This is a genomic window from Dactylosporangium sp. NPDC050588, from assembly GCF_040654975.1.
GTDB classification, from domain to species: Bacteria; Actinomycetota; Actinomycetes; order Mycobacteriales; family Micromonosporaceae; genus Dactylosporangium; species Dactylosporangium maewongense.
Genome location: NZ_JBFAJA010000033.1, coordinates 57,672 through 114,259, shown reverse-complemented (window position 1 = coordinate 114,259; position 56,588 = coordinate 57,672). Strand labels below are relative to the sequence as shown.

The window sequence follows — 56,588 nt, the reverse complement described above, 5'->3', positions numbered from 1 at the left end:
CTGGCTGACGAACTGCGGGTTCTTGAACGTGATGGTCACGTCCGCGCCGCTGGCCGAAGCGTCGGAGATGGTGAGACCACCGGTGTTGAGCGCCTCGTTGTCACGCAGCAGCTTGTACGTGAACGCGACGTCCTCGGCGGTGACCTTCTGACCGTCGGACCAGGTGGCGTTGTCGCGGATGGTGGCCTTGACCGAGGTGTAGTCCTTCGACCACTCCGCCTTGGTGGCGAGCCACGGCTTCATCGGGTCGGCCGGCTTGACCGGGTTCCACATCATCAGCGGCTCGTAGAGCGCCCAGCGGTAGCCCGACTTGGACGCCGCGGAGGTGCTGAGGAACGGGTTCTGGTTCTCGGTCTGCGGGCCGTTCGGCATGCCGACGTTGAGGACCGTCGGGCCCTTCTTCGCGTTGTCGGCGTTCGGCGAGTCGCCACACGCAGCGAGAGCGCCGGTGGCGAGCAACCCGGCGAGGCCGAGCACAACGGAGCGTCTGGTATGCACGGGGGTGTCTCCTTACGTACCTGGATCGACAGGTGGGGCGGGCATTCGGGGTAGGACGACGGGGCCTTCTTGCGGCAGGTCCCGCCCTTTGGTGCGGTATCGGTGGTGCGTCGTGCCGGGTGGTGCTGGTGGTGCGGGTTGGTGCGGGGATGGCGCGGTGGAGCGCTCGGGCTACGCCGGCATGGTCGAGGACCGCACGACGAGCGTGGTGGACAGGATGTTGGGCTCACTCGTCAACGGCGTGCCGTCGAAGTGTGCGATGAGCCGCCGGGCCGCCATCTCGCCCATCTGCCGCATCGGCTGGCGGATGGTCGTGAGTGGTGGCTCGGTGTGCGCGGCGTGGACGATGTCGTCGAAGCCCACGAGGGCGACATCCTCCGGCACCGCGCGGCCCGCTTGGCGCAGCCCCTGGAGGGCGCCCGCCGCGGACAGGTCGTTGTGGGCGAAGACCGAGTCGAACTCCAGCCCCAGGTCCAGCGCCCGCCGGATCGCCTGGGAGCCGCAGTCGTAAGTGAAGTCGCCCTCCATCACGAAACGCGGGTCGACCGGGTGACCGGCGGCCGCGAACACGTCCGCGAAGCCACCGAGCCGGTCCTGCGTGCAGCCGAACTTCTCGGATCCGGTGATGACGAGGGGGCGCCGCCGGCCGATCTCGACCAGATGCCGGGCGGCCAGGGCCCCGCCGGCCCGGTTGGTGGTCCCCACCGACGGCATGAGCGGCTTGTCGCCGCGGTCGTCGATGAGCACCACCGGCAGGCCGCCGGCATACAGGTCGGCGAGGTAGTCCAGGGTGCCCTCCGGCTCGATCGCCAGCAGGCCGTCGAAGGCTTTGCCGGAGACCTGCGCCGAGAACTGGCGCATCGACTCGGCGCCACGGTTGCACGTGAAGAGCAGCAACCCGTAACCCTCCGCTTCGACGACATCAACGGCTCCCTGCACGATCTCGCCCATCCACGGCCAGATCAGCGAAGGCACCAACATCCCGATGACCCTGGTGTGGCCCCGGGCGAGGTTGACCGCCCGCGCGCTGGGCGTGTAACCCAGCTCGTCGATGACCCTCCGCACCCGTGCCGCGGTCGACTCGTCGACCTCGCCTTTGCCGTTGAGCACCCGCGAGACGGTGGTCTTGCTGACCCCGGCCCGTGAGGCAACATCGGCGATGGTGATCGGCACGCCGCGATCCTCTCTGTGAGAGCGCTTTCTGGCAAGAGAGCGTTTTCTGGAACCGGTTCCGCAACCGGTTCCGGCACACTAAATCCGATTGCGGACTGTGGTGTCAATAACACGGTGGTAACGAAACGTAACGCCTGGGAAAAGCTTGCCAAGGCCTCGGACGGTGGTGTTTGCTCACAGCACGCCGACGCGCCCGCCGTCGCGGTGACGCGCGGGCACGCCCCTGAAAGCGCTCTACCGACCGGGGAGGTGGATGACGGTGCCGTCGCTGAGCGGCTGCTGCTTGACCACCAGGACGTCGAACCGGAGCCCCTTCGGCACGTCGAAGACGAGCGTGCCGGTGACCGGTTTGCCGGCCCTGATTTCCCCGTAAAGCGGTCGGGTTTCGGCGTTGTAGAGCCACGACCAGTCGTCGGCCTTGTGGTCGTTGCCGTCGGTGTCGCGCAGCCGCTGCGAGCCCTGATAGATGCGGGTGCTTCCGGTGCCGAGGTTCTCGACCCGCACCTCGACCAGGCAGAACTCGCCCTCGGCGTCCTTGACGATCGGCCAGTCGCCGATGCGTTTCACGCCGCACTCGAAGCCGGTGACGGTGAAGCGGACGCCGCCGTCGGTGCCGACCGGGCTGGGCTTCTTCGACGGCACCTTGCTCGCCGGCGCGGCGGTGCTGGGGCCCGCCTTCGCGGCGCCGTCCTTGCCCGAGCCGGCCGAGTCGGCGAGGTTGAACACGCCCCACAGGCAGCCGAGCACGATCAGCACCGCGACGACGGCGGCCACCGCCCCGCCGATGCGGCGCGGCGGGCGGCGGGGAGGAGGCGGCACCGGCGGCAGCGGCGGGCGCCCACGACCCGGGTCCGCATACTGGGACGACACCGGGACCCCGAGAGAGGGGTCGAGCATCGTCGGGCTGACCGGCACCGGCGAGACGGGCATCGCGTGCACCGCCGTCGGCGACACCGGGATGACCGGCGCGGCGCCGGGCGCGAACCGGCCCGTGGGCGGCCGGGGCGGCGCGGCGCCGCGGACCCTTGCCGTGGGGCCGGCCGTGGGATGGCCCGCGGGCCGGGTCGTGGGGTCGGCGCGCGGCGACGTCACGTGCACCGCCGCCGGGTCGTCGTCGCCGACGAGCGCGAGCAGCAGCTGGCGGGCCGTCGGCCGGGCCGCCGGGTCGGGCCGCAGCGCCCGGGCCACGATCTCGGCGATGCCGGGCGCCAGCCCGTCCGGGACGGCACCCGCCGGCATCACGCCCGTGCCCGCCCACGCGACGAGGACGCCCCACGCGTACACGTCGGAGGCCTGGCTGGGCGGGGCGCCGCGCTCCTGCTCGGGCGCCAGCCATCCCGGCGTGCCGAACAGCTGCCCGACGGGCCCGTCGTGGCCGTGCGGGCGGGCGACGCCGAAGTCGATGACCTTCGGGCCGAACGGTGACAGCAGCACGTTGCGCGGGCTCAGGTCGGCGTGCACGAGCCCCACGGCGTGGATCGCGGTCAGCGCCGCCGCGACCCCGACCGCGACCGCCTCGACCTGGCCGCCGAGCGGCCCGTTGACGGTCGCGTAGTCGTGCAGGGACGGCCCGGACACGTACTCGGTCACCAGGTGCGGCACCGGGCCGTCCAGGGCCACGTCGAGGACCCGCGCGGTGCAGAACCCGGCGACCCGCGACGCGGCGGCGGCCTCGGCCGCGAACCGTTGCAGGAACTGCGGGTCGCCGTGCCAGACCGGGTTGATGACCTTCAGCGCGACCCGGCGGTCACCGGGGCCGGCGGCGAGGTAGACGGTGCCCATGCCGCCGACGCCGAGCACGCCGAGCAGCCGGTAGGACCCGACGGTCGCCGGGTCCCCGGCACGCAACGGCGCGGGCAAGTCCCCCATGCGACCCATCGTGCCCTATCAGCGCACGCGCGTGCGCTCAGTGCGCCCGTCTGGATGCCAGCAGCGCCGCGCCGACGATGCCGGCGTTGTTCTGCAGGGTCGCCGGGACGACCTTCGTGGGCACCGAGACGTGGTGCAGCCACTTGTCCGTCTTCTTGCTCACGCCGCCGCCGATGATGATCAGGTCGGGCCACAGCAGCGCGTGCAGGTGGCGCAGGTAGACCTGGACCCGCTCGGCCCAGTCCTGCCAGCCGAGGCCCTCGACCTCGCGGATGCGGTCCGAGGCGTAGTCCTCGGCGTCGCCGCCGTGCAGGTGCAGCCCGCTCATCTGCAGGTGGCCGAACTCGGTGTTGGGCACCAGCTTCCCGTCGATGAACAGGGCGCTGCCGATGCCGGTGCCGAGGGTGACCATCACGACCAGGCCGTCGACGCCCTTGCCGGCGCCGTACTCGATCTCGGCCACCCCGGCCGCGTCCGCGTCGTTGAGGACCGTCACCGGCCGCCCCAACTTGTCGCTGAACAGCTGCTCCGCCGGCGCGTCGACCCATGACGCGTCGACGTTGGCCGCGGTCTTCGTCACCCCGTGCTGCACGACGGCGGGAAACGTGATCCCGACGCTGCTCGCCGGCGGGAACTGCGCGACGACCGCCGCGACCGTGTCGACGACGGCGGCGATGTCCGCCGGCTGCGGGGTCTCGATGCGGTGCCGGTCGGCGGTGAACTCGCCGGTTGCCAGGTCGACCGGCGCTCCCTTGATGCCCGAACCGCCGATGTCGATACCCAGGACCACCACAGCTGCTCCTCCGCGACGTGTGCCTCAACCAATGCCCTGCTGTTCCAAGAGCCAATCATGCAGGGCACCGGCAAGGCTCACCCGGGGTACGCCCCCACCGTGTCCCGGATCTCCAGGCCGAGCGCCTGGTCGGCGGTGCGGGCACAGTGCGCGCTGCAGTAGAAGCTGCCGGACACCTCGGCACCGTGGCCGACGATCTTCGTGCCGCAGTGCTCGCAGACCGGCGCCAGCCGGTGGATCGCGCACTCGAACGAGTCGAAGACGTGCACGCCGCCGCCGACCGTCCGGACCTCGAAGCTCATGTAGTAGTCGTTGCCGCAGGTCTCACAGACTGCCATGATGTTGCCCCCCATTCGTTTCACGCAGCGTGTTCGGTCGGTGGGCACGGCGCAACCGGTTCAGCCGAAATCCACCCTGCGGATCACCAGGAGCGCCACGTCGTCGTCCCGGGACCCCGCGCTCAGTGCGCTCAGCAGCCGGTCGCAGAACTGCTCCAGGTCGTCCTCGACCTCGCCGACGGCGCGGCACAGCGCGTCGAGCCCCTCGTTGAAGGTGTGCCCGCGGACCTCGATCAGCCCGTCGGTCACCAGGATCAGGGTCTCGCCCGGCGCCAGCGTCAGCCGGACCTCGTCCTCGTGCGAGGTCGGCACGCCCAGCAGCGCCACCCGCCCCTCGACGAGGCTGACCCGCCCGTCCCGGACCCGCAGCGGCGGCGGGTGCCCGGCGTTGGTGAGCCGCACCTCCCCGCTGGCCGGATCCATGCTGAGCAGGCACATCGTCGCGATCTCCTCCGGCAGCAGCCGCAGCATCATCCGGTTGAGCCGCTCCATGCTCGGCCCCGGCGACGAGTCCTCCACCAGGTAGGCGCGCAGCGCGTGCCGGACCTCCGCCATGATCGTGGCGGCGCGCAGCGAGTGCCCGGCGACGTCGCCGATCGCCGCGACGAGCCGGCCGTCCACCTGAAGGATCTCGTAGAAGTCGCCGCCGACCGACGCGTGCTCGCTGGCCGGCTGGTACCGCACCGCGAGCTGCACGCCCGGCACCGCGGGCAGGCTCCGGGGCAGCATGCTCTGCTGCAGCGTCAGCGCGGTGCGCCGCTCCTCGTCGTAGCTGCGCAGCGCCTCGACCGCGAGGGCGACCGCCTGGCCGAACTGGCGCAGCAGGTCGGCGTCGTCGTCGCTGAATCCCTCCGCAGGCACGGCGACGTGCACCGGCTCCCGGCCCCGCTTGGCCCGCGCGACGACCCGCCACACCGCGCCCCGCCACCACGGGCCGTCCTCCAGCGGAAACAGCACGATGCCGGCCTGGCCATCGAGCGGGTCGAGCTCGAACTGGTCGCGCATCGCCGGGCGCAGCACCGCGTCGCCGCCGACGGCGTCGACCTGCACCGCGATCGGCCCGGACTCCTCCGAGGAGGCGGCGACCGCGGCGGGCCCGTCGAACACCCGGGCGGCGCCGGTCGCGGCGGCCAGCAGCAGGTCCGTGAGGCTGGTCACGGCGTTGAACTCGGTCGTGGTGTCGACCAGCCGCGTCAGCCGGCCGGCGAGCCGCTCGGCGCGGCGGCGGGCCCGGTACTCGCGCAGCTTCGCCCGGACGGTGGCGAGCAGCTCGTCCGGGTCGATCGGCTCGGCCAGGTACGCGTCGGCGCCCCGGTTGAGGCCCTGGGTGCGGTCCACCACGTGGACGGCGGTCGCCGAGATGTGGATCACGGGGACGGCGGTGGTCCGCGGGTCCTCCTTGATCCGCTCCGCGACCTCGAACCCGTCGATGTCCGGCAGCCGTACGTCGAGCACGACCAGCTCCGCGTGCAGGCCCTCGGTGTGCAGCAGGTGCAGCGCCTCCGTGCCGGTGGCGGCCTCGGTGACCCGGTGCCCGTCGCGGCGCAGCCAGCTGGTGATGACGTACCGCTTGGAAGGGCTGTCGTCGACGACCAGAATGTCTGCCGCGGCCTCGCCCGTCATGCCGTCACTCGGGCGACGACGTCGGCGATCGTCCGGCGGGTCAGCGCGGGCTTGCCCAGGACCGCGGCGGCGCCCGGGACGTGCCCGACGTCGGCGCCGGTCACCACCACGACCGGTACACCGCTCAGCTCCGGCACGCCGGCCAGCGCGGCGATCAGCTCGCCGCCGTCACCGCCCGGCATCCGCAGGTCCAGGAAGATCAGCGACGGCCGCTCCCGCATCGCGATCGCCATCGCCGAACGGGCGTCGGCGGCCTCGTGCACGTGCTCGGCGATGCCGGTCAGGTGCTCGCGCAGCGCCTGCCGGGCGGCCGCCTCGTCGTCGACGACGAGCACCGCCCGCACGTGCGGCAGGTCCTGGTCGTCCTCCGGCGCGGGGCGCAGCGGCAGGTCGAGGGTGAACGTGCTGCCCTCCCCCGGCTCGCTGACCATGCTGAGCCCGCCGCCGAGCAGGGTCGCCAGGCGCCGCGCGTAGGGCAGCCCGAGGCCGGTCCCGCCCGTCTGATGGGCGCCGCGCACCTGGTGGAACTCCTCGAAGACGCGGCGCTGCTCGGCGAACGGGATGCCGATGCCGGTGTCGGCGACCGCGATGTGCAGCCGGCCGTCGCGCACGAGCGCGCCCATCGCGACGCTGCCCGCGTCGGTGAACTTCAGCGCGTTGGTGAGCAGGTTGCGCAGGATCTGGGTGAGCAGCACCTCGTCGGTGACCAGCTCCACGGGCTCGGCCGGGTCGGCGACCTCGAACCGCACGCCCGGCTTGGCGAGGGGGCGCAGGGTGCCGCGCAGCTGGCCGAAGACCGCGTTCAGGTCGACCGGCGCCCAGTTGGGCTCGATCCGGTTGGACTCGGCCTTCGCCAGGTCCAGCAGGTCGTTGACGCGCGCGAGCAGGTCCGCGGCGGAGCCCTGGACGAGGTCCAGCTGGTGCGTCTGGTCGGCGGTGAGCGGCTCGGAGCGGGGGTCGAGCAGCAGCCGCGTCAGGCCGATGATGGCGGTCACCGGCGCGCGCAGCTCGTGCGACACGTTGGCCAGGAAGCGGCTCTTCGCCTCGTTGGCCTCCCGCAGCTGCGCGGAGCGCTCCTCCAGCTCGGCGTACAGGGCGACGACACCCTGGTTGGTCTGCTCCAGCTCCTCGGACAGCTGCGTGTAGAGCGCCATCACCCCGCGGTTGGTCTCCTCCAGCTCCGCGTTGAGGGTGAGCAGCTCGTCGCGGTGCGCCTGGACCTCCTCCAGTGCGCTCACGAGCTGCCGGTTCTGGACACTGAGCTCGTCCAGCGCGGTGGTGGGCCGGCTGGCGGCCAGCTCCTCCCGCGCCGCGGCCAGCCGCTCCTGACCGACCTGGGCGGGCAGCCTGCGCATCAGGCTGATCCGGTCCCGCTCCACGTGCATCTCGTCCATCAACCGCCCCGCAGCCGCCGTGCCTTCGGGCGGACTGATCCCGATGCCGTCCGCTTCTACAACGATGACCAGACGGAGCCGTCCGGAAACCTCGGCGGTGAACGTCACCATGGCGCCGATCGCGTGCCGGCCGATCTCGCTGAGCGCGGTCGCGACCCTGACCTGGTCCTGATGCTCCATGCCGAGGGCGGCGGCGACCTCCCGGCCACGCTGGCGCACCACGAACACGTCCTGGTCCTCGCGCAGCGTCATGCGCAGCAGCGGCTCCGGCACCGGGGACCCGCTCATGGCCGCACCACGGCCACGCAGGCGTCGTCGCGGCGCACGCCGGCGTCGCGCAGCAGGGTGCCGGCGATGAGCAGCGGGTCCTGGCGGCTCAGGCCCGGGTAGTCACGCAGGGTCCAGCGGTCCGACACGCCGTCGGAGTGCAGGACCACGACCGCCTCCGGCGGCAGCTCGTAGGTGAACTCGCGGACGCCCCGCGACTGGTGCCCGACGATGCCGGGCATGCTGACCATGCCGCGGCGCTCCCCGTCGGGCGAGGCGACCACACCCGCCACGTTGCCCAGGCCCGCGAAGCGCACCGTGCCGCCCTCGACGCGGGCCACCGACACGGCCGCGCCGCGGGTGTGCGAGACGAGCCGGTGCAGGCGCTCCACGATCGCCGCCGGCGCGTCCAGGTCACCAGAGAGGAACGCGTCGACGGCGGCGCTCGCGGCCGCCGACGCGAGGGCGCCGTGCCCGAGACCGTCGGCGACGAGCACGAGCAGCGCGCCGCCACGCACCCGCGCCGCCCAGCGGTCGCCGCACACCGTCTCGCCCGTGATCGGCCGGGTCAGGCCGGCGACGACCGGCACCCCGACGTCGCGGCGGTCGGGCCACAGCTGCGCGGCCAGGACGGTGCCACGGCCCGGCAGCGAGTAGCCGCCCGAGTGGCTCGACAGCCGGCGCACCGCGCCCAGCCCGATCCCGAGGGTGCCGGCGGTGCTCGTGCCGTCGGAGCCGCTGAAGACCAGATCCGCCATGCCCGGACCGCTGTCGACGGCCACCAGCTCCACGCCGCCGGTGCCACCGCTGCGCAGGCACCGCACCGACAGCGCGCCCACATCGGCGTGCCGATGCAGGTTGCTCGCCAGCTCGGCGGCGACGATCGCCACCTCGCCGGTGCGCTCGTCGCTGAAGCCGAGCCGGCGGGCGAGGTCGACGGCGACGCGCCGGGCCACACCCGCCGCGCCCGCCTCGTCGACGGGGAACCAGCCGAGCTCCTCGACCAGCGGGACCTGATTGGGGGCCGCCGCGGGCGGTGTCACCGTGCCCACTTCGTCACCGTGATCCGGGTGCCTTCCCCGGCGGCGGTGACGATGTCGAACTCGTCGACCAGGCGGCGCGAGCCGCTGAGCCCCAGCCCCAGCCCGCTGCCGGTGGTGTAGCCGTCGGTGAAGGCGAGGTCCAGGTCGGCGATGCCCGGCCCGGCGTCGACGAACTCGGCGCGGACGCCGGCCCGCCGCCCGTTGTGCACCTGGCCGACCACGGCGTGCCCGCCGCCGCCGTGGATGAGCGTGTTGCGCGCCAGCTCGCTCGCCGCCGTGACCAGCTTCGTCTGGTCGACGAGCGGCAGCTTCGCGGCGATCGCCATCACCCGGACCGCCTGACGCACCCGCACCACGTCCTTGTCGTCGGCGATCTGCAGGCGCTGCTCCTCCTGCTCCTGGGTCATACGGGCACGTCGTCGGAGCCGCGGAAGCCCAGCACACCCACGCCGCGGACCTGCTTGGCCTCGGCGAGGATCTCCAGGGCCTTGTCGACGTTGAGCGCGGTGCGGACACCCCTGAGCGACAGGCCCAGCTCGACCAGCGTGATCGCGACCGCCGGGCGCATGCCGACCACGACCGTCTCGGCGTCCAGCACCCGCGACACCGACGCGATCGTCGACAGCATCCGGCCGATGAACGAGTCGACGATCTCCAGGGCGGAGATGTCGATCACCACGCCGTGCGCGCCGGTCTCCACGATCCGGTCCGACAGGTCCTCCTGCAGTTGCAGGGCGGTCTGGTCGTCGAGGTCGATCTGGATCGAGACCAGCAGGATCTCGCCGATCTTCAGAACGGGGACGCGGTCCATCACAACGCCTTGTCGCGGCTCGCCCGGCGGACCACCTCGACGCCGCTGGCCCGCAGCGCGTGCAGCAGCGCGTCGGCGAGGTTGGACTTCGTCACGATGTCGCCGAACTCGATGCCCAGGGCCACCACCGTCTGCGCGATCTGCGGCCGGATGCCGGAGATGATGCACTCCGCGCCCATCAGCCGCGCCGCGACGACCGTCTTCAGGATGTGCTGTGCGACCTGCGTGTCGACCGCCGGCACGCCGGTGATGTCGACGATCGCGTAGCCGGACCCGGTGTCGACCAGGGTCTGCAGCAGCTTCTCCATGACCACCTGGGCGCGGGCCGAGTCGAGCGTGCCGACCAGCGGCACCGCGACGACGCCGTCCCACAGCTTCACGACCGGCGTCGAGAGCTCCAGCAGCTGCTCGGTCTGGTCGGCGATCACCGACTCGCGGGCCTTCGTGTAGGTCTCGAACGTGAACAGGCCCATGTCGTCGACGAGCAGCGACAGCACGAGGAAGTCGGTCGTCGCCAGGTCACCCTCGCCGGCCTCGCCCAGGTTGAGCACGACTTCCTTGACCGCGAACACGAGGCTCGCCGTCTCCCTCGGCGAGAAGCCCTGCCGGGCCCACGCCCGGGACAGCTCCGCGAGCGCCGCCCGCGACTCGCCGCTCTCGGCACCCGCGACATCGCCGTCGGCATGCTCGCCGAGGATCGTCTGCAGCGCATCGAACACGTCCCGCACCTGCCGGGTCAGCTCGGCGCTAGTGAGCCGGCCACGCAAACTGCGGGTGGCGATCTCCGTCCAGTGACGCACGATCGCTTCCTCGTGCGCCGCCAGGAACGCACTCAGCCGCTGCCGCGCGTCGGCATCCACCTTCACTCGTGATCTCCTTCGACCTCGTCTGTCGGACCAGACGGTACCGCCCTGAGCAGCCAACGGCGAACGAGCGGCCGAGATATGCCGGGCCGGTGTGTCGTAACCGCCTCAGCAGGGAACGAGTACGGCATGGAGACGACCTGGAGACCCTTCGAGGCACACGGCACCCTGTCCGAGGAGACCCGCGAGCGCCTGCCCGACAGCGTCTACGCGTTCCCTGAGCAGCGCAAACTGCCGCTCACCGACGCCAAGCACGTCCGCAACGCGGTCGCGCGGTTCGACCAGGTCCGCGGCGTCAACGACAAGGACCGCGACCTCGCCTTCGCCAACCTGACGGTGGCGGCGAAGCACTACGAGGTGGAGCTGTCCGAGTCGAGCTGGCACGAGCTCGGCCGCACGCCCCACTGAGACCGCTGGCCCGCTCACCGTGCGGGGTGGGCGGGCCGGCGCACTTCCTACCGGGCTCAGATCAGGCCCAGGCGCTCCACCGCGGTGCGCTCCTCGGCCAGCTCGGCGACCGACGCGTCGATCCGGGCCCGGGAGAACTCGTCGATCTCCAGACCCTGCACAATCTCCCATTTGCCGCCCCGCGAGACGACCGGGAACGACGAGATCAGGCCCTCCGGCACGCCGTAGGAGCCGTCGGACGGCAGCGCCACCGACGTCCAGTCACCCTCGGCGGTGCCGTTCACCCAGTCGTACACGTGGTCGATCGCGGCCGACGCGGCCGACGCCGCCGACGACGCCCCGCGCACCTCGATGATCTCGGCGCCGCGCTTGGCGACCCGCGGAATGAACTCGTCGGCGTACCACTGCTGGTCACCGACGGCCTCGGCCGCGTTCCGACCCGAGACCTCGGCGTGCAGGATGTCCGGGAACTGCGTCGCGGAGTGGTTGCCCCAGATCGTGACCTTGCGGATCTCCGAGACCGGCACGCTCAGCTTCTGCGACAGCTGCGCCACGGCCCGGTTGTGGTCCAGGCGGGTCATCGCGGTGAACCGCTCCGCGGGCACGTCCGGCGCGTTGCGCTGGGCGATGAGGGCGTTGGTGTTGGCGGGGTTGCCGACGACCAGGATCCGGATGTCCTCGGCGGCACCGGCGTTGATCGCCTCGCCCTGCGGCTTGAAGATGCCGCCGTTGGCCTCGAGGAGGTCGCCGCGCTCCATGCCCTTCGTGCGGGGCCGGGCACCGACGAGCAGCGCGACGTTGGCGCCGGAGAACGCCTGCTTCGGGTCGTCGAACACGTCCACGCCGGCCAGCAGCGGGAACGCGCCGTCCTGCAGCTCCAGCGCGGTGCCCTCGGCGGCGCGGACGGCCTGCGGGATCTCCAGCAGGCGCAGCTTGACGCGGGTGTCGGCGCCGAGCAGCTGACCGGACGCGATGCGGAACAGCAGCGCGTAGCCGATCTGGCCGGCGGCACCGGTCACGGTTACGTTCACGGGCTCACTCATCAGAGTTTCTCCTGCGGCAGCGGCGGGTGTGCTTCTCCACACAAACTATCCCCGCCCCCCAACGACCGTTCACCCACTGTCGTTCCGATGTGGCTTGCAGCACTCGATCAGGTAGCGGGTGGAGTAGGCGACGAACGGGCCCTCCGCCTCGATCCGCTCGTGCAGGGCGCGCAGCTGGTCGCGGTACGCCGCCACGGTGAAGCCCGGCACGATCCAGATCACCTTCCGGAGGAACACCGCGACGGCAGCGACGTCGAGGAACTCCATCCGCAACTTCACCTCGCGCAGGTCGCGCACCTCGAGGCCGGCGGCGCGCGCGTCGGCCGCCGCGGTGTCCGGGTGGCGGCCCTGGCCGACCGGGGTCGGGCCGAGCATCGCCTCGGTGACCTCGTGGGCGGAGCCGACACCGACGTGCTGGGCGAGGTAGGTGCCGCCGGGGCGCAGGACCCTGGCGATCTCCGGCCAGACCGCGACGACCGGGTGCCTGGCGCTGACGAGGTCGAACGTGGCGTCGCCGAACGGCAGCGGGTCGTCGTCCGCGACGTACGCGACGGTGCCGCCGAACGGGGCGAGCGCCCGCGTGGCGAGCGCGACGTTCGGCTCCCAGGACTCGGTCGCCGCCAGGGGCGAGGGGACCCGTCCGGGCGTCTGGCCGGCCCTCTGGCTGGCTCTGCGCAACGCCCAGGCGACGACCTCGCCGCCGCCGGTCTGCACGTCCAGGGCGCTGCCGGCGGTGCGGTAGCGCTCCGCGAGCAGCTCCGCGTAGCCCCAGGGCGGCCGTTCCTCGGTGGCCCGGCCTTCGAACCAGGAGAAGTCCCAGCCCTCGACGGGGACGGAGGCGCCCTCCTCGAGCAGGGCTTCGAACTCTGACATGGCGTGGTTGCACCTTCCGTTGCCGGGGAATCACTGACAGCATGACGATCATTCCGCAGACGCAGACGTTGTGGCTGGCCACGGCCGCCGACGAGGACATCCAGGCCGGCCGGGTCATCGGCTGGGAGACCGAGCACGCGCAGCCGCTGCCGCTGGTCGCGTGGACCGACGAGACCGGGATGCTGAGCCGGGTGGGGACGCCGGTGAACGCGGTGGTGTGGCTCGGCGAGACCCGTGGCGAGGTCATCGAGTCCGCTCAGCGTGAGACCAGGCAGCCCGCGTTGCGTTAGCGGCTCTTGTACGCCTGGAGCAGCCCGGATCGCTCCCGCATCAGCTCGTTGAGCCGGAGGGCGCGCGTCGACATGTGCCAATGCTGCGCCGATCCCGGATAGTGACGCAACCCACTTTGCGTCCCGGGGGTCTTCATAGGTCGGGCGCTCCCGTCTCGGGGGTCTCCGAGCCCGCCGCGGAGGTCTGACCGGGTGGCGGGCGATCGTGAGGGCCGGGGGGCTTGACGATCGCCCGCCACCCGGCCTCCCGCCGGTGCCAGCCTTCGAAGGTCTGGCGTTTGTGGGCGGCGCGCTCGGCGACGGCGTCCTCGATGCCGTTGGCGGCGGTGAGGTAGCCGATCGCGGCGAGGAGGTCGCCGCACTCCTCGATCAGGCGGTCGCGCAGGTCCGTGCCGTCGTAGTGGTCCGGGCGACCGCCGGTGGCCACCAGCTTGCCGACCACCTGCAGCAGCTCGCCGGCCTCCTCGGTGACCTTCGCCAGCCCCGGCCACACCTCGGCGCCGATGCCGAACGGCTCGGTCACGGCCGGTCCCCGTCCGGCGCACGGCGCCGCCCGGCGCCTGACGCGCGGCGCCGGTCAGCGCCCGACGCGCAGGCCCTCCGCCGCGACGAACTCGAGGAAGTCGTCGGCGGCCGGCTCGACGGCGCCGTCCTCGTGGTACCGGAAGCTGACCGCGTCCTCGCAGATCCCGTCGCGGACGACGAACCCCCAGTAGTCGCCGGTGCCGACCGGCGCGACCGCGACGAACCCGGAGCCGTGCTCGTCGACGGGCTGGTTGGCGCCGAGCAACGTCTCCACCCAGCGGCGGCCCTCGTCGGCGGGGAGGAGCTCGACGAAGAGGAAGCGGCCGGCGCCGTATCGCAGCAGGAAGCCGCGGTACTGCTCCGGCAGCCGCACGCCGAGCCGCCGCTGGACCCGGACCAGGTCGGCCTCGGTGGCCCGCCAGTGGTCGAAGACGGCGACGTCGCCGTCGCGTTCGAGGGCCGCGTAGCGCCGCAACGCCTGCCGCAGCAGGACGTCGAAGTCGGCGAATCGCATTGCGGCAGTCTGCCACCGGCGACGGCTCCGGCGGCGTCCGGCCCTTCTGCGGCGGTCACTTCAGCAGCGCCCTGGCCTTCTCCGGGTCGAGCTCGCCCTTGCCGGCGAGGCCGGCCGACGGGCACTCCTCGGCGAGCGGGCAGGCGCCGCACGCGGGCTTACGGGAGTGGCAGGTGCGCCGCCCGTGCAGGATCAGCAGCAGGTTGACCGGCACCCAATCCTTCTGCTCGAACAGCGCCGCGACGTCGGCCTCGGTCTTCTCCACGTCCTTCTCCGGCCCCCACGCGAGCCGGTGCGCGACCCGGCCGACGTGCGTGTCGACGGAGATCGCCGGCGTGCCGAACGCGTTGCCCAGCACCATGTTGGCCGTCTTGCGGCCTACCCACGGCAGCTCGATCAGCTCGTCGAGGGTCGTCGGCACCTCGCCGTCGTGCCGCTCGACCAGCGTCGCCGCGAGCTTCATGACGATCTGCGTCTTCTTCCGGAAGTACCCGACGGGCTGGAGGATCACCTCCATCTCGGCCGGGTCGGCGGCGGCGAGGTCGGCCGCGGTCGGGTACTTGGCGAACAGCACCGGGGTGACCAGGTTGACCCGCTCGTCGAGCGTCTGCGCGGCGAGGACGGCGGCGACGAGCAGCTGCAGCGGCGACTCGAAGTCCAGTTCCAGCACCGGGTCCGGATACCGGGCGGTGAGCAGCTTGAGGATCCGCCGCGCCCGGCGCGTCTGCTCGAGGTCCGGCCCCGCGGGCGCCGCCGCCTCGGCAACGGCCTCGACCGCCTTCACGGCCTTCTTGACCGCCCCTTTCTTCGCCGCGGCCTTCTTCGCCGGCGGCGCTTCCGCCGCGGCCGCCTTCGCCGTGGTCGCCTTGGCGGCGGCCTTCCGGGGCGCGGCCTTCTTGACCGGCGTGGCGTTCACCTCCGCGGCGGCGTCCGTAGGTGCGATGGCAGCTGTCGTGGTCCTGTTCCGGCTCGGCACGCTGACGAGCCTACGTCGGACAGCCTGCCCGCCGGGGACCGCCGCGCGCAGTCCCCGGCGAACCCGCCGATCAGTGTTTGAAGCCGCCCACGATCGCGCGCAGCTCCTCGGACATCGTGGTCAGCTCGGCCGCTGCGGCGCGGGTCGCCTGCGCGCCGTGCATCGTGTTGTCGACGGCCCGCACGACCTCGCCGATGCCGCCGTTGATGCGGTCCGCGCCGCTCGCGGCGACGCTCAGGTCGGTGGCCATGCTGGTGGTGACCGCGCTCTGCTCCTCGACGGCGGAGGCGATCGTCGTCTGGTACTCGTTGATGCGGCCGATGACCCGGGCGATCTCCGAGATGGACTCGACGGCGCCGGTGGTGTCGGTCTGGATGGCCCGGACGCGCTGGCCGATCTCCTCGGTGGCCTCCGCGGTCTCCTGCGCCAGGTCCTTGACCTCGCCGGCGACGACCGCGAAGCCCTTGCCGGCCTCACCCGCGCGGGCGGCCTCGATGGTGGCGTTGAGGGCCAGGAGGTTGGTCTGCTCGGCGATCGACGTGATGACCTTGATGACGTCGCCGATCTCCGCCGAGGAGGAGCCGAGCCGGATCATGATCTGCTCCGCGGCGGCGGGCCTGCGCGGCCGAGCGGGAGGCCTCGGCCACCGCGACGAGGTCCTTGACCGCGTCCTCCGCCTTCGGCGTGCCCTGCTGGATGAGCAGCGCCTGCCCTACGGCGGCCAGGCCGGCCGCGATCAGGCCCTGGCCCTGCTTGAGGATGTCCGTGTACTCGCCCCAGGCCGTGGTGAACCGGGCGATCGCGGCCCGCTGCGCGGCGTCGAGGTCGCGGCCGGCGAACGTCGCCGCCGCCGACTCGATCCTCGCGGCGGCGGCGTCCCGCTCCGCGGCGAACCGGGTGCGGCCGGCGGGGTCGGCGACCGTGGTCGACACGACGCCGAAGAAGCGGAACTGCCAGACCGCCTCGCGCAGGTCGGCGGCGTCGGCGGCGGGGAGCAGCGCCCGGCTGTACATCGCGTCGGCGCTCTTCGCGACCGCCGAGATCTTGTTCAGGCCGATCTCGCCGACCGCGGCGGCCACGAGCCCGGCGACGGCCACGGCGATGATGATGTTGTGACGGACCTTGAGCGAGGCGAACGACGCCACCGGAGGTACCCCTTGCTCAGCCCTGTCGGCGTTTCGACCGCTCTATCGGTACGGACGACGGACGCTAGATGAGCAGTACCCGACAAAGCGGGCGGTCACAGTGAGGTGGCGACCATCCGGAGCGCCTCGGCGAGGTCGTGGCCGGAGGGGGCGTCGGCCGGGTCGATCAGCCACTGGGTCAGCACGCCGCTGATCAGGGCCTGGTAGAACGAGCCGAGCTGGAACGCCTTCTGCGGCTCGGCCGCGGCGTCGACCCCGTGGAACACCGACGCCCACATGCCGCGGGCGTCCCGCATGCCCTCGGAGATCATCGCCCGGACCGCCGGCGCGTGCTCCATCTGCACGAACGCGTCGAACGAGGCCATGAACGCCGGCCGGTGCGCGCCGAGCGAGGCGATGACGCTGTTCCAGTACGCCTCGAAGCGCTCCAGGCCGTGCAGCCCTTCGGCGTCGGTGGCCAGCAGCGCGGTGGCCAGCTGCCTGCCCCAGTCCTCCAGTGCCTTCTCGAGGGCGGCGTTGAGCAGCGCCTCGGTGGAGCCGTAGTGGTAGCCGATCGAGCCGAGGTTGGTGCCGGACGCGGCGACGATGTCACGGGCCGTGGTCCGCCCGTAGCCCTTCTCGTAGATGCAGCGCACGGCGCCGTCGAGGAGGTCCTCGCGATGTCCCATGGTTCAGATCCTAGGGTCTATACAAGCGTATAAGACGAATGTATATTTCCGAGTCATGGACATCCTCATCTCCGGTGCGAGCGTCGCCGGCCCGTCCCTCGCCCTGTGGTTGCACCGCACCGGTCACCGGGTCACCGTCGTGGAGCGCGCCCCCTCGCTGCGCGGCGGCGGCTACGCCGTCGACTTCCGCGGCCGCGTCCACCTCGAGGTCCTGCGGCGGATGGGCCTCCTCGACGCCCTGCGGGCGAAGGCCACCCACATGGGCGACATCGCGATCGTCGACGGCGCCGGCACGGTGAAGGCGACGATGCCGTCCGCGATCTTCAGCGGCGACCTGGAGGTGCTGCGCGGCGATCTCAGCGAGACGCTGTACACCGCCACCCGCGACGACGTCGAGTACGTCTTCGGCGACTCGATCGCCTCGATCACGCAGGACGCGGACGGCGTCGACGTCACCTTCGAGCGCGGCGCCCCACGGCGGTTCGACCTGGTCGTCGGCGCCGACGGGGTGAACTCCAAGGTCCGCGAGCTGGTCTTCGGCCCGGTGCCGCAGCGCACCCTCGGCGTCTACGGCTGCATCTTCACGATGCCCAACGAGTTCGGCCTGGACCGCGCGGCGCTCATGTACAACGAGCCGCGCCTGACGGTCACGATAGCGGGCATCACCCCCGACAAGGCCGTCATCTCGCTGTTCTTCACCCTGGACCAGGCCCCGGCGCGCAGCCGCGACGTCGACCAGCAGCGGCGCCTCGTCGCGGACGCGATGCAGGGCGCCGGCTGGCGGGTGCCGCGCCTGCTCGAGGCCATGCGCACCGCGCCCGACTTCTGGTTCGACGGCACCGCACAGATCCGGATGGACCGCTGGTCACACGGCCGGGTGGCGCTGCTCGGCGACGCCGGCTACGCGGGCGGCCCCGGCGGCAACGGCACCGGCCTCGCGGTCGTCGGCGCCCACGTGCTCGCCGGCGAGCTGGCGACACTGCCGTATGAGCAGGCTTTCGCGGCGTACGAGCGGCGCCTGCGGCCCTACGTCGCCACCTGCCAGAAGCAGGCGTCCGGCGGCGCCGACTTCCTCGTCCCGTCCACCGAGCGCAAGATCGCTCAGCGGGACCGCTTCTTCCGCACCATCCGCTACGTGCCGCCGGTGAAGCACCTGTTCAGGCACCTCGCGACGCGGACCGCGGCCGCCTTCGACCTCCCCGACTACGGTGTCCTGGGTCACACACGGGACCTTTCAGGGAACAGAGGGAACGCTTTGTAACTTAAGCCTGGCACGCTCAACCCCACAGTGATGGCAGGTGTCTGACATGGCTACTCTCCCGGTTCTTCCCCTGACCGACGACGTCCTGCTCCCCGGCATGGTCATCCCCGTGACGCTCGACGCCACCACCCAGGCGGCCGTCGACGCTGCGCGTTCCGCCGGCGACAAGCGGGTCCTCGCGGTGCCGCGGGTCGACGGCGCGTACGGCTCGTTCGGTGTCGTCGCCGTCCTCGAGAAGGTCGGCCGGCTGCCCAGCGGCGAGCCCGCTGCGGTCGTCCGCGGCCTGTCCCGGGCCCGCATCGGCGCCGGCGTCCCCGGCCCGGGCGCGGCGCTGTGGGTCGAGGCCACCCTGCTCGACGAGCCCGCCCCCGCCGGCAAGGCGAAGGAGCTCGCCCGCGAGTACAAGGCCCTCGTCATCGGCGTGCTCCAGGAGCGCGGCGCGTGGCAGGTCATCGACACCGTCGAGCGCATGACGGACCTGTCGGAGCTCGCCGACTCCGCCGGCTACGCGCCGTGGCTGACCCTGGAGCAGAAGATCCAGCTCCTCGGCGCCCCCGACGTCACCGCCCGCCTGGAGCTGCTCGTCGAGTGGGCCCGCGCGCACGCCGCCGAGCAGCAGGTCAACGAGAAGATCAACCACGACGTCCGCGAGGGCCTGGAGAAGACCCAGCGCGAGTTCCTGCTGCGCCAGCAGCTCGCCGCGATCCGCAAGGAGCTCGGCGAGGACGAGCCGTCCGGGTCGGCCGACTACCGGGCCCGGGTCACCGAGGCGACGTTGCCCGACGTCGTCCGCGAGGCGGCGCTGCGCGAGGTCGGCCGGCTGGAGCGCGCCAGCGACCAGTCGCCGGAGGCCGGCTGGATCCGCACCTGGCTCGACACCGTGCTCGAGATGCCGTGGGACGTCCGTACCGAGGACAACACCGACCTGGCGCAGGCCCGCGCGATCCTCGACGCGGACCACGCCGGCCTCGCCGACGTGAAGGACCGCATCCTCGAATACCTGGCGGTCCGCAACCGCCGGGCGGCGCTCGGCAAGGAGGTCGTCGGCGGCCGCGGCTCCGGCGCCGTCCTCGCCCTCGCCGGCCCTCCCGGGGTCGGCAAGACCAGCCTCGGCGAGTCCGTCGCCCGCGCGCTGGGCCGTAAGTTCGTCCGGGTGTCCCTCGGCGGCGTCCGCGACGAGGCCGAGATCCGTGGCCACCGCCGCACGTACGTCGGGGCGCTGCCCGGCCGGATCGTCCGCGCCCTGCGGGAGGCCGGCTCGATGAACCCGGTCGTGCTCCTCGACGAGGTCGACAAGCTCGCCGTCGGCTACGCCGGCGACCCGGCCGCGGCCCTGCTCGAGGTCCTCGACCCGGCGCAGAACCACACCTTCCGCGACCACTACCTCGAGGTCGACCTCGACCTGTCCGACGTGCTGTTCCTGGCCACCGCCAACGTGGTGGACACCATCCCCGGCCCGCTGCTGGACCGCATGGAGCTGGTGACCCTGGACGGCTACACCGAGCAGGAGAAGGTCGCCATCGCCCGCGACCACCTGTGGCCGCGCCAGCTCGACCGGGCCGGCCTCACCGCTTCCGAGGTGAGCATCTCTGACGAGGCGCTGGCCGCGATCGCCGGCGAGCACACCCGTGAGGCCGGCGTCCGGCAGCTGGAGCGGGCTCTGGCGAAGGTCCTGCGCAAGGTCGCGGTGAGTTTTGAACAGGACCCCGTGCACGTCGACGACGTGGTCAAGTACCTGGGGCGGCCCCGGTTCACGCCGGAGTCGGCCGAGCGCACCGCCGTCCCCGGCGTGGCGACCGGCCTCGCCGTCACCGGCGCGGGCGGCGACGTGCTCTTCATCGAGGCGACGTCGATGGAGGGCGAGCCCGGCCTCACCCTCACCGGCCAGCTCGGCGACGTGATGAAGGAGTCGGCGCACATCGCGCTGTCGTACCTGCGCTCCAACGGCCGGCGCCTCGGCATCGACCCGAACGAGCTCGCCGGCCGCCGCATCCACCTGCACGTCCCGGCGGGCGCGGTGCCGAAGGACGGCCCCAGCGCCGGCATCACGATGGTCACGGCCCTCGCGTCCCTGGCCACCGGCCGGCCGGTCCGGCCCGAGTTCGGCATGACCGGCGAGGTCACCCTGGCCGGCCGGGTCCTGCCGATCGGCGGCGTCAAGCAGAAGCTCCTGGCGGCGCACCGGGCCGGCCTCACCGAGGTCATCATCCCGAAGCGCAACGAGCCCGACCTCGACGACCTGCCGGAGGAGGTGCGGTCGCAGCTGACCGTGCACGCCCTCGCCGACGTCGCCGACGTGCTCGCCCTCGCCCTGCGCCCCGCGGACGTCTCCACCCTGGTCCCGTCCGCCTGACCCGGTCCCTCTGACGGCCCGCAGCCCTTGGTCCATCCGGGCGGCGGGCCGTCACGCTGTTCCCATGATCCGGTAAAGGTTGTGCACCCCTGGGTGCACGAGGTCTTCCGGATCACGGGTGCGTTAGGTTGGTCGGCGTGGATGATCAGCTGGCGTGCCGCCTGCGTGTCGCGGGAGACGTGTTCGACCTGGCCGGTCCGGCCGATGCGCTGCGGGACCTGGCCGCCCGGCTGCGCGCCGCGGGCGACGTGCACGAGCAGCGCATCCTCAACGGCGCCTTCGTCCAGCGGCGCACCGGCGGGCCGGTCACGGTCGCGCTGCGGGGCGGTCCCGCCCTCGAGGTCACCGGCTCGGACGAGGCGCTCGCCGCGCTGTGGGACGCCCTCGAGGTCGTCGCCGCGGAGGCGGACGCCACCCCTGACGCGGACGGCCCGGCCCCGCACCGGCACGTCGAGGCGCTCACCGTGACCGCGGAGCGCCCCGCCGCCGAACTGGTGATCTGACCCCACCCACCTCGGCGGCGCCGCGGTCGCTCAACGCCTCGGCGCGGGGTGGGTCAGAAGACCTTCACGACGACGGCGGTGGCGTTGTCGCGGCCGCCGGCCTCCAGGGACGCCGCGACCAGGGCGGACGCCATCATGTCCGGGGGTGCCCCGGAGCTCAGCGTCGCCTCCATGCGCTGGTACGGCACCTGTTCGGCGATCCCGTCGGTGCACAGGCAATAGACGTCGCCGGGGAACATGGTGACGCTCAGGACGTCCGGCTCGGGCAGGCCCGGGTGACCGATGAAGCGGTGCAACTGGTAGCGGGCGGCCTCGGCCTGCGGCGAGTCGGCGGGGAACCAGCCGTGCACCGCGCCGAGCCACGCCTCCGTGTGGTCGATGGTGAGGAGCTCGAGGAGGCCGCCGCGCAGCCGGTACACCCTGGAGTCGCCGATCTGCGTGACCCACGCCCCGGTGGCGTCGGCGACCAGGGCGGTGAGGGTGCAGCCGGTCAGCTCACGCAGGGACTTGCCGGCGGCGCGGACCTGGCGCTGGGCGTCGGCGACCGCGGCGAAGAGCGGCGGCGGCGCGAACGGCCCCCGGTGCTCCTGCACGGCGGTCGTGAAGATGTCCACGGCCGTGCGGCCGGCGGTGCGGCTGCCCTCGCCCGCGCCCATGCCGTCGGCGACGACCGCGCACAGGCCCGGCCGGCGCTGCAGCTCGGCGGTGTGCAGCACGTCGAAATTGGCCGGATACCGCCGGCCGATCTCCGTGGCGGTGCCGACCTGCAAGAGGCGCCCCGCGCCCTGGACCTCGATCGTCATCAACGTGAGCGTAACCCGGGCGGACCCCACAGGTGACCCGGGTTCATGTGCCGTCCACCTCACCGCCGCCCCGGGACGGAAAGTTGCACCGCGCGGTGTCCGCCCCGTCGCGGACCGTGTCCATCAGCGGGACGTTTATCGGCGGAACGTTGATCGGCGGAACGTTGATCGGCGGAACGTTGATCGGCGGAACGTTGATCGGTGGGACGTTTATCGGTGGGACGTTTATCGACGGGACTCGACGCGCCAGGTGCCGTCCTCCAGGCGCTCCCAGCCGTCGACCTCGCCGCCGAGCTCGGCGAAGAGCACGACCCGGTCGTAGATCCAGTCGGCGAACTCGTCCTGCTCGTCCTCGTCGAGGCCGGCCCGGATCACCGCACCGAACGTGATCAGTCCGGTGCCCTCCAGGGGCGACGCGCCCAGGATGCCGATCACCGACAGGTCGTCGGGGGCGATGTCGGTGCGCTCCTCGACCTCCAGGAACCCGCCGTCGGGCATCTCGACCAGAAACGCCATCGCGGGTCAGCGGGTCGCCGCGGCATGGATCCTCATGAGCAATCATTACCTCCAGAAGGTCCCCGCCGACCAGCGACACGCTCGCACCATCGGGGCGTTTCGGCTGGTGCCGCAGGGTGGGGCCACCCCGGTACAGTGCCGGCATGGAGTCCGGCGCGGCGTTACCGGCCCCGCTGACCAGCCTGGTCGGCAGGGACGCGGAGGTGCGCGCCGCGGGCCGCCTGCTCGCCTCGCCCGACCACCGGCTGGTCACCCTCGTCGGGCCGGCGGGCAGCGGCAAGACCCGCCTGGCGATCGCGGTCGGCGCTACCGCGACGACACCGGTGTGGTTCGTCGACCTGACCACCATGCCCCCGTCCCCCACCCATGCCCCACCTCCGACCCCGACGCAAACCTCGGCCCCGGCCCCGGCGCAAATCTCGGCCCCGGCCCCGGATAAATCCAGGCGCAAGCGCCCGGATTTATCCGACATTTCGTATTTGTCGCCCCACGGGGAGGCCAGGGGCGCTGCGTTGCCGCTCAGCGAGGGGCCAGGTGGCACTTCTTTGTGGCTCCGCGAGGGGGCGGGAGGCGCCGCGTCGTCACTCCGCGAAGGGGCAGGGAACGCACCTCTACCGCTCCGCGAGGGGGCGGGAAGCACCGCGTCGTCACTCCACGAAGGGGCACAGGACGCTCCATTGCCGCTCCGTGAGGGAGAGTCGGAGGCCACCTTGTCGCTCCGCGAGGAGACGGAGGACGCCGCCCTGCCGCTCCGCGACGAGGCGGAGGACGTCGCCCTGCCGCTCCGCGACGAGGCGGAGGACGTCGCCGGGTTCGTGCTCGACGCGTTCGGGGTGGCGCGTCGGGCCGACGCCGGCGCGACCGGCACGCTCCTCGCCGCGCTCGGCGACGCGCCCGCGCTGCTCCTGCTGGACAACTGCGAGCACGTCACCGCCCCGGTCGCCGCGCTCGCCGCCCGCCTCCTCGCGACGGCGCCGGCCCTGCGGCTGCTCGTCACCGGCCGGCAGGCGCTCGGCCTGCCCGACGAGACCGTGGTCGAGGTCGCGCCGCTGGACGACGCGACGGCGCTGCGGCTGTTCGAGACGCGGATGTTCGAGCGGACCGGCCGCCCGCTGCCCGGCGAGCACCGGGCCGGCGCCGCCGCGATCTGCCGGGCGCTGGACGGCCTGCCGCTCGCCGTCGAGCTCGCCGCCGCCCGGGCCGCGCTGCTGTCGGTGCCGGAGGTCCGCCGGCTGCTCGCCGACCGGTTCCGCGTCCTGGCCGACGCCAAGGCGGCCGGCCCCGAGCACCATCGCACGCTCCGGGCGGCGCTGGACTGGTCGTACCAGCTGCTCTCCCCCGACAAGCAGGCCCTGCTGCGGCAGCTCGCCGTGTTCCAGGGCGGCTTCACGCCCGCGGCGGCCGCGGTCCTGCCCGCGCACGGGCCGGGCCTGCTCGACGCCCTCGCCGAACGCTGCCTGGTCTCCCCCGTGGACGGCTCCCCCGCCGGCGGGCCCCGGCGGCGGATGCTGCAGACCGTCGCTGCGTACGCGGCCGCCCGCCTCGCCGAGCTCCCCGACGAGGCCGCCGCCGCCCGCGACGCGCACGCCCGCCACTTCGTCGCCCTCGCCGAGCAGGCCGCCGCCGGCGTCCGCGGCCCCGGCCAGCGGGACATCCTGCGCACCGTCACCCTCGAGCAGGACAACCTCCGCGCCGCCATGACCTGGCTGGCCACCCGCCCCGGCGCCGATGACCTGCGACTCGCGACGGCCCTCGCACCCTTCCAGCATTTCACCGGCGTGTACCGGCAGGGCCGCGACTGGCTGGCATCAGCCCTGCTCCGCCGCCCCGACGCACCCCCGTCGCTCCGGGTCGCCGCCTGCTCGGCCGCCGCGAGCCTGGCGCTGCTCGACTGCGACTACCCAGCCGCCGCCACCCTCGCCTCACAGGCCCTCGCCTCGCAAGCCCTCGCCGGCTCGCCCGACGCACAGACCCGCGGGCGGCTGCTCACCCTGCTCGGCTGCGTCGAACGCGAACGCGCCGACTACCCCCGCTCCCGCCACCACCTCGACGAGGCGCTGACCCTCTACCGCGCCGCCGGCGACGCGTGGGGCGAGGGCCGCGCCACCCAGCTCGCCGGCGGCACCGCCTGGCTGTCCGGCGACCTCACCGCGGCCGCCGCGCTGCTGGACGCGAGCCTCACCGCGTTCCGGGACCTCGCCGACGACGAGTCGATCGCCTCGACCCTCACCCACCTCGGCGCGGTCGCCCACTTCGGCGGCGACCAGCCCCGCGCCCGCCGCCACCTGGTCGACGCATTGGACCGCTTCACCGAGCTGTCGTTTCCCGAAGGCATCGGCTGGGCCCAGGACCTGCTCGGCCGCGTCGACCTCGCCGACGACGCGGTCGCCTCCGCCGCCGAACGCCTGCGCGCCAGCCTCGCCATCCACCGCCGCGTCGGCGACCGCTGGCGGAGCGCCAGCGTCCTGGAGGCCTTCGCCGAGGCCCGCCGCCGCCTCGGCGACCCGGCCCACGCCACCGCCCTGCTCGCCGCCGCCGACGTCATCCGCCACGAGATCGGCGCCCCGACGCCCGCCTGCGAGCTCCCCGCCCGCCAGGCCACCGAGCGGGCCCTGCACGCGGCGCTGCCCGAGGATGCCTTCTCCCGCGCGTACCGCTTCGGCACCCGAACCCCCGTCGACGACCTCCTCAACCTGTCCGGCTCCCCCGCTCCCTTGGCCCTGCACCCCACCCCTTGACCGCCGCCACAGGACGCACGAGTCGCACGGCTTGCCACCACCGCCACAGACGCTGGCCAATGCCCCAATTCACGCCTTTTGTTCTATAGAAGAAACGCGATCCACCCACAGTTCGATCTCCGAATTGCAGGCAGATCGCGCAACGTCTATAGAACAAAAGGCGCATAAGCGGGCATTGACCAACGCCTGCGAGAGGGGGCACGACGACAAGCACCGGGCCCGAGGGATGACCACGGACAGGCACAGGCAGTGACCACTGCCGGGCAAACGAGGATGCTCGCCACCAGACGCGAGAAACCGGCGGGGTGGGTGGCCGGGCCCGGCGGTAACCAGACCTTAAGTGGCGGCCAAGTGGGAGGCGGTGTGCTGAAGGCCGGAAGCACTTGAGCTGAGGAGCGGATCATGCCGAATCTTGTCGGGATCACTGTGAACCACCGGTCGATGCGTGGAGACGCGCGCCGGTTCGCGGCGTTGTTGCGGGACGTGGCGGACGGCAGGACGGCGAACACGCCCGCGCGGGCCAAGGCGATCGCCGGGTACCTGGAGACACTGTGCGACGGGATCCACCACCATCACCAGGCGGAGGACGACGTGTTGTGGCCCGTCCTCGAGGCCAGCGCCGGGGCGGAGGTCGACCTGCGGGAGCTCACCGAGGACCACCGGCAGCTCGACCCGCTGCTCGACGCGATCCGGCGGGACGCCAGGACCCTTGCCGTCACGCCCGGGGACAGGGACGCGGCGGAGCGGCTCGCGGGGGCGCTGGGCGTGCTGCGGGACATGCTGGACGAGCACATCGAGGACGAGGAGCGGACTTTGTTCCCGGTGATCCATCGGTACGTGTCCGACGCCGACTGGAACAAGGTGGAGGCGGCGGTGCGCAAGGGCGGCAAGATGGGGTTCGAGCTGCCGCGCATCGAGCGGTACGCCACCCCGGCCGAGCTCGCGGAGCTCAAGCGCATGGCGGGGCCGGTGCTCCGCGTGCTGCTCGCCGCGACCCGCCGCGGCTTCGCCCGCCGCGAGGCCGTGATCTTCAGCGCCTGACGAAGGCGGACATCACGGAACGACGCCCGGCGCCGGCGGACGTCATGGGGACGCGCCCGGCGCCGGTGGGCACCACGGGAGCGCGCCGGTCGCGGCGGCGAGCGCGTGGCCGGCCGCACGGTGCCCGGCGGCCGCCTCGGCGTCGCCCAGGACGTCGGCCAGGTCGGCCAGGACCAGGTCGACCGGCGGGCCGGACAGGGAGCCGCTCGCCAGCCCCACGAACTGGCCCGCCCACGGCAGCAGGTCCGCGTACAGCGCCCGGGCGTGCGGCACGGAGCGCAGGGCTGCGGCGTTCAGGGCGCGCAGCCCGTTCCACGCGAGCCAGTAGTAGTCCTCCCGGACCGGCGCCGTGTCGGGCGACCAGATGGCCCGGGCCTCGTCGATGCGGCCGGCGTCGATCAGGGCGCGGACCATGAGGTCGTTCACGGCGTCGGGCAGCCGGTCGTACACAGGCTGCAGCATCGGCAGGAGCTCTCCTGTCGTGCCGGCGGCGAGGTGCACGAAGAAGACGCCCGCGACGCCGACGAGAGCGGCGTTCGGCTGGCCGGCCCGGGCGATGCGGGCGGTGAGGTCCGTGTAGAGGCGCACCGCGGTGGCGAGGTCGCCGGCGAAGAGGGCGCGCACCGCGGCGAACAGCGCCATCACCGACAGCGCCACGCCGAGCTGGCCGGCGGTCGCGTGCCGGACGGCGCGGTCGACGTGGTCCTGGGCGGCGGCGAGGTCGTTGCGTTCGAGGGCGGCCTGAAACAGCACGTGGTGCGCCTGCGCCTGGAACTGCACCAGCCCCGCGGCGGTCGCGACCTCGAGCAGCTCGGCGCCGACGGCGGGGAGCTCGTGCCGGCGGGCGGGGTTGAGGACCGCGAAGTAGCGGGCGTTGAGCGCGTGGCAGCGCAGCAGCGGGTCGTCGCCGGCGAGGGCGAGGGCCTCGGCGCTGGCCGCGTCGCACCGCTCCAGGTCGTCGCCCTCCAGCTCGTACACCAGCGCGACGAGCAACCGGCACCGCACCGCCGCGTCACCACCCGTCACCGAGGAACCGTCCGGCGAAGCGGCATCCGCCAGCAGCGCCGCTTCGAGCTGCGCGACGAGCGCGGTGTCGATGGTGCGGTCGGCGCGGATCGTCCAGGCGACCGGGGCGTCGTACGCGGTCAGCGCCGCCACCGACGGCACGCCGGCGAGCGCGGCGGCGGCGATGGCCTCGGCGCGGGCGGCCCGAGCGGCGGTGACGTCGCCGGCGTTGGCGAGCGCCGACGTGAGCCCGCACAGCAGGTCGTGGCGCAGCGCCGGCGGCAGCGGACCTGCGTCCAGCGCGCCGCGGAACAGCCCGGCGGCCTCCCGGTGCGCGTACAGCGCGGCGGCCTGCCGGGCGGCGGCCGCAGCGTGCCCGGCCGCGACGGCGGCGGTCGCGGGGGTGGCGGCGGCCAGGGCGTGGTGCCCGAGCGCGGCGACGTCCGGCTCCGCGGCGGCCGAGAGCACGTCGAGCACCCGGGCGTGCAGGCGGCGCCGCCGCAGCAGCGGCATGTCGTCGTAGAGGACGTCGCGCAGCAGCGCGTGCGTGAACCGGACCCGCCCCGCCGCCGGTTCTTCCAGCAGCCCCGACACGACACCGGCCTCGAGGCCGTCCAGGACGGCGTCCTCACCCGCGCCGTCGGCGGCGACGAGCAGGTCGATGTCGACGTCCCGGCCGAGGACCGCGGCGTGCCGCAGCACGGTCTGCGCGGGCGCGGGGAGCCGGGCGAGACGCCGCCGCAGGACGTGCCCGATGCCCGACGGGATGGCGCGGACCGCGCTGTCGGCGCCCTCGGCGGAGACGAGCCGGGCGGTCTCGGTGAGGAACAGCGGGTTGCCGCCGGTGCGCGCGACGACGTCGTCGACCGCGTCGGAGGGCACGCCGAGGTGCTGCAGGAGCGCCGCGCCGGCGGAGGCGTCGAGCCCGCCGAGGTCGACGTCGACGGCCCGGTGCCCGGCGAGCGCGGCCCGCACCGGGTCGAGGTCGGGCCGGGCCTCGCCGGGCCGGTGGGTGGCGACCAGCAGCAGCGGCCGGTCGGCGAACGCGACGGCCACGTGCCGCAGCACCTGCAGCGTCTCGCCGTCGGCCCGGTGGACGTCGTCGAGCACGACGAGCAGCGGCCCGAACCCGGCGAGGTGCTCCCCGACGGCCTGCGCGAGCGCGAACTGCCCGCCGCCGCCCCCGGTGCCCAGCAGCGGGGCCAGCCGCGCGTCGGGACGGTCCGCCGGCAGCGCGCCCAGCACCTCGCTCCACGCCCAGGCGGGCGGCGCCCCGTCGACCTCGGGGCACCGGCCCCACGCGACCTTCCAGCCGGACCCGAGCCGCGCCGCGAACATCCGCAGCAGCGTCGTCTTCCCCGCGCCCGCCTCCCCGCCGACCCACACGACCCGCAGCCCGTCCCGCAGGACCTCCCCGGCGACGTGGTCGAGCGTGGCCAGCTCCTCCGACCGGCCGAACGTTCCTCTGTCCGCGTTTTCGGCAGATGTACGACGTAACCCCCCGGACGGATGCGCTTGAGATGACGGCCCGGACGGAGCAGGTCCCAGCGGCGCCTCCCGCCTCGGCGAGTCCGGTGCTGCGGCGCCCGTGCCCGACGCACCCGCCCCCGCCGGCGTCAGTTCCCCGGCCGAGCCGCCCGCCTGCCCGTGTGGAGCGGCGCCGCTCGCCTGTTCGCGCGGAGCGGCGTCGAGGTGCGGGGCGTGCGCGAGGACGTCCGCCTCGAGCGCCCGCAGCGCCGGCCCCGGATCGACCCCCAGCTCCGCCGCCAGCCGGTCCCGGGCGGACCGCAGCACGGCGAGCGCGTCCCCCTGCCGGCCGGCCGCGTACAGCGCCGACGCGAGCAGGTGCACCGCCTCCTCCCGCAGCGGATGCGCGGACACGTGCCGCTCCAGCGACGGCACGGCCAGCGCCGCCCGGCCGAGCCGCACCGCGACCCGCCCGCCGACCTCCACGCAGACCAGCCGCAGCTCCTCCAGGCGCCCGGCCTCCGGGACGGCCCACGACTCGTCGGCGAACTCCGCGTACGCCGGGCCCTCCCACGCGGCGAGCGCCTCCCGCAGCAGCCCGTCGGCCCGCCCGGGGTCGGCGCCCGCGACCGTGGTGCCCTCCCGCAGCAGCGCCTCGAACCGCCACGCGTCGACGGCGTCCGCGGGCAGGTGCAGCGCATACCCGGGCGCCGCCGTCACGAGCACGGTGGCCGGGGTGCGTGGCGGGCGGCCGGGCTCCAGGACCCGGCGCAGGTTCGACACGTACACCTGGAGCGCGGCGAGCGCCTTCGGAGGCGGCACGCCCTGCCACAGGTCGTCGATGAACCGGTCGGTCGGCACGACGTGCCCGCCGGCGACGACGAGCCGGGCGAGGACGGCCCGCTGGCGGGGGCCGCCGAGGTCGACCGGCTGACCGCCGATCAGGCCCCGCATCGGCCCGAGCACCCCAAGGAAAGGCTGTTCCATGCGCATGTGGAGGTCAGTGGAACAGCGAGCTGACCGACTCGCCGTTGTGGATGCGGCGCATCGCCTCGGCCATCGCGGGCGCGATCGACAGCACCCGCAGCTTCGGCACCCACTTCCCCTTCGGGATGGGGACGCTGTTGGTGCAGACGATCTCGAGCACGTCGGGCTGGGCGGCGAGCCGGTCGAGGGCGCCGTCGGTGAAGAGGCCGTGCGTGCAGGCGACCCGGATGCTGGCGACGCCGCGCTCGCGGAGCCGGTCGATCAGCTCGATGACGGTGCTGCCCCGGGCGATCTCGTCGTCCAGGACGATGACGTCCTTGCCTTCGATGTCGCCGATGACGGCGCTGATCACCACCCGGTCGTCGCTGAAGCGCTGCTTGGCGCCGGCGGCCACCGGTACACCCAGCAACCGCGCGAACGCGGACGCCACCTTCGCGTTGCCGAGGTCTGGCGAGACCACCACGCTGTTGGTGAGGTCGAGGCCGCGGAAGTGGGTGGCGAGCTCGCGCAGCGCGTGCAGGTGGTCGACGGGCACGCTGAAGAACCCGTGCACCTGCGGCGAGTGCAGGGTCAGCGTCAGCACCCGGGACGCACCGGCGGCGCTGAGCAGGTCCGCGACGAGCCGGCCGCCGATGGAGATGCGCGGCTCGTCCTTCTTGTCGGAGCGGGCGTAGGCGTAGTGCGACATGACCACGGTCGTGCGGGCGGCGGAGGCGCCGCGGGCGGCGTCCAGCATCAGCAGCAGCTCGACGAGGTGCTCCTGGACGGGCGGGACCAGCGGCTGGATGAGGAACACGTCCCGCTCCCGGCAGTTGGCCTGCAACTGCACCTCGAGGCAGTCGTTGGCGAACCGGTCGACCCGCACGGGCTGCAGCGGCACCTCGAGATGCGTGCAGATCTCCTCCGCCAGCTCCGGATGGGCGCTGCCACTGAACACGGCGATGTCCCGCACTGGTCCGGCTCCTCGGTGTGGTCGCGCGCGTGGGCGCTGGGGATCGTCACCCCGTTGATACCACACCCGGGGTGCCGCGCCACCGTCTCGTCCGCCCATGCCGGGGCCTCATCCGTCCGCGCCGGCCCGGACCTCCCCGACCCGCCCGCGGTGCGTCCGCGGGCGGGGGGCTAACCCTTCGCGGCGCTGCCAGCGGCTCATCCGCCCGCGCCGACCCGGACCTTGCGGCGCTGCTCGCGGCGGTCCTCGCCGGGGCAGGATCCGCGCGCCACATACCGGTCGGTGAACTCGGCGACCGCGTCCCGCACGGTGAGCGGGGCACCCTGCCGGCGCAGGACTTCACCCGCGGCGGTGAAACAGGTCAGGGCGGCGGCGGCGAGCGCCGGGTCGGCGAGGCCTTCGCGGGCGGCGACGACCCAGTCGCGGTGCCGGCGCAGCGGGGAGCGCAGCGGCTCGGTCGCGGCGGCGGCCGCCTCGGCGCCCTGCGGGTCGTCGAGCAGGGCGGTGACGACCGCGACCGGCACGACCCAGCCGTCGCCGGGCTGCTGGTCGATCATCCGCAGCTCCAGGTAGCCGCGGGGGCGCACCGGCGGGACGAGGGTGCCGAGGTGCCGCTCGAGGTCCTCGAGCGTGACGGGCCGGGGGCCGTGGCCGCGCAGCCAGGCGCGCATCGTCAGCCCGGCCGGCACGTGCCAGCGGCCCGGGCCGGCGACCATGGCGACGTTGGCGGCGAGGGCGTACCGGGACCAGGCGGCGCGCGGGTCGTCGGCGCGGCGCGGCGCGCGGGTGCGGCTGGCGTCGGTGCCGAAGCGCAGCCCCTGCCGGTGCGACACCCAGCGCCGGCCGGACTTCGAGCGGTGCGGCGAGTTCGCGAACGCGGCCATGACCACCGGGCCGATCGCGTCGGCGAGCCACCACCGGCGCCGGTAGTGGCCCCAGTCGTCGGGGTCGTCGGTGCCGGCGTCCAGGCAGACCTGGATCGAAGCGGAGTTGCACATGACCGCGAGCCCCTTCGGGCCCGACCGCTCGTGGTATTCGGCGAGCGCGACGTACCGCGGGTGGTCGGTGACGAGCAGCGGCGCCCGCACGTCGTCGAGGCCGGTGCCGTCCAGGACGAGGCCGTGACCGGCGAGGGCGGCGCGGACGAGGGCGAGGTCGGCGGCGAGCGCGGCGACGCAGTCGGCCATCGACGCGCCGACGGCGGAGGACAGCTCCAGCTGCCCGCCGGGCTCGATCGTGACGCCGCTGCCGCCGGGCAGCGGGTTGCCGAGGTGGGCGAGCAGGTCGAGGAGGCGTTCCGGATCGGGCCGGTGCATCGGCTCACTCAGGTCGCGCACGCAGTACTCGAGCTCGACGCCGACGCGTCCGACAGGACCGACCCGGAACCCGGCGGCGGCCACGTAGGCGGCGGCGGTTGCCTCGGTGAGGATGTCGTTCACGGCGGCCTCCCGTTCAAGGGTGCGTGCTACCCAGGGTGGTGTTGTGGTTGACTTGAGTGACGCGTGCGGCGGCGGTTTCGGTTGTACTGCGGTTCTACGAGCCGTGCGGGCGCTGCTACCGGTTCGGCGAATGCCGGATGAGCGGCGACGGCTGGATGAACGGCGGGGGTGGGGCAGGGTTGTCCCGGGTGCTCCGGCGACCACCGGGCTGCGGGTCCGGCGGGGTGCATTCCATTAGGCGGTCCGGCGCCCGATCTGTCCAGCCCACCCGGGCAACACGTGGTGAACCCTGGCTGTGAACTGGCTGAATGCCGCAAGATCTCCCGCGGCCCGCCGCCCCTGCCCTGAATCTTGCGGCCCGCGCCAATTCTGCCGGTCCACCAAAACAAGATCGACTGTTATGGTTTTCTCATCGCTTTCTCAACGACGATTCGGCGGCGTTTGGAGGAAAGTGCGTTTGTCTATTCCCACCGAGAACGCCGGCTCCCCCGCCCCCGGTCGGCGTGCCTGCTTGAAATGATCGCGAAATACGACGCGGGCGAGATCACAATCGGCACGCGACACCCCGCGCGCCTCGATTCGATCACCCGCATGGAGGCGATCCGGGCTCCGTGCGCGGCCCCTTGAGGTCGACCGCGCCGAGTTGCTGCCGCATGTGTTCCGGATGCGGGCCGGCTACTTTTTCTGATCCGCGACACGCTCGCCGCCCGACGCGCTCGCCACTCGACGCGCCCATCGCCCGGCACGCCCATCGCCCGGCACGCCCATCGCCCGGCACGCCCGTCGCCCGTCGCCCGGCACGCCCATCGCCCGGCTGTCCTGTGGACGCCGGCCGGCGAGGTTCCCGCGGGCGGTCGTCGTGCCCGCGGGAACGCTCGTCCCACCCTCAGCGCGGACTGGCGAAGTCCTGGGTCCAGTAGGGCACGCCGCGTCCGTTGTACGCGACCGCGACCCCGACGTTGCGGAACCGGCAGTCGAGGATGTTGGCCCGGTGACCGGGGCTGTTCATCCAGTCGTTCATGACCTCGCGCGCGCTGCGCTGGCCCCAGGCGATGTTCTCGCCGTACGACGACCACCGGTAGCCCGCGGACGCCACTCTGCTTCCCGGGCCGCTACCGCGGGGCGACCCGTGGGAGAAGTAGCCGCGGTCGGCCATGTCCCTCGAGTGCAGCCACGCGGCGTAGCTCAGCCGCGGGCTCAACGTGACCGGGCCGCAGCCCGCCCGGGCACGTGCACTGTTGGTCAAGGCGACCACGCCGCGGACCACGCCGTAGTCGGCCGCGAACGCCGGCCCGGCATGGACGGCGGCTCCGGCCGCGACGACACCCGCCGCCACGGCGACGGCGACACCCTTCCGGATTCCCATCTCACCTCCACGAAGTAGGGCAGATGACCCGAAGCTAAACGACGACCATGAGGTTGACAGCAATCTGACAAAACTCGCATTTTTGGGCCGTTCGTACGCTACGACGCGCACGAACGGCCCATCGCACACCCACCCGTGTCACCCGTTCGGGTGACGCCGGCTCACCCGGCGGCGACCCGGACGCGGTCCTCGGGCACACCGGCGGCCACGACCCGGGCCCGCACCTGCGCGACGGCCGCCGGCTCGTCGGCGACGAACGCGTCGTGGCCGGTCCAGTCCTCGTCGTGGCCTGCGGGAAACCGGCCGCGGATCACGACGGTGCCCTCGGCGGCGACGTCGGCCAGGCGGTACAGGTCCCGTTCCACCGCCGCGGGCCAGAACACCGTCACCGCCCGCGGATCCCCTGTCGCGCGCAGCATCCCCAGCAGCGCCCGCACCGGTGCCACCGCGTCCCGCCCGGCGACGACGAGCAGCGGCCGGGCCGACATCGGGTCGGCGGCGGGCGGCCCGTACACCGGCCGCAACCGCAACACGTCACCGGCCGCGGTCCGCTCGACGAGCGCCGCCCCGACCGGATCGATGCCGTGCGGGACGACGTGCAGCTCGACGACGTTGCCCGCGGCCGGGTCGGGCACGGCCCAGCAGTGCCGCCAGCGCCCCGGCAGCAGCGCCGACTCGACGACCGCGAGCTGCCCGGGCAGGCACGGATACGGCAGGTACGTCCGCACCCGCAGCTCCGCCCCGACCTGCCCGCGCCGCTCGTGCGCGAGCACCGGCGCGCTCCACGACACCGGCTCGTGCGCGGCGGCGGCCGCCCCGTCCGCGAGCCACCGCGCCACGAGCCTGCCGGTCGTCGCCCACGCTTCTTCCTGGTCCCGCCGGACCGGCACCCCGGGCGGGTTGGCCCGCAGCATGTCCACGAACAGCACCGCCAGGTTGTCCAGCCGCTGCGGCACCACCCCGAGCTGCGCCACGACCGGCCCGAGCTCCGCACACCGGGCCGCGAGGACCTGCGGCTGGTCGACGTGCTCCACCAGCCATCCGACCGCTTCACGCAACACCTCCCGCTGCGCCGCCGGCTCGGCCGGCAGCAACGCCCGAAGGTCCTCGAGCGGCTGCCGCCCACCTCCGGTCACGGGCGGCGCGGCCGCGTGCGACGAGGGAGGCGGCACACCCCCGGGCAACGCCGGAGGTCCGTCCTGGAACAACGGCAACGGCACACCCCCAGCCGGCGGGGCGGCGCCAGGCTGCTGTGGCTGTCGTGCAGGAGAACCAGGCTGTTGCGGCAACGCACCAGGAAGTTGTGCAACAGCACCGGGCTGTTGCGGAGAAGCCCCACGCGGCTGCACAGGATCCCCAGGCGGTCGCACAGGAGAACCGGCCTGCTGCTGAGAAGCACCAGGCATCTGCGAGGAAGCACCAGGCGGTTGCACACGAGCGTCAGGCGACCGCGCCGCAGGACCAGGCGAATGAGCGGGCGCACCAGACGATTGAGCGGGACGACCGGGCTGTTGCGCGGGAGCACCAGGCGACTGCGGGGGAAGACCTGGCGTTTGTGTGGCAGGGCTGGGCTGTTGCGGAGGAGATGCGGGCGGTTGCGGGCCTGGGCCGGGCGGTTGCGGGCCTGGGCCGGGCGGTTGCGGGCCTGGGCCGGGCGGTTGCGGGCCTGGACCGGGCGGTTGCGGGCCTGGGCCGGGCGGTTGTGGAGGAAGGCCGGGCTGTGGCGGGGCCCCGGGTGGTGACGGTGATCCGCCGGGTCCTGTCTGGCCCGGAGGCCATCGCCCCAAGACGATGCCTGGGCGGATGGTGTCCCACAAAGGCAGCGCGGGAAGCGGCGTGGGCAGGGGCGAGGGCGCGGGAGCCTGGCCGGGTGTTGCTGGAGTGGCGCCCGCCCTCGGACGGGCAGGAAGGCGCTGCAGGTGGGCGACCAGCTCGTCCACCACCGTCGAGAGGGCACCCGGCCGCAGGGTCTCCGCGAGCAGCAGGCGCAACGCCGGCATCGTCAGGAACGCACCGGCCAACGGACCATCCGTGGCCCGCACCGTCCGCCCGGACACCGCCGCCGGGCCGGACGCGGACGCCGGCCCAGCAGCGGAAGCCGGGCCAGACGCGGAAGCCGGGCCAGACGCGGAAGCCGGGCCGGACGCGGACGCCGGACCAGACGCGGAAGCCGGGCCAGACGCGGGAGCCGGCCCGGACGCGGAAGCCGGGCCAGACACGGAAGCCGGAGCTGTGGCCGGTGCCGGGCGGGGCGACTGCGCGGGGTTGGCGGGGTGCGCCTGCGGTGCGGCCGGGTCGGGGCCGATCGTCGTCACTCATCCGAGTGTGGCCCGCCACGGACCGTCGCGTCGCGAGTCGGCGTATCAGGAGGCCAGTTCCACGGCGAGGTGGGCGGCGAGCGGGACGAGCTGCTCCGGCGGGAGCGGCAGGGCCTTCGGGGACGCCGCGGGCGCGCTGGACACCAGCATCGTCGCGCGGGGACCGTGGCCGGGGACGGCGGGCGGCGGCACTCGTCGAGCCAGGTGCGGGTCGCCGGCGCCGTGTCAGTCCTGCCAGAGCAGGAACGCCGTGCGCCGCCACCGGTCCATGCGGGCGGTGGCGAACGCACGGAAGTCCTCCTGGTCCGGCTGTCGCATGCGGCGCCTCCTCGTCGTCCCCCGTACGACGGACGCACCGCCGGCGAAGGTTGCACGACGCGTCAGGTGCGGCTGGTGGCGTCCGGAGCCGGCGCGGCGGTGTGACCGGGGCGGGACGTGAAGAGGGAGCGCAGGGAGACGAGCGCCCAGACGCCCTCCAGGAGCAGGAACCCCCAGTCGCGCCCCAGGGCGGCCTCGACGGCGAGGGCGGTGGAGCCGATGAGGTTGAGCCACACGTACCGGCGCGACATGGACGTCCACACGCCGAGCTGGACCAGCACGAAGGGCAGCAGGACGCACAGGGAACCGAGGATCTGGACGAGCATGGCACACTCCCGGGCACCACGCCGTCTTGTCGGGCCGGGTACGACGTGACTCGTCCGGGACAGCGCGCCTACCGCGCCGCCACACACCGACTATCGCACGCCGTGACGCCCGCGGGCACACGGGCGGGTGGACTGCGACCGTTCTCACCGTCCTGCAACCTGCCGCTGGTTCGCTGAATCCATGATCAGCAGGATGGCGGCGGTCGTCGCCGTGTGTGTCGCCGGCGCGCTGCTCGCGGACCCCGCGGTGGCGGCGACCCCGGGCAACTGGCCGCAGCACGGCGGCGGCGGCGCCAACGACAACTACCAGAGCGGCACCGGCGGCCTCGACGTGCGGCGGCAGGTGTGGCAGCGGCAGGCCGGCGGCGACGACACCGTCGGCGGCGCGGCCGTCGCCGGCGGCAAGGTCACCGTCGCCTACGGCAAGGGCGCGCTGCGCCGCGTCGACGTGCGCACCGGTGCCGTCACCGTCCTGGGCAGGCTCGCCGGCCGCCGCCCGCTGCAGCTCGCCGACGTCGACGGCGCCCTGTTCGTGCGCAGCCTCGAGGCCGACGGCACGCGTAGCCGGCTCGCGTCGTACACCCGCGACGGGGCGAAACGGTGGGAGGTGCCGCTGCCCGACGACGGGGCGATCCTGCCCTTCACCGTCGCGGGCGGGCACGTCCTGGTCACCAGCGGACCGAAGTGCCGCGAGCTGTGCACCGGGTTCCATCTCCGCGCGTACCGCGTCCGCAACGGCACCCTGGCCTGGTCGGGCGCGGTGGACGGCGACGCGGCCGGCGCGCCGGCAGTCGTGGGCGACGTCGTCGTGCAGGGTGCCTACGGCCCGGTCCGCGGCACGGGCGACGGCAGCGGCGGGGCGAGCCTGCTGTTCGCGTTCAACCTGAAGACCGGGCTCCGGCTCTGGACCCGCATGCGGCCCGGGTTCTCGCTCGTCGGGCACCGCGGGTCGCTGCTCGCCTCCGGCGCCGGCCCCGAGGCGCTGTGCTCGCTCGCCCCGGCGACCGGCTCCGTCCGCTGGTGCCGCGGCACCGCCGCCGGCGACGAGTGGGTCGACGGCCTGTCCGCCGGCGGCGGCGCTCTGTTCGGCTACGGCCTCACCGGCACCGTCCGCCGCTACGACCCGACCTCGGGCGCCGCCGCCTGGGCCACTCCCCTGGCGCTGCCGGGCTACCAGTACAACGCGCTGCACGCCGCGCTGGTCAGCGGCGGCGGGCACGTGTACGCCGCGGTGAAGCACGGCAACTTCACGCCGTCGTCGGAGTTCACGGAGATCGTCGTGCTGCGCGCCGCCGACGGCGCCGTGGTGCGGCGGCTGCGGCTCGCCGCCTACGACGACACGTCCGCGGAGCTCATGCTCGCCTCCGGCCGCCTCCTGGTCGTCGGCGACCGGACCATCCGCGCGCTCGGCTGACGGCGCCAGCGCCACCAGCAACGCGAGCAACGCCAGCGCGGCCAGCACCGCCAGCGTCAGCACCGCCGTCAACGTCAGCGCCGCCGTCAACGTCAACCCTCAACGTCAGCGCCGCCGTCCACGCCAGCGTCAACCGTCCGCACCGCCGTGAACGCGAGCCCTCAACGTCAGTGCCGGCGTCAACGTCAACGTCAGCCCTCAACGTCAGCGCCGCCGTCCACGCCAGCGTCAACCGTCCGCACCGCCGTGAACGCCAGCCCTCAACGTCAGTGCCGGCGTCAACGTCAACGTCAGCCGTCGACGTCAGCGGCGCCGTCCACGCCAGCGTCAATTGTCCGCGCCGTCGTGAGCGCTAGCGCCGGCGTCAGTGGCGGCGTCAGCGTCAGTGCCGGCCGAGGAAGACCCGCCGCAGGATTGCCGGGGCGAAGAGGCGCTCCGGCGGCGCGGTCAGGTTCACCGTGCGGTGGAAGGCGACCGCCACCTCCGGCGAGGTCTCCGCCGCGCGGAGCAGTCTCGCGATGTACCAGTTGAAGAACCGGATCTTCGCGGTGCGCCTGCCGGGCACGGACGGGAACGCGAGGTCGCCGCCGACGGCCATGTCCCACGGCGTGTCGATCACCTTCGACGCCCTGGCGTAGAAGCGCCGGGGCAGGCCGTCGAGCCCACCGCCGGCCGCGGCCCGCAGCTGCAGGGCCTCGAGCGCGGCGACGGTCATGCCCTGGCCGTAGATCGGGTTGAAGGCGCAGATGGCGTCGCCGAAGGCGAGGAAGCCCTCCGGGTGGCGGGGGATCCGCTCGTACCGCCGGCGCACGCTCGCCGGGACCCGGAACGGCCGCGCCGGCCCGAGCGGCCGGGCGCCGTGCACCACCTCGGCGAGGTCGCCGATCGGCAGGCGGGTCGCGTAGGCGGCGAAGCCGGCCTCGTCGGTGGGCGGCAGGTCGTCGCCGAGCCCGGCGAGGGTCAGGATCCAGCGGTCGCCCTCCATCGGCAGCAGCGCCGCGCCGTACGGGTACTCCGGCGTCACCCCGGTCAGCACGCCGAGCATGCCGCTGGCGAGGGGGCGGCGCTCGTACTCGCGGGTGGCGTACACGACGCCGGCCATGACGCTGTCCTGCTCCGGCGGCGCGTAGCCGAGCTCGCCGAGCCAGGTGGTGCCCCGGTTGCCCCGGCCGGTGGCGTCGACGACCAGGTCGGCCCGCAGCTCCTCGGCCGCGTCGCCCGGCCCGGCGCCGGCGGGGACGACCCGCGCGCCGGTGACGGTGCCACCACCCGTGTCCGGGTCGTGCAGCAGGCCGGCGGCTTCGAGGCCGCCGCGGAGGGCGACGTTGGGGAGCTTGCCGACGCGGGCCCGCAGGTAGTCCTCCAGGGCCGGCCGGCTGACGGCCAGGACGACGAGGTCGGAGGCGGCGCGGGCCATCGGGTTCGGGCCGTTGTGCCAGGCGAAGCCCGCCTGGATGTCGACGGTGAGCGCGCCGGCGGCGACGAGCTCGCCGGTGAGGCCGGGGAACAGGTCCTCGAGGACCTCGCGGCCCCTGGCGAAAAGCATGTGCGCGTGCCGGCCCTGCGGGACACCCTTGCGGGGGCCGGTGCCGGTGAGGTCGTCGCGGTCGATGACGGTCACGGTGCCGAAGGTGTCGCTCAACGCGCGGGCGGCGAGGAGCCCGGCGATGCTGGCGCCGAGGATCACCGCGTGCGTGGAAGGTCTGGTCATCGGTCCAGCCGACCATTGATCAGCGACAATTCATAGGGAGAAATACACGCAGCGCGAATCAGCGGGTGCTACGCGTCACATTCATGACCGGTTCGCCGGACGGGCAGGTGAGCGTCATCCGGACGAGGTCGTTGCCGTGGCGGAGCTCGACGAACGCGGTCGCGGCCGGACCGTCCTGGCGGGTCTCCGTCTTGTACGGCTTGGTCACCGTCACGGTCACGATCCGGACCCGCCCGGCGCCGGCGCACGCGGCCTGGACGGTGGCGGCCTCGGTGGTGAACGCGACCGGTGCCGTCCCTTGCGGCGTCGGCCCGGCGGTGCGCGGCGGCGTCGTGCCCTCGGTGGGCGCCGTGGGCGTCGTGGGTGTGGCGGGCCCAGCCGGCGTGGTGGCGAGCGTGCCGCCCCACGGCTGCGGGGGCAGGCCCGGCCCAGCGCCCTGCGAACCGGTCGCGCCGGTCGACGCGGCGCCGCCCGGCCCGGCGCCACCCGGCAGCGTGCCGCGCTGAGCATCGGGGTGCGCGGGCCCGCTGGTGGCCGCGCCGGCGGTGTCGTGCCGTCCGGCGCCGTCCAGCGCGGCCAGGATCCACGGGAACGCGGCGGCGACGAGCAGGACGAGGGCGGCGAGGGCGAACCGGCGCCCCCGCCCCCCGCGGTCGGGCCCGGCATCGCCGGAGGAGGAGGCCGGTGTCGGGACGGCCACCGCGCCGGTCGGCGTCGTCCCGGTGGCGGCCGCCGCTGCCAGTACACCGGCGGCGGCGGAAGCGGAGGGGCGGCCGGCCGGATCCTTCGCCAGGCTCGCCATGCACAGCCTGGCGACGGCGTCGGGCACCCCGGGCAGCGGCGGCAGCGGCAGCGGCGGCGTGAAGACGTGGTCGCGGATCAGCTGGGTGGTCGTCTCCGCCGTCCACGGCAGCTCCCCGGACAGGAGCCGGTAGAGCAGCACCCCGAGCGCGTAGACGTCCGACGGCGGCGCGACCTGGCCGGACAGCCGCTCCGGGGCCAGGTACGCGGGTGTGCCGAGGACGTCGTCGGGCAGCCGCGAGCCGGCGGGCGTGGCGAGGCCGAAGTCGACGAGCTTCGCCAGTTGGCCGGCATTGTCGGGGGTGACCATGATGTTCGCCGGCTTGACGTCCTGGTGGACGAGCCCGGCCTCGTGCGCGGCGGCGAGCCCGGCGGCGACGCCCGCGCAGATCCGGAACACCTCCGCCGGCGGCATCGGGCCGTCGTCCATGTGCTGCTGGAGGGTCCGGCCCTCGACCAGCTCCATGACCAGGAACGGGAAGCCGTCCTCGCCGAAGTCGTGCACCTGGGCGAGGTTGGGGTGCGACAGCGCGGCGGCGGCGCGCGCCTCCGCCCGGATCCGGCCGTCCTGCCGGTCGTCGTTCAGGTGCAGCACCTTGACCGCGACCGCGCGGTGCAGGACCTCGTCACGGGCCCGCCACACCACCGACATGCCGCCCGAGCCGAGCAGCTCCTCGAGGTGATAGCGACCCCCCAGCAGCAGCTCGCCCATCGGGGCCATCCTGCCTCATCGATGCGGGAAGTCCATCACCGGAACCTCTGGTTTCCTCACGTTCCCGGCCGATGGGAAGACCGGGAGGGCATCATGTCCACGTTTCTGATCGTGTTGGGCGGCGTCCTGGCCGGCGTCGCGGTCGGCTTCCTCGCCGGCCGCCGCGGTGCGGGCGGCGGGGACGAGGCGGTGCGGGTGCTGCGCCGGGCCGCCGCCGGCGACCTCACCGGGCGCGTGCCGGACGGCGCCTCGCCGCTGGCCGCCGCCGTGAACGGCACGCTCGACCGGGTCGCCGGCACGGTCCGCGACGTCGCCGCGTCGGCCGCCGCGCTCGGCGCCGCCGGCCGGCAGCTCGGCGGGATCGTCGAGGAGATGCTCACCTCGGCCGAGCAGTCCGTCGCCGCGTCGCAGCGCGTCCTGGAGGCGGCGCAGCACGTGCACACCCAGGTCACCGGCGTCGCGGACGGCGCGCGGCAGCTGGACGCCAGCATCGGCGAGATCTCCCGCAGCAGCGGCGAGGCCGCGACCGTGGCCGCCGACGCCGTCCGGGTCACCGACGCCACCGGCAGGACGATGACCCGGCTCGGCGACTCCTCGTCGGAGATCGGCGCCGTGATCAAGGTCATCACGTCGATCGCGGAGCAGACGAACCTGCTCGCGCTGAACGCCACGATCGAGTCGGCCCGCGCGGGCGCCATGGGCAAGGGCTTCGCCGTCGTCGCCAGCGAGGTCAAGGACCTGGCGCAGGAGACGGCCACCGCGACCGAGGACATCACCCGCCGCATCGCCGCGCTGCAGGCCGACACCACCGGCGCCGTGCAGGCGATCGGCCGGATCACCGACGTCATCGGCCGGGTCAGCGGCTTCCAGACGACGATCGCCCGCGCGGTCGAGCAGCAGAGCAGCACCACCGCGGGCATGTCGGGCGGCATCGGCCGGGCCGCCGGCGGCGCAGCCGAGATCGCCGACACGATGACCGTCGTCGCCGGCAAGCGCAGGGAGGCGCACGCGGCCGTGCTGCGCGCGAAGGAGCTCGCCGCGGAGCTCGACCGGCTCACCGCCGGCCTGACGAGCACGGTGGCCGCTCTCAAGGTGCCCTAAAAATCATCGATCGGGTGGTGCTGCGGCGGTTCGTGCCCCGTGCCGGGCGGTTCCACTGAGACTGGTGTTACCGGAAGCGAAGCATGCGATCGCACAAGCTCACCGGAAGCGAGACGGCCGGCCCGGGTGGCCGCGGGCCGGCCGGCGCTCGCTCCGCATGATCGTCCGGGGCATCGCGGCGGCCGGCGAACTGGCACACTTGGCGCCATGTCCTCGTTCATGTCCAACCTGACGCTGCACGACCTGACGATGATCGTCGCGGGTGTCGGCGTGTTCGGCGTCCTCCTGATCGTGGTCGGCGTCCTGGGCGTGCGCCGCTCGCGTGCCGCCCGCCGGGCCTCCATCACCCCCTGACCACCCGGGCCATTGACTTCTTCGGATGCGTGCAGAGAATTTCCCTGGGCGGTCCGAGAAAGGGAAATGGCGAATGGGCAGTAGCACACGTCGCATCCTCGTGCCGTTTCACGGTGAGGGGGCCGGGGAGGCCGACCTGACCTGGGCGCAGCTGGGGATCTGGCAGACCATGCGGGACACCGGGCTGAGCATGAACATCGGCGGGACCGTGGCGATGCCGCCGGGGACGCCGGTGGAGTCCATGCAGACCCTGCTGCGCTATCTGGTGAGCCGTCACCAGGCGCTGCGGACCAAGCTGCGGTTCGGCGACCCGGTCCGGCAGGTCGTGTCGGAGTCCGGCGAGGTGCCCCTGGACGTCGTCGACGTCGTCGGCACCGACGAGGAGCCGGAGGCCGTCGCCGAGGCGTTGCGGCTGCGGTACGAGGTGGCGCCGTTCGACTACGAGGCCGAGTGGCCCGTGCGGATGGGCGTCGTGTGCCGCGACGGTTCGGTGACGCACGTCGTCGTGCTGTACTGCCACGTCGCCGTGGACGGCTTCGGCATCGACGCGATCGTGCGGGACATGGCGCACCTCGACCCGGCGACCGGCACGACGGCGGCGCCGCTGCCCGGGCTGACGCCGCTGGAGATGGCGGCGAAGCAGGCGACGGCGTCCGGGCGGCGGCAGAGCGACAAGTCGCTGCGGCACTGGGAGCAGATCCTGCGGGCGATCCCGGCGCGGCGGTTCGGCGTCTCCGACGACCCGCGGGAGCCGCGGTACTGGGAGCTCACCCACCGCTCGCCGGCGATGCACCTGGCGATGCAGCTGGTCGCGCACCGCACCGGCGCCGGAGTCGGCTACGTGGTCCTCGCCGCCTATGCCGTCGCCCTGGCCAGGCTCACGGGCCGTAACCCGAGCGTCGCGCAGCTGGTGGTGAGCAACCGCTTCCGTCCCGGCTGCGCCGACTCGGTGAGCCAGCTCGCCCAGCTGAGCATCTGCGCGGTCGACGTGGCCGGCGCGACGTTCGACGAGGTGGTCGGGCGGGCGTGGACGGCGGCGACGAACGCGTACATGCACGGCCACTTCGACCCGCTCGCGTTGACGGCGATGCTGGAGCGGGTCCGCGCGGACCGCGGCGACGTCGACTTCTCGATCATCGTGAACGACCGCCGCACCCGCGACGGCGCGCCGCCGCCCGCGGACGACCTCGCCACCCCGGGTCAGCTGGCCGACGCGGTGCCGCTGTCGACGAGCTGGTGGAACCGGAAGGTCGACGTGCTGGACGCCGAGCTCAACATCAGCGTCGACGCCGCGCCCGGCGCGGTGGACGTCTCGATCTGCGCCGACACGCACCGGCTGTCCCCCGCCGACATCCAGGCGCTCGCCGCGGAGATGGAGCGGGTTACCGTGGAGGCGGCGTTCGACGCCGCGTCGCCGACCGGGGTCAGGGTCATGGTCGGGGAGCATCAGACTGTGGCCGGCTGAGGAGTCAGGTGGGGTTCAGGTTCGACGTCGTCGGGGTCGGGGCCCTCAACCTCGACTCGATCGCCCCGGTGTCACCCGCCGCGAAGGCGCTGCTGCGTGGCTCCGTCGCCTGGGGCGCGGAGGGCAGGGTCGGCGCGGCGACGGTCGACGCCGCCATGCGCACGGTGCAGGGCGCGGCGGTCCGGGTCGCCGTCGGCGGGTCCGCGTACAACACGATCAACGCGCTGGCGCACATCGATGCCGGGCTCCGGCTCGGCTACGTCGGCGTCGCCGGCCAGCTGCCGGTGCCGGGCGCCCCGCTCGCGGAGCGGCTGCGCGCGCTCGGCGTCGACACGGGGATGCTGCGCGAGGAGCCGCGCGAGCTCAGCGGCGTGTGCCTGTCGCTGGTCGAGGACGGTGAGCGGACGCTGCTGGTCCACCCCGGCGCCAACGACCGCATGGCCGCGCACCTGGAGGTCGAGTTCGAGGCGGTCGTGGAGTACCTGTCGGCGGCCAGGATCGTGCACGTGACGTCGTTCCTGGACCAGCTGACGCCGGTGGTGCTCGCCGCCGTGCTCGCCGCGGTGCGGGAGCGCAGCCCGGAGACGGTGCTGTCGTTCGACCCGGGGCACGTGTGGGCGGCGAGCGGGTCGGCGCCGGTCACCGCGCTCGCCACCCTGGCCGACCACGTCCTGCTCAACGAGCGGGAGCTGCAGGCCCTCGGCACGACCGGCGACGACACGTGGGCCGCCGACCGGATCCTGCGGGTCGGCCGGCCCGGGCGCTTCGTGCATGTCAAGCGCCCCGCCGGCGTCACGACGTTCACGCGGTCGGGGCCGCTGCTGCGGGCCCGCTTCCACCCGCAGCACCCGGTGCCGGTGGAGCGGGTCGTCGACGCGACCGGCGCCGGGGACGTCTACGCCGCCGGGCTCGTCGCGGCGCTGGCCGGCGGCGCCGGCCTGCACGACGGCGTCCGGCTCGGGATGGCGATGACCAGGCACAAGCTGGTGCACCTGGCCGACGCCGGCCACCCGGGGCTGCCGGCCGTCTTCCGCGCGTGGCAGGACGGCGCTACACCGGATCCGTCCTGATCATCCGCACCAGGGCGCGGATGCCGGTCAGCAGCTCCTGGTGGTCGCTGATGCCGTCGAGGGTGCCCTCGACGCGGCGGGCCATCTGGTCGATGCGGGCCTTGAGCGCCTCGTCGCGGTCGCGGGCGGCGGCCCGGTCGGCGGCCTGCGCGTCCTCCAGGCGGGTCAGGTCGGCGCCCGCCTGCTTGCGCAGCCCGGCCAGGTCGTCGGCGGTGGCCGTCCGGGCCTCGTCGAGCTCCCGCTGCACCCGCTCCACGGCCTCCTTGAGCGCCTCCACGTCGGCGTTGAGCGTGACGACGTCGTCGCGGGGGTGGGTGCTCTCCCGGCGCAGCGACGTGATCCGGTCGCGGAGGTGGCCGAAGTACGCGGCGGCCGGCCGCACGAGCGTGGACAGCAGGTAGAACCCGGCGAGGTAGTAGCCGGTCAGCTCGCCGGACACGGCCGCGAAGACCGCGGTGACGGCGGCGGTGGCGAGGTGCCCGCCGATCGCGAAGCGCAGCATCCACCGCGCGATCCGCCGCGCCTCGCCGTCGCGGGCCGGCGGGACGGCGATGCCCCGGGCGCGGGAGACCTCGTGCTCGGCGGTGACGTGCCGGGCGTCGAAGTACAGGTTCCAGGGCCAGGTGACGAGCACGACCGTCCACATGAGCGCGGCGAGCCCGGCGCCGACGGTCAGCAGGGTCCGCAGGGACACGCCGGCGACCTTGCCGAGCCAGGCGAACAGCAGCGCGGCCGCGGCACCGACCACGACCGTCGCCCACCACCTGGCCATGCTGGCACCACGATAGGAGCTCATGCCGACACTGTTCCGCCTGTCGCTCCTGCACGGCACCGTGCCGCTACTCACGTGCCGGCAGGTACACGTACTCAACCCGTGACGACCGGGTCCTCGGCAAGGCGAACCTCGGAGCCGGTTCGGAGAAGCCACCCCGACTTCCTGTGAACCTGAGGTGAACACCACCTGGAAGATCACGATGGCGATCAATGCTTGACAACTGTCACATCGACCGGCTTTGCTGTGATGGCTTATGAGCATCCGCGTTGGAACCTGTTGCCTTTTCGCCGAATCCGCCCGGAGGCGAACATGACAGACGCCCGGTTGTCCCGCCGCTCCGCACTCAAAGGCCTCGCCGCCGCGTCCGCGCTCCTCGGAGCGCCCACGTTCCTCGCCGCCTGCGGCGATGACGACGACGGCAAGGCGCCCGACTCCGGCGCCCCCACCGACCCGATCACGTTCGGGTCCAACTACTCCGACGACGCCACCAAGCAGGCGTTCGCGGCGCTGTGCGCGGCCGCGACGTCGGCGACGAAGGTGCCGATCACGGTCAACACCACCGACCACAACACGTTCCAGAACAACATCAGCAGCTACCTGCAGGGCACGCCGGACTCCCTGGCCACCTGGTTCGCCGGCTACCGGCTGCAGTTCTTCGCCGCGCAGGGCCTGCTCACCCCGATCGACGACGTGTGGGAGAAGATCGGCGGCACGTTCAACGACGCCGCCCGCAGCCTGTCGAAAGGCATCGACGGGCACTACTACCTCGTGCCGCTGTACAACTACCCGTGGGTCGTCTTCTACAACAAGAGCGTCTTCGCCGCGAAGGGCTACCAGGTCCCCACGACCTGGGACGCGTTCATCGCGCTGTGCCAGAAGATGAAGACCGACGGCCTCGTGCCGATCGCGTTCGCGGAGAAGGACGGCTGGCCGGCGCTGGGCACGTTCGACATCCTCAACCTGCGCATCAACGGCTACGACTTCCACATGCGGCTGATGAAGCACGAGGTGCCCTGGACCGATCCGAAGGTCGCGGCGGTGTTCGACCAGTGGCGGCAGCTCATGCCGTACGTGCAGAACGGCGCCAACGGCCGCACCTGGCAGGACGCGGCCAAGACCCTGGAGAACAAGCAGGCCGGGATGATGTTTCAGGGCTCCAACCAGGTCGCCGCGAACTACGCCCCCGCGAACCTCGCCGACCTGGACTTCTTCCCCTACCCGGCGATCAACCCCGAGCACGGCCAGTACTACATGGACGCCCCGACCGACGGCTTCATCCTGCCGAAGAAGGGCAAGAACTCGGCCGCCGCGAAGGTCGTCCTGCAGTACATCGGCACCCCCGAAGCGGAGACCAGCTTCCTGCAGAACGACCACTGGGACGTCGGGCTCGCCAACGGTCTCGTCGCGCCGACCTACAACGAGATCCAGAAGAAGTCCGTCGCGGAGATCGCCAAGTGCAAGAACGTGTCGCAGTTCATGGACCGCGACACGGTCCCCGACATGGCCGCCGCGATGATCAAGCTGATCCAGACGTTCATCGACGACCCGAGCCCGGGGACGGTCACCTCCATCCTGAAGAGCGCCGAGGACCAGGCCAAGACGATCTTCACCAAGTGAAGCGCCGCCGCCTGCTCACCCGCCGCGACGTCGCGGTCGTCGCGGTCATGCTCGGCATCCCGCTGCTGCTGGAGGCGTTCCTCATCTGGGGGCCGGCCCTGGCGTCGGTCGGGCTGTCGTTCACGAAGTGGACCGGTGTCGGCGGGGTGCGGTTGCAGTCCTGCGACTCGCTGCCGTCGGCGCCGGGCATCCCGCAGCCCGGTTGCCTGTACGGTGTCCGCAACTACGAGCAGGCGTTCACCACGTACCCCGACTTCTGGCCCGCCGTGCGGCACAACATCATCTGGCTGCTCGTCTTCGCATGCTTCGCCACCCCACTCGGCATGCTGTTCGCCGTCGTCATCGACCGCGGCATCCGCGGCTCCCGCATCTACCAGAGCATCCTCTTCCTGCCCGTGATGCTCTCCCTCGCCCTCATCGGCATCATCTGGGAGCTCATCTACTCACCCAACTTCGGCCTGGTGAACTCGCTGCTGCACCGTACCGGCGACGACAACCTCATCGACTGGCTCGGCGACCCGTCACTCAACCTCTGGGCACTGCTCGTCGAGGCCAGCTGGCGACAGGCCGGCTACGTCATGATCCTCTACCTCGCCGGCCTGAAAGCCGTCGACCCAGCCCTACGCGAGGCCGCGCTCGTCGACGGCGCGTCGGCCTGGCAGACGTTCTGGCGCGTCGTCTTCCCCGCCATGCGCCCCATCAACATCGTCGTCATGGTCGTCACCGTCATCGAGTCGCTGCGCGCCTTCGACCTCGTGTACATCACCTCCGGCGGCAACCCACTCAAAGGCCTCGAACTGCTGTCCGTCGCCGTCACCCAGAACATCGTCGGCGAGACCCAACGCATCGGCTTCGGCTCCACCCTCGGCGTCATCCTGCTCGTCATCTCGCTCGTGCCGATCACGCTGTTCCTGTACCAGGCGTTCCGCCGCGAGGAGGCCCGCTCATGACCCGCCGCCCGTGGCGCGTGGCGTCCCAGGCGTTCATGATCGTGATGATCGCGCTGTGGCTGACGCCGATCCTGTTCGCGCTGTACGTGGCGCTGCGGCCGATCGCCGACACCAACGCGCACGGCTACGTCTCCCTGCCGTCCGGACTGACGCTGTCCAACTTCCGCGCCGCGTGGAACCAGTCCGACATGTGGCGCTTCTTCCTCAACTCGCTGATCGTCACGGTGCCGGCCGTGGTGCTGACCCTGTTGCTGGCCTCGTCGTTCGCCTACGTCGTGGCCCGGCTGCGGCTGCGCTGGAACATCGCCCTGCTCATCCTGTTCACCGCCGGCAACCTGCTGCCGCAGCAGGTCATCATCACGCCCCTGTTCCGCCTGTACCTGGCGATCCCGCTCCCCCACTGGCTCAGCGAGAGCGGCCTCATGTACAACTCCTACCTCGGCCTCATCGCCATCAACGTCGCGTTCCAGCTCGGCTTCTGCGTCTTCGTCCTCAGCAACTACATGAAGACCCTGCCGCACGAGCTCGACGAGGCCGCAGTCGTCGACGGCGCCAGCGTCTGGACCCGGTTCTGGCGGCTCACCCTCCCCCTGTGCCGACCCGCCCTCGCCGCCCTCGCCACGCTGCTCACCACCTGGATCTACAACGACTTCTTCTGGGCCATCACCCTCATCTCCACCGGCGACAAACGCCCGGTGACCTCCGCCCTGGCCAACCTCCAGGGCCAGTTCGTCGCCAACCAGAACATGATCGCGGCGGCCGCCCTCATCGCCGCGATCCCGACCCTCATCGTCTACGTGGCCCTGCAGAAGCACTTCATCGCCGGCCTGTCCCTGGGCTCCACCAAGGGCTGAGCGCCGCTCATCCCTCCCCGACGAAGGTCGCCAGGGGCGACACTCGGGTCGCGCTCTCGTAGCCCGGCTTGAACGGGACGGTCTCGAGCCCGTTCGCGTCGGGCCCGTTGTAGACGTGCAGCCCGACGCCGCCCGTGACGATCCACAGGCCGGACGTCACCCAGCCGGCGAAGGCGTGCCACGGCAACGGGTCGACGTTGAAATCCACGTCGTCACCACCCCGGAAGCACGGGGACTCGGTCACCGCGATCTCCGTCACCACCCGGCCGACGACCGCCGCGAGCGGCTCCGGCGCCGACGGCCGCCACTCGTGCGGGCGCCCGACGACCTCGGGACCGACCGCGAGATCGATCGTGTCCCAGGTCACGGACAGGCCGTCCCAGGCCTGCCAGGCGAGCTCCAGCTGCGTCCCATCGTCGATGACCAGCACGAGCGGGATGTCCTCGAACCACCGGTCACGCTCGGGGTCCCAGCCGGTCCAGCCGGCGGTCACCCGCCGGCCGACCAGCCCGAGCAGCCGCTCCCGTTGCCGGTCCAGCTGCACCCGCGCACGCGCGAAGTCCGACCGCCAGCCCGAGATCTTCCCGTCCCTCATGCCGGCGATCCTTCCGCACGCATCGACCCACCTGATCACGAAACGGCGAAGAGCGGGCCACAGGTCGGGCCCGCCCTTCGCCGCGCCGGTCAGGCGGTGGTCGTGGCCAGCTCCTTGGGCTCGGCCGGCAGGTGGTCCTGGGCCTTACCCTCGACGTGCAGCTCGGGCAGGAGGCGGCCCAGCCAGGCCGGCATCCACCAGTTGACGCGGCCGAGGATGTGCATCGCGGCCGGGACGAGCAGGAGGCGGACGACCGTCGCGTCGAGGAGGATCGCGGACGCCATGCCCACGCCGATGACCTTCAGGACCAGGTCGGGGCTGGGGATGAAGGCGGCGAACACCGCGATCATGATGGCGGCCGCGGCGGTGATGACGCGGGCGGTGCCGGCGAGGCCGTCGGTGACGGCGCGGGCGTTCTCGCCGGTGCGGGTCCAGACCTCGCGCATGCGGCTGACGAGGAAGACCTCGTAGTCCATCGAGAGGCCGAACAGGACGGCGAACATCAGCACCGGCACGAACGCCGGCAGCGGCGTCTCGGTGTCGATACCGACCAGCCGGCCCGCCCAGCCGCCCTGCAGGACGAGGGCGACCACACCGTACGCGGCGGCGACCGACAGCAGGTTCATCACCGCCGCCTTCAGCGCCACCGCGACGCTGCGGAACGACACCAGGAGCAGCAGCATCGACAGCAGGACCACGCCGCCGATGAGCAGCGGGATCCGCCGGGCGATGTTGGCGGTGCTGTCGATCGCGGTGGCCGTCATCCCGCCGACGTGGACGTCGGCGCCGGTGCCGGCGACCGTCTGCGGCAGGATGTCGCGGAGCCGCTCGACGAGGTCCTCGGTGCGGGCGTCCTGCGGGCCGGTGCGCGGCAACACCGTGATGACCGCGGCGGTGCCGTCCTGGTTGACCTGCGCGGGCATCGCGGCGGCCACCCCGTTGACGCCGGGGAGGGCGGCGGCGAGCTTGTCGAGCGCCGTGGTGTCGCCGGGGCGGGTCAGCTCGACGGCGAGCACGAGCGGGCCGTTGGCGCCCGGGCCGAAGCCCTCGGCGACCATGTCGTAGGCCTGGCGGGTGGTGGTCTCGGCGCGGTTGTTGCCCGCGTCCGGGAAGCCGAACCGGACGCCGAGGAACGGCGCGGCCAGCGCGAGCAGGATCGCCACGCCGAGGAACGCCGAGACGAAGCGGTGCCGCTGGATCAGCCCGCTCCAGCGCAGCCAGCCCTTGCCGGGCTCGACGTGCCCGCCGGCGGCGACCGTCACGGCGCCCTGGCGCAGCAGCGGCAGGCGCAGTTTGTCGACGTGCCGGCCGAGGTACCCCAGCAGCGCCGGGAACAGGGTGACGCTCGCGACCAGCGTGACGAGGACGCCGAGGATCGTGACGAGCGCGGCGCCGCGCATGAACGACAGGCCCATCGCGAACAGGCCGAGCATGCTGACGATGACGGTGCTGCCGGCGACCATCACGGAGCGGCCGGCGGTGTCGAGCGTCGCGACGGTCGCCGCCTCCGGCTCGAGCCCGGCGGCGCGCCACTCGCGGAAGCGGGTGACCATCAGCAGCACGTAGTCGATGCCGATGCCGATGCCCATCATGGTCGCCAGCGACGTGGACCAGTCGGGCGCGTCGACGAAGCGGATGAGGACCCCGGTCAGCGTGGCGCTGACGGCGAGCCCGGCGACGGCGACCAGGACCGGCAGGCCGGCGGCGATCACGGAGCCGAACATCAGCAGCAGGATGACGATGGCGGCGGCGAGGCCGATCCCCTCGGAGCCGATCTCGCCCTGCTCGGCGCGCTGGATGCTCTGCCCGCCGAGGGCGACCGTCAGCCCGGCGTGGCTCGCCTCGGTGGCGATGTCCATCAGGCGCTGGCTGTCCTCGACCGGCATGTCGTCGGGGTTGACCACGTCGAGGCGCAGGTCGGCGACCGCGGTCCGGCCGTCCTGCGAGATCCCGCCGGGCGCGGCGAACGGGTCGGCGACCCCGGCGACGTGCGGCGCGGCCGCCAGCTTCGCCAGGAGCGCCTGCACGTCGCCCTTCGCGCCGGCGACGCCGTTGTCGACCCGGACGACGACCGCGACGGTCGCGCCGGACTGGCTGGTGAAGCGCTCCTCGAGCAGCCGCGTCGCGGCCTTGGAGTCGGAGCCGGGCGCGGAGTAGTCGGCGGCGAAGTCGCCGCCGAAGAAGTTGGACAGCGCGAACGCCGCGGCGAGCGCGACGACCCACGCGACGACGGTCCGGCCACGCCGCCGGTACGCCACCCGGGCGAGCCGCCCGAGCGGGCCGAGCGCTGGGTTCGGGAGGTCGGTCATGATCCCTGCCTTCAGCAGTGAATGGGCGTCAGTTGCGTTATGCCTATTAACCAACATGACGACCCGTCGCTTGTCAAGCGCCTTCACTTCTGTAACGATGATTAACGGAACGGTCATCAGGAGGACACTCATGAACACACCCAGGCGGGAGAAGGCGCGCGCGGCGACCATCGACGAGATCAAGCACACCGCCCTCACCCACATGCGGGAGCAGGGCACCGTCGACATCCGCTTCGCCGACATCGCCCGGGCCATGGAGATGACGCCGCCGGCGCTCTACCGCTACTTCGCCGACCGGGACGAGCTGCTCAGCGCCCTCATCGCCGACGCGTACGACGACCTCGGCCGCTGCGTCGCCGAGGCCCGCGACGCGGTCCCCTCCGACGACGTGGGCGGCCGGTTCATGGCGGTCGCCGGCTCGTACCGCCAGTGGGCCCGGCAGGATCCGCAGCGCTTCGCCCTCATCCTCGGCATGCCCCTGCCCGGCTACGCCGCCCCCGTCGACGGCCCCACCACCGAGGCCGCCCAGCGGGCGATGTCACAGCTGTCGTCGCTCTTCCTCGAAGCCCAGGCGCAGGGCGTGCTCGGGCGCCCCCGGCTGCGCGACGTGCACCCCGCCATCGCCGCGTGCGCCGAGCAGAAGCACCAGCAGTCGGGTGTACCGGTCTCGGCGGAGACCTTCCAGGCCATGCTGCACGCCTGGTCGTCGCTGCACGGCTTCGCCGCCCTGGAGGCCTACGGCCACTTCGACTGGATCACCGAGGAGGGCCGCGACGCCCTCTTCGACGGCCACGCCCGCCTCACCGCCGAGACCGCCGGCCTCCCCGCCCCCAGGACCCTCTGAACACCCGCCGACGCAGGCCAGCGGCTCCCGCATCCAGATCGGCGATCACAACGTCCAGCAGGACATCACCGTCGACGCGGGCACGCTACCGGTGCGGCAGGTCGGCGAGGGCGCGGCGGTGCACAAACCTCGCCGCGGTCTTCGCCGGCCGTGACCTGCCGGCGATCCGGCGGCTGCTCGACGCGCACGGCGCGCCACCCTCGGCGCCGCCGACCCTGCTGCTGCTGCGGACCCGGCGGAGCCTCGCCAGTGCCTACCAGATGGGCGGCCGCCTCGACGAGGCCGTCCGGCTCCTCAAGGAGACCCTCGCGGCGGCGGGAGGGTCAGCCGGTGACGCGGCGGCCGCGGGTGACGGCGGCGGTGACGAGACCGGCGAGGGCGAGGGCGCCGAGGCCCAGCAGGGCCAGGACGCCGGGCCGGGTCCGCTGGCCGTCGCGGGTTTCGGCGGTGGCCGTGACGACGGCGGTGTCCGTTGTACCGTTCGGCAGGCCGAGCAGGGCACCGAAGCCGTCGGTGGCGCCGTGGTGCTGGGCCACGGTGCCGGCCTGTGCGGTGTCGCGGCCCTTGTCGGTGCCGGGGAGCCGGCGCGTCGAGTCCTGCGTGGTCCGGTGCTGCGCGGCACGGTTCGCGTCCTGCGCGGCGCGGTTCGGGGTCCGGGCGGCGGCGTTCGAGCCCGGCACGGCACCGTTCGCGGCCCGCGTCGTGCCGGTCGCCCCCTGGGCAGCGGTCTGCGTCGTGCCGGTCCCGCTCTGAGCGGCGGTCTGGGTCGTGCCCGCGCCCTGAGCGGCGGCCTGGGTCGTGCCCGTGCCCTGGGCGGCGGCCTGGGTCGTGCCGGTCGCGCCGTGGAAAGCGGTCCGGGGCGTGCCGGTCGCGGTCTGTGCGGCGGGCCGGGTGGCGGGGGTCGTGTGGGCCGCGCCGGTCGAGGCCGGGGCGGCCTGGTGCGGGTCGCGGGCGGGTTCGGTGGCCGGCGCCTTGGCGGGGGTCGTCTGGGCGGCCGCGGGGGCGCCGACCGTGGCCGGGGCGGACAGGGCGCTCAGGACCGAGCTGCGGGCACCGGAGTCCGGGACGGCGATGGCGCGGACCGTGAACGAGTACGTCGCGCCCTGCGTCAGCGCCGGCACGACGCAGCTCGTCGCGGCGCTGGTCCTGGTGCGGCAGGCCTTGGTGGCGTCCTCGATCGCGGTGGCCTCGAAGTGGTCCACGATGCCGGTCTCGCCGATGTTGACCTTCCACGAGACCTTCAGCGACGTGGGGGACAGCGCGGTGACCGTGACCGCGGTCGGGGCGGCGGCTACCTGCTGCACGGGGATCGACAGGGCGGCGGCGCCGGGGGCGGACGCGGCTCCCGCGGGGGCCTTGCGCGGCGGCTTCGCGGCCGGCTTGTGCGCGGCCTTGCGAGGCTTGGTCTTCGCCTTGGCCTTGACCTTCGTGGCCGGCTTCGGGGCGGCCTTGGTGGTGGTGCCGGCCTTCGCGGGCGCCTTCGGGTTCGGGGCGGCGGAAAGCTTGCCGGCCTTGCGGTCGTTGACCTCCCGGTCGCCGCCGGTCGCGTGTACGCCGTGGCTGCGCACCTCGGTGCCGCCGTCCGGGCTCGGACGGTTGAACTGGCCGGGACCAGCGAACGCCGTGCCCCCGGTCGCGCCGACGACGACGATGCCCACGGCCGCCAGCGCGAGACCGGCCCGGGCGGCGCGGGCGGCCTGAACGGCCCGGGCGGCACGGAAAGCACGGACGGCACGGCGAGCGGGGCGCGGCACGGCTCTGGTCACCACGGTAACGGTCCCCTCTGGAGCATTCTGGACAAATGCCTACCGAAGGTAATGTAGCGACTACTCGGCGTGTCCGGGCGACATTCGCCGGTGGTGCTGTGGCCGATCCGGGCGGTGGCGGCGCGACGATACGCTGCCGCCGTGACCATGCCCCCCGATGACCGGCGGACGCCCGCACCCTGGTCCCCGCCACCGGGTCCGCAGCCCTGGACACCCCCGCCGCAACCGCCGTCACCGCCGCAGGCGCAGCCGCATCCGTACCCGCCGCCGCACCACCTGCCGCAGCGGGGCAACCCGCCCCGGGGCGGCGGCGTCCTGCCCTGGGTCGTCGGCGCGGCGGTCCTCGGCGTCCTCGTCCTCCTCGTCGGCGCCGCCGTCATCGTGGTCCGCCTCGCGAGTGACGACGGCGACGACCCGTCCGTGGCCGCGCCCCCGGCGACCACCGCGACCACCGCGACCACCGCGGCACCCGCGACCACCGCGGCGGCGACGGGCGAGACCGTGCCGCCGCGGCTGCCGGAGCGGCCCGAGACGTCGACGCCGCCGGCGCTGCCGGAGCTGGCGACCCGGCCGGTGACCGAGGAGGGCACGCTCAGGTCCGGGACCACCGGCGCCGCCACCGCGGTCACGTTCGTCAACACCCGCAAGGACGCGGTCACCGTCCACTGGCTCGACTTCGACGGCAAGCGCGTGCGCTACCAGCAGATGCCGCACGACACGTCGTACACCCAGCAGACGTACGCGAGCCACGCGTGGCTGGTCTGCGGCTACGACGAGACGCCGCTGCTCATCGTCGTCGCCGCCGCGGAGCCGGGGCTGGTCACGATCCGGTAGCGGCCGCAACCCGCGCCGCCTCCCGGCGGTCCACACCAGCATGAGACGCATCGGACTCGGACTGCTGGCGGTGGCCCTGCTCTCCGGCTGCGGCGGCGACCCGGCCGCGGCACCGGCCGGGGCACCGCCTGCGGCACCGTCGACGGGAGCGTCCGCGCCGCAGGCCGCGCCGAGCCCGACGGACCGGCGCTGCGCCGACCCCGAGCTCAACGACAAGCAGGTCGCGTTCCCGGGCAACGGCGGCTTCCTGACCGGCGTGCTGCTCGGCGCGGCCACGAGCAGGACCGTGCTCGTCCTCGCGCCGCAGGCCAGCGCCGACGCGTGCTCCTGGCTGTCCTGGGCCAGGCAGGAGGCCGCCGCGGGCTACCGCGTCCTCGCCCTCGACTTCGCCGGCGAGGGCCGCTCCCAGCGCGGCGACGGGAGCAAGCCGTCCGCCGACGTCCTGCGGGCCGTCGCGTACACGCGAACCCTCGGCGTCGAGAAGGTCGTCCTCATCGGCGCGTCCCGCGGCGGCACCGCCTCCCTCGTCGCGGCGGCCGCCGCCGAGCCGCCGGTGACCGCCGCGGTGAGCCTGTCGGCGCCCGCCACCTACGCGGGCGAGGACGCCGCCGCCGCGGCCGCCCGGATCGCCGTGCCCGTCCTGTACGTCGCCGCCACCGGCGAGACCTCGTTCGCCGCCGACGCGCAGACGATGTACGGCGCGACCACCGACCCGCGCCGCCGCATCGCCCTCGTCCCGGGCCGGCTGCACGGCACGTCGCTGCTCACCGTCACCGCCGACGGCACCGTCGAGGCCACCGCGGCCGTCACCGAGTTCCTGAAGGCCAACGCGGCTCCCTAGTTGTCCCGGGTGCGTGGGATCAGCTGACCCATGCGGCCCGGGACACGGGACCGGCACGCTCACTGGCA

General features: G+C 73.4%; 52 protein-coding genes and 1 riboswitch (2 of these 53 cut by a window edge). Of the genes, 19 read left to right on the top strand and 33 right to left on the bottom strand.

Annotated features, from left to right (window positions below):
- From AB0I21_RS23850 to AB0I21_RS23800, 11 genes are all read right to left on the bottom strand, one after another.
- A protein-coding gene (locus AB0I21_RS23850) for an ABC transporter substrate-binding protein (protein ID WP_354904084.1) crosses the window boundary here: on the bottom strand, nt 1–498 show its 5' end (the start). Its footprint begins 1,176 nt before the window's first position; 498 of the gene's 1,674 nt are visible here — the first part of the coding sequence; its start codon is at nt 496–498; the stop codon falls past the left edge of the window.
- A 171-nt stretch (nt 499–669) separates the two neighbouring features.
- Nucleotides 670–1,671, bottom strand: a complete 1,002-nt coding sequence (locus tag AB0I21_RS23845; protein ID WP_360564244.1) for a LacI family DNA-binding transcriptional regulator — start codon at nt 1,669–1,671, stop codon at nt 670–672.
- Nucleotides 1,672–1,905: 234 nt separating this feature from the next.
- Nucleotides 1,906–3,540 (bottom strand): protein kinase, encoded by a 1,635-nt coding sequence (locus AB0I21_RS23840; protein WP_360564243.1) that lies wholly within the window; start codon nt 3,538–3,540, stop codon nt 1,906–1,908.
- 37 nt (nt 3,541–3,577) lie between these two features.
- Nucleotides 3,578–4,333: a polyphosphate--glucose phosphotransferase gene (ppgK, locus tag AB0I21_RS23835; RefSeq protein WP_360564242.1), complete on the bottom strand. Its 756-nt coding sequence runs from the start codon at nt 4,331–4,333 to the stop codon at nt 3,578–3,580.
- 77 nt (nt 4,334–4,410) lie between these two features.
- Nucleotides 4,411–4,671 (bottom strand): Prokaryotic metallothionein, encoded by a 261-nt coding sequence (locus AB0I21_RS23830; RefSeq protein WP_360564240.1) that lies wholly within the window; start codon nt 4,669–4,671, stop codon nt 4,411–4,413.
- Nucleotides 4,672–4,731: 60 nt separating this feature from the next.
- The gene (locus tag AB0I21_RS23825) at nt 4,732–6,294 is read right to left on the bottom strand and encodes a fused response regulator/phosphatase (protein ID WP_360564239.1); all 1,563 of its coding nucleotides are present in this window, start codon (nt 6,292–6,294) and stop codon (nt 4,732–4,734) included.
- Nucleotides 6,291–7,976, bottom strand: a complete 1,686-nt coding sequence (locus AB0I21_RS23820; protein WP_360564237.1) for an ATP-binding protein — start codon at nt 7,974–7,976, stop codon at nt 6,291–6,293. The genes AB0I21_RS23825 and AB0I21_RS23820 overlap by 4 nt, the downstream gene beginning before the upstream one ends.
- A complete protein-coding gene (locus AB0I21_RS23815; protein ID WP_360564236.1) occupies nt 7,973–9,007 on the bottom strand; it encodes a SpoIIE family protein phosphatase in 1,035 nt (344 codons plus the stop codon). The genes AB0I21_RS23820 and AB0I21_RS23815 overlap by 4 nt, the downstream gene beginning before the upstream one ends.
- On the bottom strand, nt 8,995–9,405 hold the full coding sequence (locus AB0I21_RS23810) for an ATP-binding protein (protein WP_360564234.1): 411 nt from the start codon (nt 9,403–9,405) through the stop codon (nt 8,995–8,997). The genes AB0I21_RS23815 and AB0I21_RS23810 overlap by 13 nt, the downstream gene beginning before the upstream one ends.
- The gene (locus tag AB0I21_RS23805) at nt 9,402–9,809 is read right to left on the bottom strand and encodes an STAS domain-containing protein (RefSeq protein ID WP_360564232.1); all 408 of its coding nucleotides are present in this window, start codon (nt 9,807–9,809) and stop codon (nt 9,402–9,404) included. The genes AB0I21_RS23810 and AB0I21_RS23805 overlap by 4 nt, the downstream gene beginning before the upstream one ends.
- Nucleotides 9,809–10,675 (bottom strand): STAS domain-containing protein, encoded by an 867-nt coding sequence (locus AB0I21_RS23800; RefSeq protein WP_360564231.1) that lies wholly within the window; start codon nt 10,673–10,675, stop codon nt 9,809–9,811. Before AB0I21_RS23800 ends, AB0I21_RS23805 begins: the two co-directional genes overlap by 1 nt.
- A gap of 126 nt (nt 10,676–10,801) precedes the next feature.
- Between AB0I21_RS23800 and AB0I21_RS23795 the strand changes: the two genes are divergently transcribed.
- The gene (locus AB0I21_RS23795) at nt 10,802–11,080 is read left to right on the top strand and encodes a DUF6582 domain-containing protein (protein ID WP_344499128.1); all 279 of its coding nucleotides are present in this window, start codon (nt 10,802–10,804) and stop codon (nt 11,078–11,080) included.
- Nucleotides 11,081–11,136: 56 nt separating this feature from the next.
- Here AB0I21_RS23795 and AB0I21_RS23790 read toward each other — a convergent pair whose 3' ends face one another.
- Together AB0I21_RS23790 and AB0I21_RS23785 are read right to left on the bottom strand one after the other, a co-directional pair.
- Entirely contained in the window at nt 11,137–12,123 is a 987-nt protein-coding gene (locus AB0I21_RS23790) for a malate dehydrogenase (protein WP_344499126.1), read from the bottom strand.
- A 69-nt stretch (nt 12,124–12,192) separates the two neighbouring features.
- Complete coding sequence (locus AB0I21_RS23785; protein WP_360564229.1) at nt 12,193–12,996, bottom strand: methyltransferase domain-containing protein; 804 nt, start codon at nt 12,994–12,996, stop codon at nt 12,193–12,195.
- A 41-nt stretch (nt 12,997–13,037) separates the two neighbouring features.
- On the opposite strand from AB0I21_RS23785, the gene AB0I21_RS23780 reads away from it, so the two are divergent.
- Complete coding sequence (locus tag AB0I21_RS23780; RefSeq protein WP_360564227.1) at nt 13,038–13,286, top strand: hypothetical protein; 249 nt, start codon at nt 13,038–13,040, stop codon at nt 13,284–13,286.
- A 133-nt stretch (nt 13,287–13,419) separates the two neighbouring features.
- Here the strand turns inward: AB0I21_RS23780 and AB0I21_RS23775 are convergent, their stop codons facing one another.
- From AB0I21_RS23775 to AB0I21_RS23750, 6 genes are all read right to left on the bottom strand, one after another.
- Entirely contained in the window at nt 13,420–13,809 is a 390-nt protein-coding gene (locus AB0I21_RS23775) for a hypothetical protein (RefSeq protein ID WP_360564226.1), read from the bottom strand.
- A 54-nt stretch (nt 13,810–13,863) separates the two neighbouring features.
- Nucleotides 13,864–14,325, bottom strand: a complete 462-nt coding sequence (locus AB0I21_RS23770) for an SMI1/KNR4 family protein (RefSeq protein ID WP_360564224.1) — start codon at nt 14,323–14,325, stop codon at nt 13,864–13,866.
- A gap of 55 nt (nt 14,326–14,380) precedes the next feature.
- Nucleotides 14,381–15,301 carry an endonuclease III gene (gene nth, locus AB0I21_RS23765; protein ID WP_360564222.1) on the bottom strand — a complete coding sequence of 307 codons (921 nt, stop codon included), beginning with the start codon at nt 15,299–15,301 and terminating at the stop codon, nt 14,381–14,383.
- A 70-nt stretch (nt 15,302–15,371) separates the two neighbouring features.
- On the bottom strand, nt 15,372–15,893 hold the full coding sequence (locus AB0I21_RS23760) for a methyl-accepting chemotaxis protein (RefSeq protein WP_360564249.1): 522 nt from the start codon (nt 15,891–15,893) through the stop codon (nt 15,372–15,374).
- Nucleotides 15,775–16,446 (bottom strand): MCP four helix bundle domain-containing protein, encoded by a 672-nt coding sequence (locus AB0I21_RS23755; protein ID WP_360564220.1) that lies wholly within the window; start codon nt 16,444–16,446, stop codon nt 15,775–15,777. Before AB0I21_RS23755 ends, AB0I21_RS23760 begins: the two co-directional genes overlap by 119 nt.
- A gap of 95 nt (nt 16,447–16,541) precedes the next feature.
- Nucleotides 16,542–17,114, bottom strand: coding sequence for a TetR/AcrR family transcriptional regulator (locus AB0I21_RS23750; RefSeq protein WP_360564219.1), 573 nt, complete (start codon nt 17,112–17,114; stop codon nt 16,542–16,544).
- Between the two features lie 55 nt (nt 17,115–17,169).
- On the opposite strand from AB0I21_RS23750, the gene AB0I21_RS23745 reads away from it, so the two are divergent.
- The 3 genes from AB0I21_RS23745 (at nt 17,170) to AB0I21_RS23735 (ending at nt 21,231) form a co-directional block, all read left to right on the top strand.
- Complete coding sequence (locus AB0I21_RS23745; protein WP_360564217.1) at nt 17,170–18,375, top strand: FAD-dependent monooxygenase; 1,206 nt, start codon at nt 17,170–17,172, stop codon at nt 18,373–18,375.
- Between the two features lie 46 nt (nt 18,376–18,421).
- Nucleotides 18,422–20,728: an endopeptidase La gene (gene lon, locus AB0I21_RS23740; protein ID WP_360564215.1), complete on the top strand. Its 2,307-nt coding sequence runs from the start codon at nt 18,422–18,424 to the stop codon at nt 20,726–20,728.
- A 137-nt stretch (nt 20,729–20,865) separates the two neighbouring features.
- A complete protein-coding gene (locus AB0I21_RS23735; RefSeq protein ID WP_360564213.1) occupies nt 20,866–21,231 on the top strand; it encodes a hypothetical protein in 366 nt (121 codons plus the stop codon).
- Nucleotides 21,232–21,284: 53 nt separating this feature from the next.
- Here AB0I21_RS23735 and AB0I21_RS23730 read toward each other — a convergent pair whose 3' ends face one another.
- Nucleotides 21,285–22,034, bottom strand: a complete 750-nt coding sequence (locus AB0I21_RS23730; protein WP_360564212.1) for a protein phosphatase 2C domain-containing protein — start codon at nt 22,032–22,034, stop codon at nt 21,285–21,287.
- Between the two features lie 225 nt (nt 22,035–22,259).
- On the bottom strand, nt 22,260–22,550 hold the full coding sequence (locus AB0I21_RS23725) for a hypothetical protein (RefSeq protein ID WP_344499104.1): 291 nt from the start codon (nt 22,548–22,550) through the stop codon (nt 22,260–22,262).
- 710 nt (nt 22,551–23,260) lie between these two features.
- On the opposite strand from AB0I21_RS23725, the gene AB0I21_RS23720 reads away from it, so the two are divergent.
- Both AB0I21_RS23720 and AB0I21_RS23715 read left to right on the top strand, forming a co-directional pair.
- Nucleotides 23,261–25,288 (top strand): hypothetical protein, encoded by a 2,028-nt coding sequence (locus tag AB0I21_RS23720; protein WP_360564210.1) that lies wholly within the window; start codon nt 23,261–23,263, stop codon nt 25,286–25,288.
- 402 nt (nt 25,289–25,690) lie between these two features.
- Nucleotides 25,691–26,329: a hemerythrin domain-containing protein gene (locus AB0I21_RS23715; protein ID WP_360564208.1), complete on the top strand. Its 639-nt coding sequence runs from the start codon at nt 25,691–25,693 to the stop codon at nt 26,327–26,329.
- A gap of 42 nt (nt 26,330–26,371) precedes the next feature.
- Here the strand turns inward: AB0I21_RS23715 and AB0I21_RS23710 are convergent, their stop codons facing one another.
- From AB0I21_RS23710 to AB0I21_RS23685, 6 genes are all read right to left on the bottom strand, one after another.
- The gene (locus AB0I21_RS23710; RefSeq protein ID WP_360564206.1) at nt 26,372–29,755 is read right to left on the bottom strand and encodes a BTAD domain-containing putative transcriptional regulator; all 3,384 of its coding nucleotides are present in this window, start codon (nt 29,753–29,755) and stop codon (nt 26,372–26,374) included.
- A 46-nt stretch (nt 29,756–29,801) separates the two neighbouring features.
- Nucleotides 29,802–30,740 (bottom strand): ribose-phosphate pyrophosphokinase, encoded by a 939-nt coding sequence (locus AB0I21_RS23705; protein ID WP_344499096.1) that lies wholly within the window; start codon nt 30,738–30,740, stop codon nt 29,802–29,804.
- Nucleotides 30,741–30,937: 197 nt separating this feature from the next.
- Entirely contained in the window at nt 30,938–32,179 is a 1,242-nt protein-coding gene (locus tag AB0I21_RS23700) for a glutamate-cysteine ligase family protein (protein WP_360564204.1), read from the bottom strand.
- Nucleotides 32,180–33,065: 886 nt separating this feature from the next.
- The gene (locus tag AB0I21_RS23695; protein WP_360564203.1) at nt 33,066–33,545 is read right to left on the bottom strand and encodes a CAP domain-containing protein; all 480 of its coding nucleotides are present in this window, start codon (nt 33,543–33,545) and stop codon (nt 33,066–33,068) included.
- Nucleotides 33,546–33,706: 161 nt separating this feature from the next.
- On the bottom strand, nt 33,707–34,639 hold the full coding sequence (locus AB0I21_RS23690) for a hypothetical protein (protein ID WP_360564201.1): 933 nt from the start codon (nt 34,637–34,639) through the stop codon (nt 33,707–33,709).
- A gap of 1,604 nt (nt 34,640–36,243) precedes the next feature.
- Complete coding sequence (locus tag AB0I21_RS23685; protein ID WP_360564200.1) at nt 36,244–36,507, bottom strand: hypothetical protein; 264 nt, start codon at nt 36,505–36,507, stop codon at nt 36,244–36,246.
- Between the two features lie 15 nt (nt 36,508–36,522).
- A riboswitch (guanidine-III (ykkC-III) riboswitch) is annotated at nt 36,523–36,589 on the bottom strand.
- Nucleotides 36,590–36,688: 99 nt separating this feature from the next.
- Between AB0I21_RS23685 and AB0I21_RS23680 the strand changes: the two genes are divergently transcribed.
- Nucleotides 36,689–37,921, top strand: a complete 1,233-nt coding sequence (locus tag AB0I21_RS23680; RefSeq protein ID WP_360564198.1) for a PQQ-binding-like beta-propeller repeat protein — start codon at nt 36,689–36,691, stop codon at nt 37,919–37,921.
- Between the two features lie 382 nt (nt 37,922–38,303).
- Here the strand turns inward: AB0I21_RS23680 and AB0I21_RS23675 are convergent, their stop codons facing one another.
- Nucleotides 38,304–39,632 (bottom strand): hypothetical protein, encoded by a 1,329-nt coding sequence (locus tag AB0I21_RS23675; protein ID WP_360564196.1) that lies wholly within the window; start codon nt 39,630–39,632, stop codon nt 38,304–38,306.
- Between the two features lie 58 nt (nt 39,633–39,690).
- The gene (locus AB0I21_RS23670) at nt 39,691–41,145 is read right to left on the bottom strand and encodes a serine/threonine-protein kinase (RefSeq protein WP_360564195.1); all 1,455 of its coding nucleotides are present in this window, start codon (nt 41,143–41,145) and stop codon (nt 39,691–39,693) included.
- Nucleotides 41,146–41,238: 93 nt separating this feature from the next.
- Between AB0I21_RS23670 and AB0I21_RS23665 the strand changes: the two genes are divergently transcribed.
- The 4 genes from AB0I21_RS23665 to AB0I21_RS23650 all read left to right on the top strand — a co-directional run bounded on the left by AB0I21_RS23665 (nt 41,239) and on the right by AB0I21_RS23650 (nt 45,135).
- Nucleotides 41,239–42,246, top strand: coding sequence for a methyl-accepting chemotaxis protein (locus AB0I21_RS23665; RefSeq protein WP_360564193.1), 1,008 nt, complete (start codon nt 41,239–41,241; stop codon nt 42,244–42,246).
- 207 nt (nt 42,247–42,453) lie between these two features.
- Nucleotides 42,454–42,600 (top strand): hypothetical protein, encoded by a 147-nt coding sequence (locus AB0I21_RS23660; protein WP_360564191.1) that lies wholly within the window; start codon nt 42,454–42,456, stop codon nt 42,598–42,600.
- A gap of 73 nt (nt 42,601–42,673) precedes the next feature.
- Complete coding sequence (locus tag AB0I21_RS23655; RefSeq protein ID WP_360564189.1) at nt 42,674–44,065, top strand: condensation domain-containing protein; 1,392 nt, start codon at nt 42,674–42,676, stop codon at nt 44,063–44,065.
- Nucleotides 44,066–44,073: 8 nt separating this feature from the next.
- A complete protein-coding gene (locus AB0I21_RS23650) occupies nt 44,074–45,135 on the top strand; it encodes a carbohydrate kinase family protein (protein ID WP_360564187.1) in 1,062 nt (353 codons plus the stop codon).
- Here the strand turns inward: AB0I21_RS23650 and AB0I21_RS23645 are convergent.
- The gene (locus AB0I21_RS23645) at nt 45,116–45,931 is read right to left on the bottom strand and encodes a hypothetical protein (RefSeq protein ID WP_360564185.1); all 816 of its coding nucleotides are present in this window, start codon (nt 45,929–45,931) and stop codon (nt 45,116–45,118) included. The two genes, AB0I21_RS23650 and AB0I21_RS23645, sit on opposite strands and share 20 nt — an antisense overlap.
- Nucleotides 45,932–46,219: 288 nt before the next feature.
- Between AB0I21_RS23645 and AB0I21_RS23640 the strand changes: the two genes are divergently transcribed.
- Genes AB0I21_RS23640 through AB0I21_RS23630 form a run of 3 tightly spaced genes read left to right on the top strand, consistent with a single transcriptional unit; the run spans nt 46,220 to nt 49,331 of the window.
- Nucleotides 46,220–47,527, top strand: coding sequence for an ABC transporter substrate-binding protein (locus tag AB0I21_RS23640; protein ID WP_360564183.1), 1,308 nt, complete (start codon nt 46,220–46,222; stop codon nt 47,525–47,527).
- Nucleotides 47,524–48,477, top strand: coding sequence for a sugar ABC transporter permease (locus AB0I21_RS23635; protein ID WP_360564181.1), 954 nt, complete (start codon nt 47,524–47,526; stop codon nt 48,475–48,477). Before AB0I21_RS23640 ends, AB0I21_RS23635 begins: the two co-directional genes overlap by 4 nt.
- Complete coding sequence (locus AB0I21_RS23630; protein WP_360564179.1) at nt 48,474–49,331, top strand: carbohydrate ABC transporter permease; 858 nt, start codon at nt 48,474–48,476, stop codon at nt 49,329–49,331. The genes AB0I21_RS23635 and AB0I21_RS23630 overlap by 4 nt, the downstream gene beginning before the upstream one ends.
- Before the next feature lie 7 nt (nt 49,332–49,338).
- On the opposite strand, the gene AB0I21_RS23625 is transcribed toward AB0I21_RS23630, so the two are convergent.
- Both AB0I21_RS23625 and AB0I21_RS23620 read right to left on the bottom strand, forming a co-directional pair.
- Nucleotides 49,339–49,926: a hypothetical protein gene (locus tag AB0I21_RS23625; protein ID WP_360564177.1), complete on the bottom strand. Its 588-nt coding sequence runs from the start codon at nt 49,924–49,926 to the stop codon at nt 49,339–49,341.
- An 89-nt stretch (nt 49,927–50,015) separates the two neighbouring features.
- Nucleotides 50,016–52,235: an MMPL family transporter gene (locus AB0I21_RS23620; protein WP_360564175.1), complete on the bottom strand. Its 2,220-nt coding sequence runs from the start codon at nt 52,233–52,235 to the stop codon at nt 50,016–50,018.
- A gap of 130 nt (nt 52,236–52,365) precedes the next feature.
- Between AB0I21_RS23620 and AB0I21_RS23615 the strand changes: the two genes are divergently transcribed.
- On the top strand, nt 52,366–53,079 hold the full coding sequence (locus AB0I21_RS23615; protein ID WP_360564173.1) for a TetR/AcrR family transcriptional regulator: 714 nt from the start codon (nt 52,366–52,368) through the stop codon (nt 53,077–53,079).
- A 323-nt stretch (nt 53,080–53,402) separates the two neighbouring features.
- Here the strand turns inward: AB0I21_RS23615 and AB0I21_RS23610 are convergent, their stop codons facing one another.
- On the bottom strand, nt 53,403–54,845 hold the full coding sequence (locus tag AB0I21_RS23610; RefSeq protein ID WP_360564171.1) for a fibronectin type III domain-containing protein: 1,443 nt from the start codon (nt 54,843–54,845) through the stop codon (nt 53,403–53,405).
- Nucleotides 54,846–54,992: 147 nt separating this feature from the next.
- Here AB0I21_RS23610 and AB0I21_RS23605 point away from each other — a divergent pair, with 147 nt between their 5' ends.
- The 3 genes from AB0I21_RS23605 to AB0I21_RS23595 all read left to right on the top strand — a co-directional run.
- A complete protein-coding gene (locus tag AB0I21_RS23605; protein WP_360564247.1) occupies nt 54,993–55,679 on the top strand; it encodes a hypothetical protein in 687 nt (228 codons plus the stop codon).
- Nucleotides 55,680–55,719: 40 nt separating this feature from the next.
- The gene (locus tag AB0I21_RS23600; protein WP_360564169.1) at nt 55,720–56,520 is read left to right on the top strand and encodes an alpha/beta fold hydrolase; all 801 of its coding nucleotides are present in this window, start codon (nt 55,720–55,722) and stop codon (nt 56,518–56,520) included.
- A gap of 67 nt (nt 56,521–56,587) precedes the next feature.
- Nucleotide 56,588 carries a 1-nt sliver of a hypothetical protein gene (locus AB0I21_RS23595; RefSeq protein ID WP_360564167.1) on the top strand. It continues 683 nt past the right edge of the window, so just 1 of its 684 coding nucleotides falls inside the window; its start codon straddles the right edge of the window (only 1 of its three bases is visible, at nt 56,588); its stop codon lies beyond the right edge, outside the window.

Coding starts and splice junctions, on each gene's coding strand:
- AB0I21_RS23840 (WP_360564243.1), bottom strand. CDS start 3,540: ATGGGGGACTTGCCCGCGCCGTTGCGTGCCGGGGACCCGGCGACCGTC.
- AB0I21_RS23830 (WP_360564240.1), bottom strand. CDS start 4,671: ATGGCAGTCTGTGAGACCTGCGGCAACGACTACTACATGAGCTTCGAG.
- AB0I21_RS23825 (WP_360564239.1), bottom strand. CDS start 6,294: ATGACGGGCGAGGCCGCGGCAGACATTCTGGTCGTCGACGACAGCCCT.
- AB0I21_RS23820 (WP_360564237.1), bottom strand. CDS start 7,976: ATGAGCGGGTCCCCGGTGCCGGAGCCGCTGCTGCGCATGACGCTGCGC.
- AB0I21_RS23810 (WP_360564234.1), bottom strand. CDS start 9,405: ATGACCCAGGAGCAGGAGGAGCAGCGCCTGCAGATCGCCGACGACAAG.
- AB0I21_RS23805 (WP_360564232.1), bottom strand. CDS start 9,809: ATGGACCGCGTCCCCGTTCTGAAGATCGGCGAGATCCTGCTGGTCTCG.
- AB0I21_RS23795 (WP_344499128.1), top strand. CDS start 10,802: ATGGAGACGACCTGGAGACCCTTCGAGGCACACGGCACCCTGTCCGAG.
- AB0I21_RS23790 (WP_344499126.1), bottom strand. CDS start 12,123: ATGAGTGAGCCCGTGAACGTAACCGTGACCGGTGCCGCCGGCCAGATC.
- AB0I21_RS23785 (WP_360564229.1), bottom strand. CDS start 12,996: ATGTCAGAGTTCGAAGCCCTGCTCGAGGAGGGCGCCTCCGTCCCCGTC.
- AB0I21_RS23780 (WP_360564227.1), top strand. CDS start 13,038: ATGACGATCATTCCGCAGACGCAGACGTTGTGGCTGGCCACGGCCGCC.
- AB0I21_RS23770 (WP_360564224.1), bottom strand. CDS start 14,325: ATGCGATTCGCCGACTTCGACGTCCTGCTGCGGCAGGCGTTGCGGCGC.
- AB0I21_RS23750 (WP_360564219.1), bottom strand. CDS start 17,114: ATGGGACATCGCGAGGACCTCCTCGACGGCGCCGTGCGCTGCATCTAC.
- AB0I21_RS23745 (WP_360564217.1), top strand. CDS start 17,170: ATGGACATCCTCATCTCCGGTGCGAGCGTCGCCGGCCCGTCCCTCGCC.
- lon (WP_360564215.1), top strand. CDS start 18,422: ATGGCTACTCTCCCGGTTCTTCCCCTGACCGACGACGTCCTGCTCCCC.
- AB0I21_RS23730 (WP_360564212.1), bottom strand. CDS start 22,034: ATGACGATCGAGGTCCAGGGCGCGGGGCGCCTCTTGCAGGTCGGCACC.
- AB0I21_RS23725 (WP_344499104.1), bottom strand. CDS start 22,550: ATGGCGTTTCTGGTCGAGATGCCCGACGGCGGGTTCCTGGAGGTCGAG.
- AB0I21_RS23715 (WP_360564208.1), top strand. CDS start 25,691: ATGCCGAATCTTGTCGGGATCACTGTGAACCACCGGTCGATGCGTGGA.
- AB0I21_RS23710 (WP_360564206.1), bottom strand. CDS start 29,755: ATGCGGGGCCTGATCGGCGGTCAGCCGGTCGACCTCGGCGGCCCCCGC.
- AB0I21_RS23695 (WP_360564203.1), bottom strand. CDS start 33,545: ATGGGAATCCGGAAGGGTGTCGCCGTCGCCGTGGCGGCGGGTGTCGTC.
- AB0I21_RS23685 (WP_360564200.1), bottom strand. CDS start 36,507: ATGCTCGTCCAGATCCTCGGTTCCCTGTGCGTCCTGCTGCCCTTCGTG.
- AB0I21_RS23680 (WP_360564198.1), top strand. CDS start 36,689: ATGATCAGCAGGATGGCGGCGGTCGTCGCCGTGTGTGTCGCCGGCGCG.
- AB0I21_RS23675 (WP_360564196.1), bottom strand. CDS start 39,632: ATGACCAGACCTTCCACGCACGCGGTGATCCTCGGCGCCAGCATCGCC.
- AB0I21_RS23670 (WP_360564195.1), bottom strand. CDS start 41,145: ATGGGCGAGCTGCTGCTGGGGGGTCGCTATCACCTCGAGGAGCTGCTC.
- AB0I21_RS23665 (WP_360564193.1), top strand. CDS start 41,239: ATGTCCACGTTTCTGATCGTGTTGGGCGGCGTCCTGGCCGGCGTCGCG.
- AB0I21_RS23660 (WP_360564191.1), top strand. CDS start 42,454: ATGTCCTCGTTCATGTCCAACCTGACGCTGCACGACCTGACGATGATC.
- AB0I21_RS23655 (WP_360564189.1), top strand. CDS start 42,674: ATGGGCAGTAGCACACGTCGCATCCTCGTGCCGTTTCACGGTGAGGGG.
- AB0I21_RS23645 (WP_360564185.1), bottom strand. CDS start 45,931: ATGAGCTCCTATCGTGGTGCCAGCATGGCCAGGTGGTGGGCGACGGTC.
- AB0I21_RS23640 (WP_360564183.1), top strand. CDS start 46,220: ATGACAGACGCCCGGTTGTCCCGCCGCTCCGCACTCAAAGGCCTCGCC.
- AB0I21_RS23630 (WP_360564179.1), top strand. CDS start 48,474: ATGACCCGCCGCCCGTGGCGCGTGGCGTCCCAGGCGTTCATGATCGTG.
- AB0I21_RS23625 (WP_360564177.1), bottom strand. CDS start 49,926: ATGAGGGACGGGAAGATCTCGGGCTGGCGGTCGGACTTCGCGCGTGCG.
- AB0I21_RS23620 (WP_360564175.1), bottom strand. CDS start 52,235: ATGACCGACCTCCCGAACCCAGCGCTCGGCCCGCTCGGGCGGCTCGCC.
- AB0I21_RS23615 (WP_360564173.1), top strand. CDS start 52,366: ATGAACACACCCAGGCGGGAGAAGGCGCGCGCGGCGACCATCGACGAG.
- AB0I21_RS23605 (WP_360564247.1), top strand. CDS start 54,993: ATGCCCCCCGATGACCGGCGGACGCCCGCACCCTGGTCCCCGCCACCG.
- AB0I21_RS23600 (WP_360564169.1), top strand. CDS start 55,720: ATGAGACGCATCGGACTCGGACTGCTGGCGGTGGCCCTGCTCTCCGGC.